General features: G+C 69.5%; 53 protein-coding genes, 2 tRNA genes and 1 riboswitch (2 of these 56 cut by a window edge). Of the genes, 31 read left to right on the top strand and 24 right to left on the bottom strand.

All coding sequences use genetic code 11. The features are described 5' to 3' along the window. The 4 genes from AAHG03_RS07475 to AAHG03_RS07490 form a co-directional block, all read left to right on the top strand. A protein-coding gene (locus AAHG03_RS07475; RefSeq protein ID WP_342149898.1) for a methyl-accepting chemotaxis protein crosses the window boundary here: on the top strand, positions 1-1,304 show its 3' portion. It extends 367 nt beyond the left edge of the window; the window shows 1,304 of its 1,671 coding nt (coding positions 368-1,671); the start codon falls outside the window, past its left edge; the stop codon is at positions 1,302-1,304. 79 nt (positions 1,305-1,383) lie between these two features. Next, positions 1,384-1,770 carry a hypothetical protein gene (locus AAHG03_RS07480; protein ID WP_342149900.1) on the top strand — a complete coding sequence of 129 codons (387 nt, stop codon included), beginning with the start codon at positions 1,384-1,386 and terminating at the stop codon, positions 1,768-1,770. A 131-nt stretch (positions 1,771-1,901) separates the two neighbouring features. Then, entirely contained in the window at positions 1,902-3,047 is a 1,146-nt protein-coding gene (locus tag AAHG03_RS07485; RefSeq protein ID WP_342149902.1) for a sensor histidine kinase, read from the top strand. A gap of 220 nt (positions 3,048-3,267) precedes the next feature. Continuing rightward, complete coding sequence (locus AAHG03_RS07490; RefSeq protein ID WP_342149904.1) at positions 3,268-4,401, top strand: calcium-binding protein; 1,134 nt, start codon at positions 3,268-3,270, stop codon at positions 4,399-4,401. 47 nt (positions 4,402-4,448) lie between these two features. On the opposite strand, the gene AAHG03_RS07495 is transcribed toward AAHG03_RS07490, so the two are convergent. Then, positions 4,449-4,742 (bottom strand): hypothetical protein, encoded by a 294-nt coding sequence (locus AAHG03_RS07495; RefSeq protein ID WP_342149905.1) that lies wholly within the window; start codon positions 4,740-4,742, stop codon positions 4,449-4,451. 216 nt (positions 4,743-4,958) lie between these two features. Here AAHG03_RS07495 and AAHG03_RS07500 point away from each other — a divergent pair, with 216 nt between their 5' ends. Continuing rightward, the gene (locus tag AAHG03_RS07500; RefSeq protein ID WP_342149907.1) at positions 4,959-6,683 is read left to right on the top strand and encodes a pyrroloquinoline quinone-dependent dehydrogenase; all 1,725 of its coding nucleotides are present in this window, start codon (positions 4,959-4,961) and stop codon (positions 6,681-6,683) included. A gap of 172 nt (positions 6,684-6,855) precedes the next feature. Here AAHG03_RS07500 and AAHG03_RS07505 read toward each other — a convergent pair whose 3' ends face one another. Continuing rightward, positions 6,856-7,821: a DUF6925 family protein gene (locus AAHG03_RS07505; protein ID WP_342149909.1), complete on the bottom strand. Its 966-nt coding sequence runs from the start codon at positions 7,819-7,821 to the stop codon at positions 6,856-6,858. Positions 7,822-8,003: 182 nt separating this feature from the next. Between AAHG03_RS07505 and AAHG03_RS07510 the strand changes: the two genes are divergently transcribed. After that, positions 8,004-8,204 carry a hypothetical protein gene (locus tag AAHG03_RS07510; protein WP_342149911.1) on the top strand — a complete coding sequence of 67 codons (201 nt, stop codon included), beginning with the start codon at positions 8,004-8,006 and terminating at the stop codon, positions 8,202-8,204. A 405-nt stretch (positions 8,205-8,609) separates the two neighbouring features. On the opposite strand, the gene AAHG03_RS07515 is transcribed toward AAHG03_RS07510, so the two are convergent. The 7 genes from AAHG03_RS07515 to AAHG03_RS07545 form a co-directional block, all read right to left on the bottom strand. After that, positions 8,610-8,999, bottom strand: coding sequence for a flagellar biosynthesis protein FlhF (locus AAHG03_RS07515; protein ID WP_342149912.1), 390 nt, complete (start codon positions 8,997-8,999; stop codon positions 8,610-8,612). A gap of 279 nt (positions 9,000-9,278) precedes the next feature. Then, on the bottom strand, positions 9,279-9,662 hold the full coding sequence (locus AAHG03_RS07520) for a CsbD family protein (protein WP_342149913.1): 384 nt from the start codon (positions 9,660-9,662) through the stop codon (positions 9,279-9,281). A gap of 67 nt (positions 9,663-9,729) precedes the next feature. Further along, the gene (locus AAHG03_RS07525; RefSeq protein ID WP_342149915.1) at positions 9,730-9,930 is read right to left on the bottom strand and encodes a CsbD family protein; all 201 of its coding nucleotides are present in this window, start codon (positions 9,928-9,930) and stop codon (positions 9,730-9,732) included. An 84-nt stretch (positions 9,931-10,014) separates the two neighbouring features. Continuing rightward, complete coding sequence (locus tag AAHG03_RS07530) at positions 10,015-10,938, bottom strand: PhnA-like protein (protein WP_342149917.1); 924 nt, start codon at positions 10,936-10,938, stop codon at positions 10,015-10,017. A gap of 48 nt (positions 10,939-10,986) precedes the next feature. Then, a complete protein-coding gene (locus AAHG03_RS07535) occupies positions 10,987-11,355 on the bottom strand; it encodes a CsbD family protein (protein WP_342149918.1) in 369 nt (122 codons plus the stop codon). A gap of 72 nt (positions 11,356-11,427) precedes the next feature. Beyond that, the gene (locus tag AAHG03_RS07540) at positions 11,428-11,586 is read right to left on the bottom strand and encodes a CsbD family protein (RefSeq protein ID WP_342149920.1); all 159 of its coding nucleotides are present in this window, start codon (positions 11,584-11,586) and stop codon (positions 11,428-11,430) included. Positions 11,587-11,681: 95 nt separating this feature from the next. After that, on the bottom strand, positions 11,682-13,142 hold the full coding sequence (locus AAHG03_RS07545; RefSeq protein ID WP_342149921.1) for a helix-turn-helix transcriptional regulator: 1,461 nt from the start codon (positions 13,140-13,142) through the stop codon (positions 11,682-11,684). A gap of 211 nt (positions 13,143-13,353) precedes the next feature. Between AAHG03_RS07545 and AAHG03_RS07550 the strand changes: the two genes are divergently transcribed. Continuing rightward, the gene (locus AAHG03_RS07550; protein ID WP_342149922.1) at positions 13,354-13,959 is read left to right on the top strand and encodes a sigma-70 family RNA polymerase sigma factor; all 606 of its coding nucleotides are present in this window, start codon (positions 13,354-13,356) and stop codon (positions 13,957-13,959) included. Positions 13,960-14,308: 349 nt separating this feature from the next. Here AAHG03_RS07550 and AAHG03_RS07555 read toward each other — a convergent pair whose 3' ends face one another. Continuing rightward, positions 14,309-15,916, bottom strand: a complete 1,608-nt coding sequence (locus AAHG03_RS07555; RefSeq protein WP_342149923.1) for a putative bifunctional diguanylate cyclase/phosphodiesterase — start codon at positions 15,914-15,916, stop codon at positions 14,309-14,311. Between the two features lie 272 nt (positions 15,917-16,188). Here AAHG03_RS07555 and AAHG03_RS07560 point away from each other — a divergent pair, with 272 nt between their 5' ends. Together AAHG03_RS07560 and AAHG03_RS07565 are read left to right on the top strand one after the other, a co-directional pair. Then, positions 16,189-17,358 carry an FIST N-terminal domain-containing protein gene (locus AAHG03_RS07560; RefSeq protein ID WP_342149924.1) on the top strand — a complete coding sequence of 390 codons (1,170 nt, stop codon included), beginning with the start codon at positions 16,189-16,191 and terminating at the stop codon, positions 17,356-17,358. Then, the gene (locus AAHG03_RS07565; protein ID WP_342149925.1) at positions 17,355-18,722 is read left to right on the top strand and encodes an ATP-binding response regulator; all 1,368 of its coding nucleotides are present in this window, start codon (positions 17,355-17,357) and stop codon (positions 18,720-18,722) included. Before AAHG03_RS07560 ends, AAHG03_RS07565 begins: the two co-directional genes overlap by 4 nt. Positions 18,723-18,907: 185 nt before the next feature. Here the strand turns inward: AAHG03_RS07565 and AAHG03_RS07570 are convergent, their stop codons facing one another. From AAHG03_RS07570 to AAHG03_RS07585, 4 genes are all read right to left on the bottom strand, one after another. After that, entirely contained in the window at positions 18,908-19,255 is a 348-nt protein-coding gene (locus tag AAHG03_RS07570; RefSeq protein WP_342149926.1) for a hypothetical protein, read from the bottom strand. Positions 19,256-19,366: 111 nt separating this feature from the next. Continuing rightward, positions 19,367-19,582 (bottom strand): hypothetical protein, encoded by a 216-nt coding sequence (locus tag AAHG03_RS07575; protein ID WP_091950062.1) that lies wholly within the window; start codon positions 19,580-19,582, stop codon positions 19,367-19,369. 283 nt (positions 19,583-19,865) lie between these two features. Next, positions 19,866-21,086: an LL-diaminopimelate aminotransferase gene (locus AAHG03_RS07580; protein WP_342149927.1), complete on the bottom strand. Its 1,221-nt coding sequence runs from the start codon at positions 21,084-21,086 to the stop codon at positions 19,866-19,868. Between the two features lie 282 nt (positions 21,087-21,368). Next, entirely contained in the window at positions 21,369-21,716 is a 348-nt protein-coding gene (locus AAHG03_RS07585; RefSeq protein WP_342149928.1) for a hypothetical protein, read from the bottom strand. 127 nt (positions 21,717-21,843) lie between these two features. Between AAHG03_RS07585 and AAHG03_RS07590 the strand changes: the two genes are divergently transcribed. Further along, positions 21,844-23,637, top strand: coding sequence for a PHA/PHB synthase family protein (locus AAHG03_RS07590; RefSeq protein WP_342149929.1), 1,794 nt, complete (start codon positions 21,844-21,846; stop codon positions 23,635-23,637). Between the two features lie 44 nt (positions 23,638-23,681). On the opposite strand, the gene AAHG03_RS07595 is transcribed toward AAHG03_RS07590, so the two are convergent. The 3 genes from AAHG03_RS07595 to AAHG03_RS07605 all read right to left on the bottom strand — a co-directional run bounded on the left by AAHG03_RS07595 (position 23,682) and on the right by AAHG03_RS07605 (position 25,883). Then, positions 23,682-25,166 (bottom strand): multicopper oxidase family protein, encoded by a 1,485-nt coding sequence (locus tag AAHG03_RS07595; RefSeq protein WP_342149930.1) that lies wholly within the window; start codon positions 25,164-25,166, stop codon positions 23,682-23,684. 103 nt (positions 25,167-25,269) lie between these two features. Next, the gene (locus AAHG03_RS07600; RefSeq protein ID WP_342149932.1) at positions 25,270-25,650 is read right to left on the bottom strand and encodes a type II toxin-antitoxin system death-on-curing family toxin; all 381 of its coding nucleotides are present in this window, start codon (positions 25,648-25,650) and stop codon (positions 25,270-25,272) included. 8 nt (positions 25,651-25,658) lie between these two features. Further along, on the bottom strand, positions 25,659-25,883 hold the full coding sequence (locus AAHG03_RS07605; protein ID WP_342149933.1) for an AbrB/MazE/SpoVT family DNA-binding domain-containing protein: 225 nt from the start codon (positions 25,881-25,883) through the stop codon (positions 25,659-25,661). Between the two features lie 232 nt (positions 25,884-26,115). On the opposite strand from AAHG03_RS07605, the gene AAHG03_RS07610 reads away from it, so the two are divergent. The 6 genes from AAHG03_RS07610 (at position 26,116) to AAHG03_RS07635 (ending at position 32,982) form a co-directional block, all read left to right on the top strand. Further along, a tRNA-Leu gene (locus AAHG03_RS07610) sits at positions 26,116-26,200 on the top strand. A 128-nt stretch (positions 26,201-26,328) separates the two neighbouring features. Next, on the top strand, positions 26,329-27,756 hold the full coding sequence (gene tig / locus AAHG03_RS07615; protein WP_342149934.1) for a trigger factor: 1,428 nt from the start codon (positions 26,329-26,331) through the stop codon (positions 27,754-27,756). Positions 27,757-27,927: 171 nt separating this feature from the next. Next, positions 27,928-28,554, top strand: coding sequence for an ATP-dependent Clp protease proteolytic subunit (locus AAHG03_RS07620; protein WP_056243009.1), 627 nt, complete (start codon positions 27,928-27,930; stop codon positions 28,552-28,554). Between the two features lie 249 nt (positions 28,555-28,803). After that, positions 28,804-30,075, top strand: coding sequence for an ATP-dependent Clp protease ATP-binding subunit ClpX (gene clpX, locus AAHG03_RS07625; protein WP_091949348.1), 1,272 nt, complete (start codon positions 28,804-28,806; stop codon positions 30,073-30,075). A 271-nt stretch (positions 30,076-30,346) separates the two neighbouring features. Beyond that, complete coding sequence (gene lon / locus AAHG03_RS07630; RefSeq protein ID WP_342149937.1) at positions 30,347-32,770, top strand: endopeptidase La; 2,424 nt, start codon at positions 30,347-30,349, stop codon at positions 32,768-32,770. Positions 32,771-32,906: 136 nt separating this feature from the next. Continuing rightward, positions 32,907-32,982 (top strand) — tRNA-Val (locus AAHG03_RS07635). A 21-nt stretch (positions 32,983-33,003) separates the two neighbouring features. On the opposite strand, the gene AAHG03_RS07640 is transcribed toward AAHG03_RS07635, so the two are convergent. Further along, a complete protein-coding gene (locus AAHG03_RS07640) occupies positions 33,004-33,177 on the bottom strand; it encodes a hypothetical protein (protein WP_342149938.1) in 174 nt (57 codons plus the stop codon). Positions 33,178-33,505: 328 nt separating this feature from the next. Here AAHG03_RS07640 and AAHG03_RS07645 point away from each other — a divergent pair, with 328 nt between their 5' ends. Next, positions 33,506-33,694, top strand: coding sequence for a hypothetical protein (locus AAHG03_RS07645; RefSeq protein WP_342149939.1), 189 nt, complete (start codon positions 33,506-33,508; stop codon positions 33,692-33,694). A 79-nt stretch (positions 33,695-33,773) separates the two neighbouring features. Then, positions 33,774-34,607, top strand: a complete 834-nt coding sequence (locus tag AAHG03_RS07650; protein WP_342149940.1) for an ABC transporter permease — start codon at positions 33,774-33,776, stop codon at positions 34,605-34,607. Between the two features lie 7 nt (positions 34,608-34,614). Here AAHG03_RS07650 and AAHG03_RS07655 read toward each other — a convergent pair whose 3' ends face one another. Further along, the gene (locus AAHG03_RS07655; protein WP_342149941.1) at positions 34,615-34,851 is read right to left on the bottom strand and encodes a hypothetical protein; all 237 of its coding nucleotides are present in this window, start codon (positions 34,849-34,851) and stop codon (positions 34,615-34,617) included. A 376-nt stretch (positions 34,852-35,227) separates the two neighbouring features. On the opposite strand from AAHG03_RS07655, the gene AAHG03_RS07660 reads away from it, so the two are divergent. Continuing rightward, positions 35,228-36,163, top strand: coding sequence for an alginate lyase family protein (locus AAHG03_RS07660; protein WP_342149943.1), 936 nt, complete (start codon positions 35,228-35,230; stop codon positions 36,161-36,163). Between the two features lie 53 nt (positions 36,164-36,216). Here AAHG03_RS07660 and AAHG03_RS07665 read toward each other — a convergent pair whose 3' ends face one another. Beyond that, entirely contained in the window at positions 36,217-38,304 is a 2,088-nt protein-coding gene (locus AAHG03_RS07665) for a matrixin family metalloprotease (protein ID WP_342149945.1), read from the bottom strand. Between the two features lie 178 nt (positions 38,305-38,482). Then, on the bottom strand, positions 38,483-40,726 hold the full coding sequence (locus AAHG03_RS07670) for a TonB-dependent receptor (protein ID WP_342149947.1): 2,244 nt from the start codon (positions 40,724-40,726) through the stop codon (positions 38,483-38,485). Between the two features lie 121 nt (positions 40,727-40,847). After that, a riboswitch (cobalamin riboswitch) is annotated at positions 40,848-41,042 on the bottom strand. 358 nt (positions 41,043-41,400) lie between these two features. Here AAHG03_RS07670 and AAHG03_RS07675 point away from each other — a divergent pair. The 3 genes from AAHG03_RS07675 to AAHG03_RS07685 all read left to right on the top strand — a co-directional run bounded on the left by AAHG03_RS07675 (position 41,401) and on the right by AAHG03_RS07685 (position 42,546). Further along, positions 41,401-41,541, top strand: coding sequence for a hypothetical protein (locus AAHG03_RS07675; RefSeq protein WP_342149949.1), 141 nt, complete (start codon positions 41,401-41,403; stop codon positions 41,539-41,541). A 257-nt stretch (positions 41,542-41,798) separates the two neighbouring features. Beyond that, positions 41,799-42,215 carry a hypothetical protein gene (locus tag AAHG03_RS07680; RefSeq protein WP_342149951.1) on the top strand — a complete coding sequence of 139 codons (417 nt, stop codon included), beginning with the start codon at positions 41,799-41,801 and terminating at the stop codon, positions 42,213-42,215. A 55-nt stretch (positions 42,216-42,270) separates the two neighbouring features. Beyond that, a complete protein-coding gene (locus tag AAHG03_RS07685; RefSeq protein WP_342149953.1) occupies positions 42,271-42,546 on the top strand; it encodes a hypothetical protein in 276 nt (91 codons plus the stop codon). Positions 42,547-42,553: 7 nt separating this feature from the next. Here AAHG03_RS07685 and ccmB read toward each other — a convergent pair whose 3' ends face one another. After that, positions 42,554-43,222 carry a heme exporter protein CcmB gene (ccmB, locus tag AAHG03_RS07690; protein WP_342149955.1) on the bottom strand — a complete coding sequence of 223 codons (669 nt, stop codon included), beginning with the start codon at positions 43,220-43,222 and terminating at the stop codon, positions 42,554-42,556. Further along, positions 43,219-43,863: a heme ABC exporter ATP-binding protein CcmA gene (gene ccmA / locus AAHG03_RS07695; protein WP_342149956.1), complete on the bottom strand. Its 645-nt coding sequence runs from the start codon at positions 43,861-43,863 to the stop codon at positions 43,219-43,221. Before ccmA ends, ccmB begins: the two co-directional genes overlap by 4 nt. Before the next feature lie 317 nt (positions 43,864-44,180). On the opposite strand from ccmA, the gene AAHG03_RS07700 reads away from it, so the two are divergent. From AAHG03_RS07700 to AAHG03_RS07725, 6 genes are all read left to right on the top strand, one after another. Then, on the top strand, positions 44,181-44,351 hold the full coding sequence (locus AAHG03_RS07700) for a hypothetical protein (RefSeq protein ID WP_342149957.1): 171 nt from the start codon (positions 44,181-44,183) through the stop codon (positions 44,349-44,351). 282 nt (positions 44,352-44,633) lie between these two features. After that, on the top strand, positions 44,634-47,345 hold the full coding sequence (gene acnA / locus AAHG03_RS07705) for an aconitate hydratase AcnA (protein WP_342149959.1): 2,712 nt from the start codon (positions 44,634-44,636) through the stop codon (positions 47,343-47,345). A 197-nt stretch (positions 47,346-47,542) separates the two neighbouring features. Next, positions 47,543-48,190 carry a maleylacetoacetate isomerase gene (maiA, locus tag AAHG03_RS07710; RefSeq protein WP_342149961.1) on the top strand — a complete coding sequence of 216 codons (648 nt, stop codon included), beginning with the start codon at positions 47,543-47,545 and terminating at the stop codon, positions 48,188-48,190. Between the two features lie 127 nt (positions 48,191-48,317). Beyond that, the gene (locus tag AAHG03_RS07715; protein ID WP_342149962.1) at positions 48,318-49,649 is read left to right on the top strand and encodes an NAD(P)/FAD-dependent oxidoreductase; all 1,332 of its coding nucleotides are present in this window, start codon (positions 48,318-48,320) and stop codon (positions 49,647-49,649) included. Between the two features lie 272 nt (positions 49,650-49,921). After that, positions 49,922-50,233 carry an EthD family reductase gene (locus AAHG03_RS07720; RefSeq protein ID WP_342149963.1) on the top strand — a complete coding sequence of 104 codons (312 nt, stop codon included), beginning with the start codon at positions 49,922-49,924 and terminating at the stop codon, positions 50,231-50,233. Between the two features lie 59 nt (positions 50,234-50,292). After that, complete coding sequence (locus tag AAHG03_RS07725; protein WP_342149964.1) at positions 50,293-50,598, top strand: hypothetical protein; 306 nt, start codon at positions 50,293-50,295, stop codon at positions 50,596-50,598. Positions 50,599-50,789: 191 nt separating this feature from the next. Here the strand turns inward: AAHG03_RS07725 and AAHG03_RS07730 are convergent, their stop codons facing one another. Continuing rightward, positions 50,790-52,166 (bottom strand): methyl-accepting chemotaxis protein, encoded by a 1,377-nt coding sequence (locus AAHG03_RS07730; RefSeq protein ID WP_342149965.1) that lies wholly within the window; start codon positions 52,164-52,166, stop codon positions 50,790-50,792. A gap of 356 nt (positions 52,167-52,522) precedes the next feature. Here AAHG03_RS07730 and nadA point away from each other — a divergent pair, with 356 nt between their 5' ends. The 3 genes in view from nadA to nadC are tightly spaced (each overlapping or abutting the next) and all read left to right on the top strand, a layout consistent with a single transcriptional unit that may run on beyond the window. After that, positions 52,523-53,575, top strand: a complete 1,053-nt coding sequence (gene nadA, locus AAHG03_RS07735; protein ID WP_342149967.1) for a quinolinate synthase NadA — start codon at positions 52,523-52,525, stop codon at positions 53,573-53,575. After that, positions 53,575-55,101: an L-aspartate oxidase gene (locus AAHG03_RS07740; RefSeq protein ID WP_342149968.1), complete on the top strand. Its 1,527-nt coding sequence runs from the start codon at positions 53,575-53,577 to the stop codon at positions 55,099-55,101. The genes nadA and AAHG03_RS07740 overlap by 1 nt, the downstream gene beginning before the upstream one ends. Further along, positions 55,094-55,772, top strand: the 5' portion of a protein-coding gene (gene nadC, locus AAHG03_RS07745) for a carboxylating nicotinate-nucleotide diphosphorylase (protein ID WP_342149969.1). 191 nt of this gene lie beyond the right edge of the window; the window shows 679 of its 870 coding nt (coding positions 1-679); the start codon lies at positions 55,094-55,096; its stop codon lies off the right edge, out of view. The genes AAHG03_RS07740 and nadC overlap by 8 nt, the downstream gene beginning before the upstream one ends.

The following is a 55,772-nucleotide window of genomic DNA, read 5'->3' on the forward strand; positions in this document are numbered from 1 at the left end:
AGATCATGGCCGACCTCGCCGGGCATCTGGCCGCGGGCCGGCTCGACGCCCATGCCGAGACCCACGAGACGCTGGTGATGCGGATGCCGCAGATCAACGAGGCCATGTCGAAGCTCACCACGCTCCAGCTCGACGAGGCGCGCGCGGAATATGCCCGCTCGCAGGTCAAGGCCGACGGGCTCGGCGCAGCGCTGCTCGCCTGCCTCGTGCTCGCCTGCGGCGGCCTCGGCCTCGGCGTCGTGACGGTGATGGGCGGCGTGGTGCGGCCCCTGCACCGGATCACCGCGACGATGGGCCGGCTCGCGGGCGGCGACCTCACGGCGACGATCGAGGGCGCGGCCCGCCGCGACGAGATCGGCGCGATGGCGCGCGCCGTCGCGGTGTTCAAGGACGCAATGGTGGCCGAACGCGACGCCGCCGCCGCCGCCGCGGACGCCACCGAGGCCAAGACCCGCCGCGCCCGGACCCTCGACCGGGCGACGCGCGATTTCGAGGACGAGGTCTCCGGTCTGACGAGCGCGCTGACGGCCGCCGCCGCCGAGATGGAGGCGACCGCCCGCGGCATGTCGGCCTCGGCTTCTGTCACCACCGAGCAATCGGCGAGCGTCGCGAGCGCGGCGGAGCAGATGTCGGCCAACGTCCAGACGGTCGCTGCTGCCAGCGAGGAGATGGCCTCCTCGATCATGGAGATCGCCGCCCAGGTCGCCCATTCGTCCGGCATCTCCGACCGGGCCGCCGCGGACGCCGCCCGCACCGACGCGATCATCCGCAGCCTGTCGGAGGGCACCGAGCGCATCGGCGCCGTGGTCGGCATGATCTCGGCCATCGCCGGCCAGACCAACCTGCTCGCGCTCAACGCCACCATCGAGGCGGCCCGCGCCGGCGAGGCGGGGCGGGGCTTCGCCGTGGTGGCCGGGGAGGTCAAGGCTCTGGCCGAGCAGACCAGCCGCGCCACGCAGACGATCTCGCAGCAGATCGGCGCCATCCAGGACCAGACCCATCAGGCGGTGGCCGCCATCCGGGCCATCGGCCAGACCATCGTCGAGCTGCGCACCATCGCGACCGGCGTCGCGGCGGCGATGGAGGAGCAGGGCGCGGCCACGCACGAGATCGTCCGCAACGTCAATCAGGCGGCGCTCGCCACGCAATCGGTCGCCGGCAACGTCGTCGCGGTCCGCGACATCGCCGGGCAGACCGGGGCGGCCTCGGAGCAGGTGCTGGTCTCGGCCTCCGAACTCTCGCAGCGCTCCGACCGGCTCGGCGCCACGGTCGCGGGCTTCCTCGCGACCATCAAGGCGGCTTGATCGAAGGCGGTTCGACTCGCAACCCGGTGGCCTCTCGCGGCTTTCCCCATCGTCTTCAGCGATCAAGGAAGCCGTCCCCATGATGCAGGCCGCCCGCGCCGCCCGCCTCCTCCCGTTCCTCGCGCTCGGCTTGGCCGGCCCGGCGCTCGCCTCGCCCTGCTCGGACAAGATCGCCTCCCTCGACGGGCGGGTGAAGGACGAAGCCCGCACGGCAATCTCGGCCTCCACCGGCAGCAAGACCATCGCGGCCCACCGCGAGGGAGAGGGCCAGACCGGCACCGGCGGCCAGACCGACCAGCGCGAGGCCCCGCCCGAGAAGTCGGCGGAAGCCGGCAAGGGCGGCGATCAGGCCCAGCAGGCCAAGGTCGCGCTGGAAGAGGCGCGCACCGCCGACGGCAAGGGCGACGCCAAGGGCTGCGAGGCCGCGACCGCGCGGGCGGAAAAGCTCCTCGACGCCAAGCCGTGACCGACCGCCAGGGCAAATCGGCTTGACCTGCGGCGGGATATCGTAAGTTAAGGCGAGCGTGCCCGGATGCGGACACGCTCGCCTTGCGAGGGCACGAGCCCGTTGACCGCCGACGCCGAGCCGATTTGTCGATGACCGTGACCGCGCCGGAAGCGCTCGACCTCCGCCTGCGCCAGCAGGTCATCCTGTCCGATTTCGGCGTCGAGGCGCTGAGGGCGAGCGCGTTGCCCTCGCTGCTGCAGCGGGCGACCGAACTCTGCGCCGCGGGCATGGGCGCCCAGTTCTGCAAGGCGTTGGAATATCAGCCCTCCGAGGATCGGCTGCTGGTCTGCGCGGGCGTCGGGTGGGAGCCCGAGGCGGTAGGCAACGCGACGATCGGCGCCGACCTCGCCTCGCCCGCGGGCTACGCGCTCAAGACCGGCCGGCCGGTGATCTCGAACCACCTCGAGAACGAGACGCGCTTCCGCACCCCCGCGCTGATGGCCGACCACGGCATCCGCCGGGCGGTGAACGTGCTCATCACCAACCGCGACGGCCATTACGGCGTGCTGGAGGTGGACGACACCCGCGAGGGCGTGTTCGGCGAGGCCGACATCGCGTTCATGCAGGGCTTCGCCAACCTGCTCGGCAGCGCCATCGAGCGGCTGCGGTCCGAGGCCGAGCTGAAGGTCGCGCTGGAGCGGCAGGACCTGCTGACCCGCGAGATGAGCCACCGCGTCAAGAACAGCCTTGCTGTAGTGGCGGGCCTGCTCGCGCTGCAGGTGCGCGGCACCGACAACGCGGACGTAAAGAACGCCCTGTCCGATGCCCGCGCCCGGGTCGAGGCGGTAGCGCAGGTCCACGACCAGCTCTGGCGCCAGCCGGACATCACCCGCACCGACCTCGCCGGCTTCCTCGAAGCGTTGTGCGAAAAACTCGCCGAGAGCGCGGGCGCCAACGCGCTCCGCTGCCGGGCGGACGCCGTGACGATCCCGGCCGACCTCGCGATCCCGCTGGGCCTGTTCGTCAACGAACTCGTCACCAACGCGATCAAGTACGCCTATCCCGAAGGGCAGGGCGAGATCCGCGTCGAGGCGTCGTCCCGCGACGACGGCGGCCTCACGGTCTCGGTCTCCGACGACGGCGTGGGGCTACCCGCCGGCTTCGATCCGACCAAGGCGCGCGCCAGCCTCGGCATGCGCGTGATCAACAACCTCGCCCGCCAGCTCGAGGGCGAACTAGCGCTGGTGCCGGGGCAGGGCGCGCGCTTCGAGCTGCGGATGGCGCCCCACTCCTAGACGATCGTCCTGGATATGGAATCCAGGACGATCGTCTAACATTCTGTGCCGCATCGGCTTTTTCCAAAAGCCGGTTCCCACCTTTCGGGCCGATGCTCCAAGCCTTCGTTTTAAGCGCGCGTTTGCCAGTTTGGCACGATGCCGTTGCACGATTCTCCCGGTGCAATAATCCTCTGATCAACGACCGGACGGACAAGTCCGGCGCCAGAGGAGATCCGTCGTGTCCAAGAAGTCACCAACTTTGAAATTCGAACTGAAGGATCTGAAGGACCTGTTCGACGGTCCGTTCACGCTGTCCGATCACACGGCGACCGAATGGTCGTTCGATCTCGGCCAGGGCGCGGGGCATGTCAACCTGATCGGCACCGGCCTCGGCACGGAGGGGACCGGCCCGAAGACCGGGACGGTGACGGGCGTGACAGTCACCCTCGCCGACGGAACGGTGAAGAGCTACGGCGATCTCTCCATTCCGGCCATCGCGATCTCGAAGGGCCTGCACCTCCTCGGCGAAGATCATCCGGGCAAGGACCTGAAGGGCGGCGACGGGCGCGACGACCTCACCGGCGGCAGCGGCGACGACCACATCCACGGCGGTCGCGGCGCGGATCACCTGCACGGCGGCGGCGGCCACGACGACCTCGACGGCGGCACGGGCGACGACAGCCTCGACGGGGGCCTCGGCGACGACGACCTCGCGGGCGGCGCGGGCAACGACAGCCTCGACGGCGGCGCCGGTATCGACACGGCGGGTTTCGACGATTCCGCCAAGGCCGTCACGGTCGATCTCGGCAAGGGCCGGGCGACGGGGAACGGCACCGACACCCTGAAGAACATCGAGAACGTCTCAGGCTCGCATCACGGCGACCGGCTGACGGGCAATGCCGGACGCAACGAACTGCACGGCGGCGACGGCAACGATTCGGCGTCGGGCGGCAAGGGCGACGACAGCCTGCATGGCGACGCCGGCAACGACGTGCTGAGCGGCGGCGACGGCCGGGACCGGCTGGAGGGTGGGACCGGCAAGGACATGCTGACCGGCGGCAGCGGCGACGACACCTTCGTCTTCACCCATGCGACCGGCGACGGCATCGACCGCATCACCGATTTCCGGCACGGCCAGGACACGTTCGAACTCGATCACGCCGGCTTTGCCGGCCTCGCCGCGGGCGCGCTCGACGCCGACGCGTTCTTCCTCGGCAGCGTGGCGCACGATGCGAACGACCGCATCCTCTACGACGCCAAAACGGGTGCGCTCAGCTACGACGCCGACGGCTCGGGCGATGCAGCGGCGGTGCAGTTCGCGATCCTGAAGCCGCACCTGAAGCTGACAGTGGACGACTTCCACATCGTCTGACCGCCTGTGGGGCGCGCCGCTCCCGGATCGAGAGCGGCGCGCAAGTCTCAGTTCCCGCCGCCGGAGGAGCTGCCGCCGCCCGCGCTGCCCTGCGGCACTGCGCGCGAGGGCTGGCCGGCATTGCCGCCCGCGGCCGAATCCGTCTGCACCGTGTCGGCGCCGGTGGCGCCGCGGGGGATCGTGACGTTGCGGTCGTTGCCGGTGTTGTTCTGGCCGCCGGTGACAGGCGCGCCGGCCGCCGACGGCGGCGTGGCCGTGGTCTGGGCGAGCGCGGGCGAGAGCCCGGCCGCGAGCGCAAGAGTGCTGGCAACAAGGGTGCCGGCAAGAAGCGTGAGACGCATCGAAAGACCTTCCGTCGAACGAACATGAGGCTCGGCGAGAGGGACCCGCCGGTTCCGTCCGCGGGGCAACCGCGCCGGCGGGCAAATGTATCCATCACGAGTCATTCGACAGGCCGCCCGCGCCGCCGTAACCAGGGGAAAACCCGCGGGAGGAACGGCGACGTGAGGCGAGACGCGACGAATCCGGCACGAATCCTCGGGGCCGTCCTGCTGCTGATGCCCCTGAGCGCACACGCGGCGGACCAGGGTCAGGATTGGCCGGCCTTCGGGCGCGACGCCTCGAACGCCCACCACTCGCCGCTCAAGGCGATCGACACCTCGAACGTCGCCAAACTCCGCCCGGCCTGGATCTTCCAGACCGGCATGACCGGCTATTTCCAGGCCGAGCCGGTGATCGTCGGAAGCGTGATGTACGTCTCGACCACCGGCAACCACGTCGCCTCGCTCGATGCCAAGTCGGGCACGGTGTTGTGGACCTATACCCACAAGGCGCGCACGGAAAAGATCTTCGGGCCGCCCTCGAACCGGGGTGTCGCGGTCTCGAACGGCCTCGTGTTCGAGGCGACCATGGACGGGCGGGTGATCGCGCTCGACGCCAAGTCCGGCCGCCTCGTCTGGGACCGGGAGGCGGTGCGCCCGGAGGAAGGCGAGACCGAGACGGCCTCGGCGCTCGCGGCCAGCCTCGGAGACAAGCCGGTCCAGGGATCGAGCCGGCTCGGCTTCAAGATGCCGCCGCTGGTGGCTGAAGGGCTCGTCATCGTCGGCGTCACGGGCGCGGGCTACGGCCTGCACGTCGAGGACGAGAAGGGCGGGCTCGACGGCGGCTCGGTGGTCGGCATCGAGGGCGGCTACGGCCGCCGCGGCTGGCTGGCCGCCTACGACGCCAAGACCGGCGAGGAACGCTGGCGCTGGTACGTCACCAAGGAGGACGGCTGGGAGGGCGTCTTCGCCGAGGCCACGCCGGACGGCCTGCCGCTCAACCGCGACATCGCCGCCGAGAAGGCGGCGGCGCCCGATCACCGCGAGGCCTGGAAGGTCGGCGGCGGCTCGCTGTGGATGACGCCGGCCTACGATGCCGATTCGGGCCTGATCTTCCTCGGCACCGGCAACCCGGCGCCGCAGAACTTCGGGCTGACGCGCCCCGGCGACAACCTCTACACCATGAGCCTCGTGGCGCTCGACGTGCGCAGCGGCAAGCTGCGTTGGCACTTCCAGCAGGTGCCGCACGAGCAATGGGGCTACGATGTCGCGAGCCCCACGTTCCTGCTCGACGCGAAGACGCCGGACGGCCCGGTGAAGGCGGTGGCCCAGGCGAGCAAGACCGGCTTCATCTACCTGCACGACCGCGCGACCGGGCGGCTCATCTCCCGCTCCGAGCCGGTGATCACGCACAAGAACCTGTTCGCCCCGCCAAGCCCGGAGGGCACGGTGGTGAGTCCGGGACCGCTCGGTGCGATCTCCTGGCATCCGGTCGCCTACGACGCTGCCTCGAACCGCGCCTTCGCCCAGGTGCGCCACGGGGCGGCGACCTACACGATCAAGACCGTCCCGGCCGCCGGCAACCGCCCGGAAATCCGCTACACCGAGACCAGCGAGGCCAAGGGCGAGCCGACCTTCTCGACGCTGACGGCGGTGGACCTCGGCAGCGGCAAGGCGGCGTGGTCGAAGCGGGCCGGGAGCCGGCTGTCGGGCGGGACGCTCTCGACCGCGGGCGGCCTCGTCTTCTCCGGCGAGGAGGACGGGCATCTCAACGCGCACGACGCCGCGACCGGCGACATCCTCTGGCGCTTCCAATGCGGCGCCGGCATCGGCGGCCCGCCGGTCACCTACGCCATCGACGGCCGCCAATACGTGGCGGTGGCGGCAGGCGGCGCCTCCTTCACCAAGGCCTCGGGCTTCGGCACGGGCGACGCGCTGGTGGTGTTCGCGCTGCCGGATTGAGCGGCTCCCCCGTCATTGCGAGGCGGAGCCGAAGCAATCCAGGGTTCCGCATTGCCTGGATGAGGCGCGCGCGTAGACGTTTCGTCGGCACGGTTACGCACCCTTCGGTCACGTCGCGCTCTGGATTGCTTCGGCTTCGCCTCGCAATGACGGTGCGCGATATCCTGAGCCGTCACGCGTCCTCGTCTTCGTCGCCGGGCGCCTCTTCCTCACAAGAAAATTCGCCCCGCAGGTACTGCGCCTGCAACGCCGCCGCTCGCCGGGCCGATTGCGCGTGCTTGGGCGAAATCGGCCCGCCCGGCCGCGCCGCGCCGCCGCGCTTGATCGCCAGCCAGTCGGGGTCGGCCCAGTGCTCCAGCAACGCCTGAAACGCCGTGAGACGAGCCGGCTCGAACGGGATGCGCATCCCCATCGCATCCTTGTAGGGATGCGGCGGATGGATCGCGCCGCAGGGCACGAGGCCGGCCGGGATCGGCGTCGTTGCGGCATGCGTGCGCCCGCCCTTCAGGAGCTTGGGCAGGACGTGCGTATGCGGTCCCTCGGGGTTGGTGCCGCCGGGGCCGGGGATTTCCGAAAACACCTCGATCCGGCCGAAGCGGACGAGGAACACGCGGTGCGGGCTCATCGCCACGAGGTGCGGGCCGATCGGGTTGGCGGTGTCGAACAGCGGGCGACCGAGGCCCGCCCGCAGGCAGGCAAGCGCCGCAGGATCGGAGGTCCGCACGCAGGCATCGACCGCGGCGAGGCCGAGCCCCAGATCGAACAGCACCGCGTCCCGGTCCTCGACGCGGGCGGCCTGCCGGTCGGGACCGAGTTCGGTCACGACCGCGCGGCGGCCCATGGCGCAGGCATCCGCCGGCAGGCACAGGGCGACGGCGTGGTTCCAGCCGGAGGTGAAGGCGGTCTCGTAGGCGAGCGGTCGCAATTCGGGCAGGACATCGAGGGCGATGGCGCCGCGGGCGGTGGCGAGGCCGAGGCGCGCGTCGGGCAGGGCCGTCACCGGCTCGTCGGGATCGCGCAGGAACTCGGCGATGGCGCCGAAGCTGCCGAGGCTCCAGGCGGTGCCGGGATCGTCGAGCGACGCCCGCAAGAGATGCGCGACCGCGTCCGCATGCGATTCGACCGGCGCGGATGCCATCGTGATTCTCCTCTGCGATCCGTCCCAACGGGCAGCGAAAGCCAAGCGATGCGGCAGAGCGTGACCGATCCGGCGGCTCCCTGCCCGGAACTGAGGCAGAAATGCGGCGTTTCCTGCACGATCCGAAGCCTACGCCCCGACGATTCATCTTGCGCCAGGGCCAAATGAACAGGGAGAAGGACTTGCGCGACCACAGCCACACGATCGGCCGCTTCTCCCCGTCCGCGCCGAAGCGGACCGGACGGCCCGCCGCCTCGGGCCACCGCCTCGGGGGCCTGACCAAGGCGCCGGCCGCGAACGCCAAGGCGCCTGGACCGGTGCCGGAGGGCGGTCGCGTCGTCCCGCCGTCGAGCGATTTCGAGGGTTTCGGCTCGTTCAGCTGAGCGGACGCCACGCAGCGACGCCCCGGTGCTGAGCCGCCGGGGCGTCGCGCCGTTTCAGCGCCATCCGACCAGCACGACGAAGCCGGAGAAGACGGTGGCGGAGGCCATGACGGTGAGGGCGATGATATCCATGCCGGGCGCTTAACCGCCCCGGCCCCGCCCGGCCACGGAGCGTTCCGCCGCAGCGACCGAACACGCCAGGGCTGTTGCAGCGATGCGGCAGGCGTCGGTCGGACCGTTGATCCCACCCATTCCCCTCATCCTGAGGTGCCGCGCAGCGGCCTCGAAGGAGGGCTCCAGCGGATCGCGCGATCCCTGGAGCCCTCCTTCGAGGCTTCGCTGTGCTCCGCACCTCAGGATGAGGGGGGGGGGTGGGTGGGAGATGCTGAAAATACCCGAAAATATTCAGCCCTGGCCGCCGAAACCGAGGCCGCGGATGATATCGCCGATGGGGTCGATCCGCTTCGGTTCGGCGGGCGGCTGCGTCGGCGCGGGCTGGACGGCGGCGGTCTCCGCGGCCGGGCGGGCCTCCAGCGTGGCGTGCCGGGTGCGGGCCGGGCGCTGAACGGCCTTGCGGCGCTGAGCGTAGGCCGTCTTGCGCGGGGCGGGGGCCGCCTCGCGCGCAAGCGTCTGCGCCGCGACCGGCGCGATGGCCTGGGCCACCGGCGAGACCGGCGCCTCGACGGGTTTCGCCACCGGCTCGGCCTGCGCGAGTTGCGGCGCCGCATCGGCTTGCGGACGGAGCGGCGGGTTCACCCACGCGGTGTCCTCGGCCGTATCGAGACGGGCGGCCACCCGCTCCACCGGCGGCGGAGACGCGGCGAACGGACCCGCGTGCATGATCTGAGCGGCCAGGACCAGCGCGGATATTGCAGCGGCTGTCACGCCGAGGGTGGACTTATAGTGTTCCATGCTTTCAGAACGTGAGGCCAAGCTTATCGTTCCGCTTCCCGTGAAGCTTTCGCGCCTTGCCGCGGCGACGCCCCTACCGCCGCTCGTTCCAAAGAAAGAGGGCGTGGCAGGGTTCCCCCACGCCACGCCCTCACGGGATCGAACCAAGAAGTCCGAAAAAAATCAGCGGGCCCGGCGGGCGAGCCAGCCGGCCGAGAAGGCGATGGCGGCGAGGCCGAGCAGGGTGCCGGTGCGGTTGGCGTTGGCGCGGCGCAATGCCTGGCGGCCGAGATGCTCGCCGCGGCGGGCGGTCTCGCGGGCGAGGCGGCGGCCGTCGTCGATGAGGTCGTCCGCGTGGTCGCGGGCGGCGTGGACGAGGTGGCGTCCGTCGTCGGCGATGTCCTCGGCCCGGTCGCGGGCCCGGCCGTAGGCGTATTGCGCGCCGCCGGCGATCTGGTTGACGGCGCCGCGGATCTGGCGGGCCGGGTCTCCGGTGAGGCCGCCGACAGCGGTCTGGGCACGGCCCTTGATGTGGCGGGTGGCGCCGCGGAACTGGTCGCGGTTCATGAGGGACTCCTGTCTTGCGTGAGAGGGGAGGGGCGGGGCGCGGGGCCCCGCCGTCGCTAGGCTCGGATCAGCGGCCGGTGATCTTGTCGGCGACGTTCTTCACGCCGTCCTTGGCCTCGCCGACGGTCTTCTGGGTCTCGCCCTTCAGCTCCTGGGCCTTGCCCTCGGCGACCAGCTTGTCGTTGCCGGTGGCGTTGCCGATGCCCTGCTTGATGTTGCCCACGGCCTCGTTGGCGAGACCCTTCAGCTTGTCGGTGGTGCTGCTCATCGGATGATCTCCTTTATCGTCCATGGCCGGCTGTCGCCGGTCGGGTGAGGCCCCCGCCCGGAGGCGGGAGCCGAGGGGTGATGGTTAGATGCGGCGCGAATCGTAGGCGCCGACCAGGGTGACGGGCTTCGGGGCGCCGAAGCGGCCGCCGAGGAAGCCGGCGAGCGCGCCGAGGACGAGGGCCAGCGCGGCGTAGAAGGCGCCCTGGGTCGCGGCCGACTTGGCGGCGACGGCGGTCTCCTCGGCCTTCTTCTTGGCAGTGGCGACGGCCTGCTCGTACTGCTTCTGGTAGTCGTCGATCTGGGCCTTGGCCTGATCCGGCGAGATGTTCTGCGCCTTGGCGAGCGCGTCGGCGGCGCGGGTCTTGGCCTGTTCCTTCTGGGCCGCGTCGCCGGTCAACACGGCGCGCACGGCGGCGACCGCTGCGTCACGGGCGGCCTGCGGGTCCTGGCCGGCGGACTGCTCGCGCACCTTCTGCTCGATGCCGTCGAGCGGGTTCGAGATCTTCGACAGCGACGGGGCCGCGGTCTGCGCCGCCGTCTGGATCGTGCTGCCGACGAGGTTGCCCGCACCGCCCAGCGCGCCCGACACCGTGCCGACCGCGCCGCCGACGAGGCCGGTGGCCGCGGAGGTCAGCACGTAGAGCACGACGAGGATCGACACCGCCCAGGAAACGAAGCCATGCAGGCCCGCCGTGCCCGGCAGCGGCTTGCCCGAGAGGCGGCCGGCAACGAGGCCGCCCACCAGCGAGGCGACGATGCCGGAGCCGACGAACCACAGCCCGGCCCCGAGGGAGACGGTGGAGGCGGACGGATTGTCGGCGGCGACGGGGCCGACCGCTGCGAGACCGGTGCCGACGCCGATCAGGTTGACGACGATCTGCGTCACGAGGGCCGTGACGGCGCCCGCGAAGATGGCGCCCCAGGACACGGTATTGAGAAGGACGGCACGGGTATCGGCATGCGCGTCCGCCGCGAGGGGCGCGGTTGCGGGCTTGATGGTGGTCACGCTGTCACTCCGGGTAGGTTAGTCGCTGGTGGTGGGGAGGGAGTCGGCTCAGTCGCGGTTGGCGTTCACGAGCAAGCCGATGCCGAAGCCGACGAAGCCGGCGATCAGCAGGGAGGCGAGCGGGTACTCGGCGACCTGCTGGCTGACCTCGCGGGTGCCGCGGCGGAGCGAGCGCGCGCCGCGCTCGTAGGCGTCCTCGGCGTAGTCGTAGGCGTCGTCGGCGTAGTCCTGGGCCCGGTCGGCGGCGTGGCGGACGCCGTCCTTGGCCTGGCCGTAGAGGTTCTCGGCGGCGCCCTGCGCCTCGCGGGCGCGGCCCTCGATCGAGTCGCTCTTGCGGCCGGTCAGGTCGCCGACGGCGCCCTGAAGCTTGCCGCCGAGTTCCTGCGCGGCGCCCGTGATCCTGTCGGTATCGACCATGTGAATCTCCTCGGTTGATCTTGTCGGGTGATCTTTGCGGATCGGACCGGCGCCGTGGGGCGCCAGGTTCGCTCAGTCGGCGCGGGGCTTATGGCCCTTGGGCGGGGCCGCCTCGCGCTTCTGACGCCGGCCCTCGGCCTCGATCCGGTCGTTGCCGGTGAGCTTGCCGATGGCCTCCTTCACCGAACCCTTGAGGGCCTCGGTGGAAGTGGGGGGCGAAGTCTTGGTCATGGGCGTTCCTCGTCTTGGAAAGTCCCCCGGACCGACTTCCAGATGTGTACCGGCCGCGCCGGATCAATAGTTCAGAACTACCGGTACACTGGTATTTATGGACCGGATGCGGTGATCGGGAAGCCGTTCTCGCGGCCCCAGACCACGGCCTCGGTGCGGCGGTGGACGCCGAGCTTGCGATAGAGCGCGGCGCCGTGGTTGCGCACAGTGTTGCGCGACAGGCCAAGCTTCTTGGCGATGGCGTCGTCATCGAGCCCGGCGCAGAACAGGTTGAGGATCTGGCGCTCGCGCACGGTCAGGTTCGGCACCGAGCCGTCGGCGTCCTCGCGGCCGGGGCGGCGGAGGTTGGCGAGCTTCTCGATCAGCCCGCGGCTGAACCACGAGGTGTCGGCCATCACCGCTTCGATCGCGTCGAACAGCTCGCGCTCGGTGTGCTTGCGCTCGGTGATGTCCTGCAGGACGAGCAGGACGAAGGCATCGTCGTTGATGCTCACGCGCTCGGCGGAGACCATGCAGTCGAGGTTCGATGCCTTGGCGTGGCGCAGGCACGCCTCGATCCCGAGGACGCAGCCGTTGCGGGCGAGCGCCGTCTCGAACCGCTCGCGCTGCTCGGCCGAGACCCAGAGGCCGGTCTCGTCGAGCGAGCGCCCGACCACCTGTTCCTCCTCGAAGCCGAAGGTGCGGGCGAAGGCCTCGTTGATGCCGGTGACGGCGTAGCCCTCGGCCCGCACAAGCAACGTCGGCACGGGGGTGAGGCGAAACGCCTTGGCGAAGCGCTCCTCGCTCTGGCGCAGAGCCGTCTCGGCTTTTTTCCGCAGTTCGAGGTCGGCGAAGGTGAACAGCATGCAGGGCTCGTCGCCCATGTCGATCGGCTGGCCGGCGACGATGACGAAGCGGGTGCCGCCGTCGGGGGTTTCGAGGCAGGCTTCCATCTGCGGGATGGTGCCGCCCTCGTTGAGCCGGGAGATCGCCAGACCGCGGTTGCGGGCGCCCGCCAGCACGTCGACCTCGTAGACGCTGCGCCCCAGCACCGCGTCGCGGGTGAAGCCCGTCATTTCGAGGAAGCCGATGTTCACCTTGACGTGACGCAGGTCCGACAGCCGGGTGATGACCGCGGGGGCCGGATTGGCGTTGAAGGTCGCCTCGAACCGCTCCTCGGCCTCGAACTGGTCGGACACGTCCTTGAGGATCAGCGCGAGGCAGCTCGGCTTGCCCTCGCGGTCGGTCGCCACGATGCTGCGCAGCGAGTGGACGAACTCCACGTCGGGCCGGTCGATGCGGCTCACCTCGACGATGACGTCGTGGAAGCTCTCGCCGTCGACCACCCGCTCGATCGGGTAGTGGTTGGGCGTCTTGTGGTTGCGGTAGCGGAGCGCAAAGCGCTCGCGATAGGCATCGACCGTCGGCCCGAGTTCTTCCAGGCTCTCGGCCCCGTGCATGGCGAGCGCCGCCGCGTTGGCGTAGGCGATGGTCTGGTCGGGCTCGACCAGGATCACACCCTCGCTCAATCCGGCGATGATCTGCCTCAGTTCATGCCTGTCGACACCCGCGGTCACGGCCGGAACCACCCTTTCGCATCACGCGCCATCCCTTCGATGGCGGTGCACAAACGGGTTGCGCACGAGCCGGTTCCATCTTTTTCGAATCCCTCACTGGTATATCCGTATCATTGACGTGCTCGTGATCGATCAAAGATAAAGCGGGCACTTGCCGTTCCTGCCAACCGTTCCAGCAGAACACCCTTTATCAAGGCGACGGATGCCGCCCTTGCAGACTTCGGATGAAACGGGCGATCGGGCCGGGCTGGGCGATCGGTTGCGCGACGGCTTCCCCGGCTCGGTCGCGCCCGCCGGAGACACTCGCCTCGGGCGGATGGTGGCGCGGCTCAAGGCGGCCCTCGACGCCGCCGCGGTCGAGCGTCCGGTCCGGGCCACCATTCGGGCCGACCTGATCGACCTCGTGCCGCGGCTGCGCCGCTACGCCGCCGCACTCACTTACGATCCCCTGGAGGCGGACGACCTCGTCCAGACCACCCTGCTCAAGGCCTGGGAGAAGCGGGAGCATCTGCCCGGCGGCCCGGCACTCGCCGCGTGGCTGTTCGCGGTGCTGCGGCGGACCTACCTGAACGAGCGGCGCCGCGGTGCGGGGCGCGGGTCGGAGGCCGGCGCCGAGGGCGCGGCGACCGAGCGGAACGCGGTGCGGGACGCGGTGGACCGGCTCAGCCACGCCCAGCGCGAGGCGCTGCTGCTGGTGACGGTCGAGGGCCTGTCGCCGGAGGCCGCCGCGGCGATCATCGATTGCGCGGTGGAAACGGTGCGGGATCGCCTCGATCAGGCGCACGACCGGCTGGCGCGCGATCTCGGGCCGGTGTGATCGGCCCCTGACGGCGCTCCGGCGGCTCACCGTGCGTCCCGCTCCACCCCGTCATTGCGAGGCGAAGCCGAAGCAATCCAGCGCTCCGCACTGCCCGGAGGAGGCTCGCCGGGACCGCGTCGTCGGCGCGGTCTCGCTTCATCCGAAAAAGGTCGCGCCCTGGATTGGTTCGGCTTCGCCTCGCAATGACGGCGTGCGGTGGGCGCCGACGCGATGAGCTGGACCGGAATGAGCGACAAAAAGAGTCTCAAAAGGTTGTGCGCGGCGCCACCGTCCGATCGGTGCCGGCACGGCCGCGAGGCCGGGCGCCCTTCGGCGCGCCCGGCCCGTTGCCCTTCGGCGTCGCGGCCTACGCCGCCTTCTCGGTCAGGACCGTGCGCGGGCCGATCTCCGGCTTCGGCGCGGCCGGGCCGGTGTCGAGCAGTCCTTCCACGAGGCGGCGCTCGATCTCGGCGCGCGGCATCGGCTTTCCGAACAGGTAGCCCTGGCCGTAATCGCAGCCCTGGCTCGCCAGCCAATCGACGCTGGTCTCGGTCTCGATGCCCTCCGCCGTGGTGACGAGGCCGAGGCTGGAGCCGAGCTTGATGATCGCGTCGACCAACTTGGCCCGCTCGTCGCCCTCGGCGATGGAGTTCACGTAGGAGCGGTCGATCTTCAGCTTGTCGAAGCGCAGTTCCCGCAGGTGGTAGAGGCTGGAGTAGCCGGTGCCGAAATCGTCGAGCGCGACCCGCACGCCGAGAGCCTGGAGTGCACCGAGCGTGGCGCGGGTCGCCTCCAGATCCTGCACGATCGCGGTCTCGGTGATCTCGACCTCAAGGCGGTGGGCCTGGAAGCCGGTCTCGGTCAGGATCGCCAGGATGCGCAGGGCGAGATCGGGGTCCTGGAACTGCTGGGGTGCGATGTTGACGGCGAGTTGCAGGTGGGGCGGCCACGCGCGGGCGTCGAGGCAGGCGCGACGCAGGATCAGGTAGCTGAGGTCGCCGATCATGCCCGTCTCTTCCGCGACCGGGATGAAGGTCGAGGGCATCAGCAGGCCCTGCTCGGGATGGCGCCAGCGGGCCAGCACCTCGAACCCGGTGACGGTCTGGCCGGGCAGGGCCACGACCGGCTGGTAATAGGGCTCGATCTGTCCGCTATCGATGGCGACGCGCAGGTCGGCTTCGAGGCGGGCGCGGGCCTTGAGCGCCTCGTCCATGGCGGACTCGAACACCCGGTAGGTGCCGCGCCCGTCGCGCTTGCCCTGGACCATGGCGAGGTCGGCGGCGTGCAGCACCGCGTCGGCGGTGCCGGCCTCAGGGTGGGCGGCGGCGATGCCGACGGTGGCGCCGACCTTGATCTCGTGGCCGTACCACGCCACGGGCAGGGAGAGCGCGGCGATGGCGCCCTGCGCGAGGCGGGCCAGACCCTCGCCGCCGGCGCCGGTCTCGACCAGCGCCGCGAACTCGTCGCCGTCGAGTCGCGCGACGGTGCTGCCCTCGGGCAGCGACCGCACCAGCCGCTCGCCGACGGCGCGCAGCACGGCGTTGCCGGCCTCGTAGCCGTAGAGTTCGTTGACCGGCTTGAACCGGTCGAGGTCGATCACGAGCACGGCGAGCCGCCCGCTCACGCCCGCCGCGCGGCGCTCTTCCAGGCGCTCGGTGAACAGGCGGCGGTTGGCCAGGCCCGTGAGCGGATCATGCCGGGCGGTCTCGGCGGCCTGCGCCTCGGCGGCGTCGCGCTCGCGCATCGCCTTGCGCAGCCGGATCGACTTCGAGACGCTTGCCGCGACGGCGCCCATCCCCATGAAGAAGCCGAGCTTGAACACGTCGGAGAGATTGTGGGTCAGGATGATGCGATCGACCCAGTGGAAGGCGCCGAGCTGTACGCCGAGCACCCAGACGCAGGTGCCGAGCATCATCAGGCAGAGGAGATCGTACAGCTCCCCGCTGCCCCAACTGGCCTTGCGTTTGTCAGCCATGCGCCGCTCCTGCCCGGCCTATTACCAATCGTCAAAGGTCCTAAGACGGGCTTAATCCGGGCTCGACCGGTACATCTGCCGGACATCTATGGTGACCGGCGCGGTAACGCTGTCGCGAGCCTATTGCCGGCCCGATCCGCCCGCCGGCCGGGCGGGCCCCCAGTTTTGCCGAGATGTCCCATTGCGGACAATCGATCCCGCGCACATAGTCGCTTCCCTGCGAGCAAGGGCGGCCGGGCCACCGGAACAGACCCGTTCGAGGGAGAGACGTGGTGGTGCAGGGCACGCAGATGCGTCGGCATCTGTGCGGGATACAGACCGCCTGGACCGATGCGGGCGAAGCCGAGGAGGCCGTGGCGGCGCTCGCCGGCGCGATCGAACGCGACGGCGTCGGTCACATCATCGTGTTCTTCTCGGCCAGCTACGACACCGGCGTGCTGACGGCGGCGCTCGCCGCGCGTTTCCCCGGCGTGGGGGTGAGCGGCTGCACCACCTCGGGCGGGATCAGCCCCGCCGGCCCGATCGACCGCGGCCTCGTCGCCATCGCCTTTCCCCGCCGGGGGTTTCGCATCGTCGCCGGGGCGCTGACCCGGATCGCGCAATTGGATGTCGAGGGCGCGGCTTCGACCGTGCGGGGCCTGCGCCGCCAGCTCGATCAGGGTCGCACGGACGGTGGCACCGGCCACCGCTTCGCGATCTCGATGATCGATGCGCTGGCGAACGCGGAGGAAACTGTGGTCTCGGCGGTGGCCTGGGCGCTCGACGGCATCCCGCTCATCGGCGGCTCGGCGGGCGACGACCTCGCCTTCTCCTCGACCGTGCTGATCCACGACGGCCAAGCGCATCGCGACGCCGCGATCATACTGCTGGTCGAGACCGACTTCCCGATCCGCATCTTCAAGAGCGACAATTTCGAGCCGACGAGCCGCCGCTTCGTCGTCACCGCCGCCCGCGAGGACGAGCGGCGCGTCTACGAACTCAACGCCGAACCGGCGGCGCGGGAATACGCCATGGCGGTCGGGCTCGATCCCGAGGGCCTGACCCCGATGAGCTTCGCGGCCTATCCGCTCGCAGTGAAGATCGGCGGCGAGTATTACTGCCGCTCGATCAGCCGGGTCGAGCCGGACGGCTCGCTGACCTTCTTCTGCGCCATCGGCGAGGGCGTGGTGATGACGCTGGCCCAGCCCCGCGACATCGTCGAGGCGACGCGGGCCGAACTCGAATCCCTCGATACCGCGCTCGGCGGGCTCGATCTCGTCATCGGCTTCGACTGCGTGTTCCGCCGCCTCGACGCCGAGAGCCGTCAGGTGCGCCACCGCATCGCCGACCTCTATCGCCGCTATGGCGTCGTCGGGTTCGAGACCTACGGCGAGCAGTACCGCTCGATGCACCTCAACCAGACGTTTACGGGCATCGCGATCGGCCGGGCCGAGATCCCATGAATCGGCCGACACTCTGGATGGAGCCGCCGTCCGAGCCCGACACCGTCGAATCCCTGAGCCGGCGGGTGGCCAAGCTGGAGCGCATCAACGCGTCGCTGATGGCCCATGTCGAGCGGACCATGGACCAGCAGGGCGGCGCCTACTCGCTGTTCCAGACCGCGATCATGCTGGAAGGCCGCGTCCGCGCCCGCACCGAGGAGCTGACCGCGCTGATGCACAGCCTGGAGCGCTCGAACGAGGCGTTGCAGGCGGCCAAGGACGAGGCCGAGACCGCCAACCGCTCGAAGACGCGTTTCCTCGCCGCCGCGAGCCACGACCTTCTCCAACCGCTGAATGCCGCCCGGCTCTCGCTCTCGGCGCTGACCGACCTCGCCGCCGGTCCCGAGGCGCAGACCATCGCGAGGCAGGTCGAGCGCGGGCTGGAGACGATCGAAGACCTGATCAAGGCGCTCATCGACATCTCGAAGCTCGATGCCGGCGTGGTCCGCCCCGTGGTCAAGCCGGTGCGGCTCGCCGACCTCGTGGCCGGCATCGAGGCGAGCTTCCGGCCCTTCGCCGAGCGCAAGGAGCTGCGCCTCGTCACCCGCTGCGACGTCCTCGCGGTCGAGACCGACGGCGTGCTGATGCAGCGCATCCTGCAGAATCTCGTCTCCAACGCGATCCGCTACACCGAGCGCGGCGGCGTCCTCATCGCCGCCCGCCGCCGCGGCCAAAAAACCTGCCGCATCGACGTGGTCGATACCGGCCGCGGCATCCCCGAGCACGAGCGGGCGCTGGTCTTCGAGGAGTTCTACCGCGGCGCGCGGGAGGGCGAGGACGGCGGCGTCGGCCTCGGGCTCGGCCTGTCGATCGTCCAGCGCATGGCCTCGACGCTCGGCCACGCCGTGGCGCTCGCCTCCCGCACAGGGCACGGCACCCGCGTCAGCCTCACCCTGCCCGTGGCCACCGGGCGCCCGGACGCACAACCCCGCCTCGCCCCGCTCGCCACCACGCTGACCGGCGCCCGCGTGCTGGTGATCGAGAACGACGCCTCGACGGCGGAGGCGTTGCAGCGTCTTCTGCGCAACTGGGACGCGGAGGTGCGCACCTTCGCCGACCTCGCGGGCGTCGTGACGGCTCTGGGGGAGGGGCTGGGGCGGCCCGACGTGATGGTGATCGACTACCATCTCGACCACGGCGCCTGCGGATTCGACGTGGTGGATTACCTCCGGCGCAACAAGGGCTGGGTGACGCCGGTCATCCTCACCACCGCCGACCACAGCGCTGACATCGAGCGGCACGCGCGCTCGCACGGTGCGGAACTGGTGCACAAGCCGATCAAGCCGGCGCAGCTGCGCTCGCTGCTGGCCTACATGCTGGCGTGATTTTCTGGGGAGCCGGCGGGCACGAACGCGGCTCATCCCAACCCCCCCCTCATCCTGAGGTACGCAGCGAAGCCTCGAAGGAGGGCCCCAGAGAATCTCGCGATCCTCTGGAGCCCTCCTTCGAGGCTGCTTCGCAGCACCTCAGGATGAGGGGGTCGGGTCGGACGAGCCGATCGAACGGATTCTCAGCGCAGCGGCGGCGAGCGGTAGGCCGGGGCCAGCATGTAGGTCTCGGAGTTCCGGCGCGGGCCCTGGGGCGTCAGCACCTTCATGTCGTTGTAGTAGTCGTTGCCGGTGATGCCGAAGCTGCCGCCGTTCATCACGGTCGGAACCGGCACGGCGCCGATGGCGCGGAGATCCCGGCCGTCGGTGCTCATCGGCGGGCCGGCGAAGCGGCTGGTGTCGGGATCGGCCTGGAGCACTTGCGGCCCGGTCCGCTCGCCGTAGAGCAGGTCGCCCACGCCCTGGGCGAGGGCGGTGTCGGCGACCGTCAGGCCGAAGAGGGCGGCGAGGACGAGGCGGGCATTTGCCACGGGCAACTCCTTCACGAAGGGCGTCTATCTCGGCTCCCCCGCCGCGGGCGGGAGGGCGCTGTGCTGTCGGCTTCGATCAAGCCGGAAACGTGACAAGAAAGGCTTTCCGCCTCAGCCCTTCGATTGGAGCACCGTGCGCCGCTCGCGCAGGCGCGGCTCGCAGCCGGTCTGGTAGGCGTTCAGCACCAGCGGCTTCGTCGTGCAGTCGTAGGCCTCGTCGGGCGAGGGCGCAGGCACGGGGTCGCGGGCCACGATCGGGTGGGGGGCGCAGGCGCCGGTTGCGGCGCCGGCGAGCGCCAGGGCGGCGAAGAGCTTCAGGCGGCGCATGCGGATCCTCGGGGCGCAATCCGACCGCCGGGCGAAAACCCGGCAGCGGAACGGGAGAAGACCCTGCGGACGGAGAGGCCTACTGACAAGCTTCCCCGCGCGCTCACGCGGGGAGCCGGGTCCGATTGCGGGGGGCTGTCGCCCCGCCGCAACATCTTTTGGGAGATCGAATCGGACTGCGGCGCGTGTCACGCGGCGCAGTCCGCCCGCGCGAATGCGCGGCGGCGGGCGTCCGCCGGACGCGCTACTCCCGACCATCTGTCGGGAGTAGCGCAACCAAAAGTCAGACAGCCTTCTGCATCGGCACGACGTTGTGCAGCGTGCGGTCCGAGTTGTCGAAGAAGCGGCGGATGTTGCGCGCCGCCTGCCGGATGCGCTGCTCGTTCTCGACCAGCGCGATGCGGACGTAGTCGTCGCCGTGCTCGCCGAAGCCGATACCCGGCGCCACCGCCACGTCGGATTTCTCCAACAGCAGCTTGGAGAATTCCAGGCTGCCGAGCGGCCGGTACTTTTCCGGGATCGGCACCCAGGCGAACATCGAGGCCTGCGGCACCGGCAGCTTCCAGCCGGCCTTGCCGAACGATTCGATCAGCGCGTCGCGGCGCTTCTTGTAGGTCGCCCGCATCTCCTTGATGCAGTCGTCCGGCCCGTTGAGCGCGGCGGTAGCCGCCACCTGGATCGGCGTGAAGGCGCCGTAATCGAGATAGGACTTCACCCGCGTCAGCGCCGCGAGCAGCCGCTCGTTGCCGACCGCGAAGCCCATGCGCCAGCCGGCCATGGAGAAGGTCTTCGAGAGTGAGGTGAACTCCACCGTCACGTCGATGGCGCCCGGCACCTGCAGCACGGAGGGCGGCGGGTTGTCGTCGTCGAAGTAGACTTCCGCGTAGGCCAGATCCGAGAGCAGGATCAGCTCGTGCTTCTTCGCGAACGCGACGAGGTCGCGGTAGAAATCGAGGTTGGCGACATAGGCGGTCGGGTTCGAGGGGTAGCAGACCACGAGCGCGACGGGCTTCGGGATCGAGTGCGCGACCGCCTTCTCCAGGGCCGGGAACATCGCGGGCGTCGGCTCGGCCGGCACGGAGCGGATCACGCCGCCCGCCATCAGGAAGCCGAAGGCGTGGATCGGGTAGCTCGGGTTCGGCACCAGCACCACGTCGCCCGGGGCGGTGATCGCCTGGGCCATGTTGGCGAAGCCCTCCTTCGAGCCCAAAGTCGCCACGACCTGCGTGTCGGGGTTCAGGCTCACGCCGAAGCGGCGCTGGTAGTAGCCGGCCTGGGCCCGGCGCAGGCCCGCGATGCCCTTGGAGGCGGAGTAGCGGTCGGTGCGCGGCTTGCCCGCGGTCTCGACCAGCTTCTCGATGACGTGGCGCGGCGCGTCGAGATCGGGGTTGCCCATGCCGAGATCGATGATGTCGGCGCCCTGGGCTCGGGCGGCGGCCTTGATCCGGTTCACCTGCTCGAAGACGTAAGGCGGAAGGCGCTTGATGCGGTGAAAATCGGTCATGGCGGGTTCTGTCCGGTGTCGCGGAACGCTTCCCCCCGCATCGCGTCGGCGGCAGGGAATCGGGGTGTTTACCATCGGCGCGCTCGCGCGCCGATGGTTTTTTAGTTTTTGCCTCAAGCGCCGGCGGTCGCATCCGCGACCTTAGGCTTCTCGCTTCGCTAGACGCCTTGGCTTGCGCCAAGGCCGCTGCGCGCGGCGCTCTTCGCGCCGGGTTATCCGGTGCTGCCGCACGCTCGACCTTCGCTCCGCGGCGCGGCCCCCTTGAAGCCGCCGCGGCGGCGGTCACTGCGGCGGCGCCAGCCCCTGCGCCGTCGCCTTGGCCGCGCTCTCGGCGGCCCGGCCCTTGGCCTCGTTGCGGCTGCGGGCGCCTTCCAGCTCGGATTGGAGCGCCTTCAGCCCCTCGGCGCTGCGGGCGCGGGCGGGGCGGGGCGCCGATTCGCCGACCGGCATGTAGTCGGCCTCCGCCTTGCGCGAGCCGGCCACGAAATCCGGCGCCTGCGTCTCCTTGGGGCCGTAGCCCGCGCCGACGAAGGCGGCCTTCATCGGATTCACGTCGCTGGAGCAGCCGGCCGCGAGCGCCAGAACCGGCACAGCCAGGGCGATTGCGCGAAAAGAGCAGCTCACGAGCATGACATCGGTCGGAAAATGGGACCTGGGGACGGCGACATGTCCTGCCTGGAGCGTTAAATTGTCGGAAACGAGGCTCGCGGCGCCCGCTCGGGCGGATCGACGGGCCGATGCGGGAGGATGGACACGCGTGGCCACGGAGCGGACCAGCCCGGCAGCAGCGGATTTCGAGACGATCGCGCGCAACGCCAACCAACTCGCCGAGAGCTTCCGGCAATCGGCCCTCCAGCCGTTCGAGCGGAAGGGGCAGGGCGGGGCGGCGCAGGGTGCCGACGAGATCTACGAGATGAACCGCACCCTCACCAAGGTCGCCGAGACCTGGCTGAGCGACCCCGAGAAGGCCGTGCGGGCCCAGACCCGGCTGACCGAATCCTTCGCCGCGCTGTGGGCCTCCACCGCCGCACGGATGCAGGGGCAGCAGGCCCCGCCGGTCGCCGCGCCCGATCCGAAGGACAAGCGCTTCGCCCACGAGGACTGGCAAAAGAACCCGCTCTTCGACATCATCAAGCAGAGCTACTTCATCTTCAGCCGCTGGGCCGAGGAGATGGTCGAGAAGGCCGAAGGGCTCGACGAGCACACCCGCCACAAGGCCGAGTTCTACCTGCGCCAGCTGCTCTCGGCCTATTCGCCCTCGAATTTCGTGATGACCAACCCCGAACTGCTCCGCCAGACGCTGGAGGAGGGCGGGGCGAACCTCGTGCGCGGCATGAAGATGCTGCAGGAGGACATCGAGGCCGGCGGCGGGCAGCTGCGCGTGCGCCAGACCGACCTCAACGCCTTTACCTTCGGCGAGGACGTGGCGGTGACGCCGGGCGAGGTGGTGTTCCGCAACGATCTGATGGAGTTGATCCAGTACGCGCCCAAGACCGAGACGGTCTTGAAGCGCCCGCTGCTGATCGTGCCGCCCTGGATCAACAAGTTCTACATCCTCGACCTCAACCCGCAGAAGAGCTTCATCGGCTGGATGGTCAGCCAGGGCCTCACCGTGTTCGTGATCTCCTGGGTCAACCCGGACGAGCGCCACCGCGACAAGGATTTCGAATCCTACATGCGCGAGGGCATCGAGACCGCCATCGACATGATCGGCGTCGCCACCGGCGAGAGCGAGGTCTCGGCCGCGGGCTACTGCGTCGGCGGTACGCTTCTGGCCGTCACGCTCGCCTATCAAGCCGCCACCGGCAACCGCCGCATCAAGAGCGCGACCTTCCTGACCACGCAGGTGGACTTCACCCACGCGGGCGATCTCAAGGTCTTCGCCGACGAGGAGCAGATCAAGGTCGTCGAGGGGCGGATGGCCGAGCGCGGCTATCTGGAGGGCGCCCGCATGGCCAACGCCTTCAACATGCTGCGCCCGAACGACCTGATCTGGTCCTACGTCGTCAACAACTACGTCAAAGGCAAGCCGCCGCAGGCCTTCGACCTGCTCTACTGGAACGCCGACGCCACGCGGATGCCGGCGGCCAACCACTCGTTTTATCTCCGCAACTGCTACCTCAACAACACGCTCGCCAAGGGCCAGATGGTGCTCGGCAACGTACGCCTCGATTTGAAGAAGGTGAAGGCGCCGATCTTCAACCTCGCCACCCGCGAGGACCACATCGCCCCGGCGCTCTCGGTGTTCGAGGGCTCGGGCAAGTTCGGCGGCAAGGTCGATTACGTGCTGGCCGGCTCCGGCCACATCGCCGGCGTCGTCAACCCGCCGGGCAAGAAACCCAAATACGGCTTCCGCACCGGCGGCCCGACCAAGGGCAAGTTCGAGGACTGGATCGCCGCCTCGACCGAGCACGAGGGCTCGTGGTGGCCCTACTGGTTCAAGTGGCTCGAAGAGCAGGCGCCGGAGCGCGTGCCTGCGCGGATTCCCGGCGCAGGCGCGCTGCCCTCGCTCGGGCCGGCGCCGGGGACCTATGTGCGGATGAAGTCCTAGGCCGGGGAAGCGTCCTGCCCCGGTGGGGCAGGCCGGTCCGGCGCTCAACTCACCTCGAAGCTCGTCCACAGCCCCGTGTCGAACCGCTCCAGCACCGTCGAGGACAGGAGCCAGCGGCCGGGGTTGTCGGCGACGAAGGCGATCTGGGCGTGGCGGCCCTCTGGGATCTGCACGGTGTCGAGCCAGTAGGGCTCCCAGCCGTCGTCGAGGAGGTGGAGCAGGCGGAAGACGTGGCCGTGCAGGTGCAGGATCTGCGGGAAGCCGGTGTCGTTGCGGATCGTCAGCACCACGACCTGCCCGCGCTTGACCGTGAACAGCGGGGCCGCCCCCGCCGCGCCGCTCGCGCCGCCGATCTGCCAGATCTTTTGCGGGTCGCCGGTGTAGGGCGTCTCGGCGCCGGGCTTGGTGCGGTCGGGCTTCACCCCGCCGGTGACGACGAGGTCGCGGCGGAACGCGCTCTGGAGCCGGATCGCGTCGGGCAAGCGCTTGTTCTCGGGGATCGAGGCGATCGGCCCGCGGCCGGACGGTGCCACGGGCTCGCCTGACACATTGAACGTCGCCAGCGGCAGGCCCTGGCCGACCAGCGCCGTGATCGTGCCCGCCGAACCGGCTTCCTTCGGCAGGTCGAGGAGCAGGTCGTAGCGGGTGCCCGGCGCGAAGGGGAGGGTGGCCTTCAGCGGCTCGAACGTGTCGGCGGGCTGGCCGTCGACGGCGGCGACGTAGACCTTCACTCCGTGGAAACGGATGCGGATCGCCCGCGCGTTGCAGGCATTGGCGAGCCGCAAGCGAACCCGGCCGCCGGGGCGGCCTTCGAGGGCGAGCGGGATCGGCTGGCCGTTGAGCGTCACCGCGTTGCCGAGCCGGCCCGCGGCCGCCGCGAACGCCACCTGCCCGAACGGGAGCAAGGCGTCGGATTCATCGAGGCGCCAATCTTGGAGAAGCAGGGTGACGTCCTGATCGACCGGCGGTGGGGTCGTCTCCTCGACCACGAGCAGGCCCGCCAGCCCCCGGCCCGCCGGCTCGCTCGCGCCGCCGACGACGAGGGGGCGGATCAGGTAGGTGCCGGCGTCCGGCGGGGTGAACTCGTACAGGAAGTCCTTGCCGGGCGGGATCGGCTCCTGCGTGACGCCGCCGACGCCGTCCATGGCGTTGCGGTTGCGCACCCCGTGCCAGTGAAGCGAGAGCGGTTTTTCGGTGTTGTTCTCGACGCGCAAGCGCACGGCCTCGCCGAGCTTGATCCGCAGGACCGGCGGCGCCGTCCCGTCGCCGAGGCGCCAGATTGCGGTCTCGGGGGCGGGCTCGGGCTTCAACCGGGTTTTGGCGGGGGCGGCCTTGAGGGCTTTCTCGTCCGCCGGCTTGGCCTCGGGCGCGGGCGCCTCCGCGGGCTTGGCCGCCGGCTTGCGGGCCTGCGCCGCGGCGGCGGCGGGCGCCAACGTCAGCGCTGCACTCCCGGCGATCAGCGCGCGGCGCGACAGGCCGTCCGCCTCCCGGCTCGGCTCGGGTCGGGCCTCGGGGGCGGGCGTTCGCATGGGGGCTCGTTTAGATGGCGGGACAGGGGCCCGCGTTGTAGCCGGGCCGTTCGGGATGCGCCAATCACGGGCTGGAGGCATCGCAGCCCGGCTGCTCCCGATGTCAGACGATCCGCTGCCTGAGCCAAGCCGCGAGCACGTCCTGCGTCAGGTCGCCGGCTGCGAGCGACAGCCACGTCTGGACGCATTCCGCATCGCTCGCGTCCAACGAGCGTCCGTTGAGCGCCAAAAAACCTTCGGCCACGACCAGCGAGGTCCGCTTGTTTCCGTCCACGAAGGGATGGTTGCGGGCGAGGCCGAAGGCGTAGGCCGCGGCCAGATCGGCGAGGTCGGGCGGCGGCTTGCCGTAGGTTTCGAGTTCTCGAGGACGACCGAGCGCGGATTCGAGGGCGCCGTCGTCACGAATGCCCGGCGAGCCGCCATGCTCGGCCAGTTGCCCGTCGTCGATGGCGAGGACGACCTGCTTCAGAAGCCATTTCGTCATCGACCGTTCTACTTGGCGAGTTCGCGAAGCGCGTTGCGGCGCTTGCTCATCACCTTGCGCATGGTCTCCATCTGGTCGGCGAACTCGGGATCGTAGGGCGTGATGCGGTAGCCTTCGGGCGTCTCGGTCAGGTGGATGACGTCGCCCTTCTCGACCTTGAGCTTCGCCTGGGCCTCCTTGGGGAGGATGAAGCCGAGGGAGTTGCCGATCTGGGTCAGCTTGAGGGTCAGCATCGTACGGATACCCGGAGAAACGAGGCAGCCGGCGCTTCGGGCACCCGAGGGCGAAGCCCGCCAGCGCCATTGTTATAACGTACGTTTCAACACTGGTTTTCGCAAGCGAACGGGTCCCGAGGCGACGCGACTGCCCGAACCGCGGCTCAAGTTTTTTGCTGCGGGCCCGGACGCGCGTGCTATAGACGCGCGCTTCGAAGGCCCGGACAGGGCCATGTCGCGTGAAGCGCTCGCGGGCGTGGCGGAACTGGTAGACGCGCTGGATTTAGGTTCCAGTGTCGCAAGACGTGGGGGTTCGAGCCCCTCCGCCCGCACCAAGTCCGCATCGGCCCGGCCTCGGGACCGGGCCGGTTCCCGCCGGGCGTTCGCGCCGTCGGGGCTCCCCGAAGGCGCCGCGGCATCGAGGACGAGATCGCGGTTTTTTTGAAAAAGCGGACGAACGACGATGCAGGTGACCGAGACGACCTCCGAGGGGCTGAAGCGCGAGTTTCAGGTGCTCCTCCCCGCGACCGAGCTTGAGGATCGCCTCAACACCGAGCTCTCGAACATCAAGGGCAAGGTTCAGATCAAGGGCTTCCGCCCCGGCAAGGTGCCGGTGGCGCATCTGCGCAAGGTCTACGGCAAGTCGGTGATGGCCGACGTGCTGCAGAACGCCGTCAACGAGGCCAACCAGCAGATCGTGGCCGACAAGGGCCTCAAGCTGGCGCTGGAGCCGCAGATCGAGTTCCCGAAGGACGAGGAGCAGAACATCATCGAACGCGCGCTCGACGCCAAGGGCGACCTCGCCTTCAAGGTGAAGCTCGAAGTGCTGCCGAGCTTCGAGCTGGCCGACCTCTCCGACGTGTCGATCAAGAAGCTCGTGGTGACCCCCTCCGACGAGGAGATCACGGAAGCGCTGGAGCGCATGGCCAAGGACGGCCGCGCGTTCGAGGACCGCGAGGAGGGCGCCGAGGCGCAAGTTGGCGATCAGGTCGTGATCGATTTCGTCGGCCGCATCGACGGCACCGAGTTCGAGGGCGGCAAGGGCGAGGACGTGCCGCTGGAGCTCGGCTCCAACACCTTCATCCCCGGCTTCGAGGACCAGCTCGTCGGCGCCAAGGTCGGCGACACCCGCCTCGTCAAGACCGCCTTCCCCGAGGGCTATCAGGCCGAGCAGCTCGCCGGCAAGGATGCCGAGTTCGACGTGACCGTGAAGGCCGTCAAGGCGCCGGGCGAAAGCAAGATCGACGACGAACTCGCCAAGCGCTTCGGCATGGACGATCTGGAGAAGCTCAAGGAAGCCGTCTCCAAGGCGATCGGCTCGGATTACGAGGCCCAGTCGCGGCGCAAGCTCAAGAAGGAGCTGCTCGACGCGCTCGACGGCAAGTACGCCTTCGATCTGCCGCCGTCCCTGGTGCATCAGGAGTTCGCCGCCGTGTGGGCCCAGGTCGAGCAGGACCTGAAGAACCGCGGCAAGACCTTCGAGGACGAGGGCACCACCGAGGAGGCCTCGCAGGCCGAGTACCGCAAGATCGCCGAGCGCCGCGTGCGCCTCGGGCTGGTGCTTGCGCAAGTCGGCGAGACGGCCGATATCAAGATCTCGGATGACGAGGTCAACCAAGCCCTCTTCGCCCGGATCCGGCAGTTCCCGGGCCAGGAGAAGCAGGTCTACGACTTCTACCGCAACAACCCCCAGGCGCTCGCCGAGCTTCGCGCGCCGCTGTTCGAGGAGAAGGTCGTCGACCACGTCCTCGGTCAGGTCCAAGTGGTCGAGGAGCCCGTCTCGAAGGAGGCGCTCTTCGCCGAGGACGACGAGGCCGACGCCTCCGCGTCGAAGGCCGACGAGCCCAAGGGCGAGAAGAACGAGACGGCGTCCGAGCAGGCCGCCGGCTGATCGACGCCCAGCGGCTCCGCGGCGGGCGCGATCGGAACGTGGTCACGGGGCGCCCGCCGGTCGGGCGCCTCGCGGTCGACGAAGATCAGACGGCGTTAACGTGCGCCGTGTTCGCTGTAACCTCCGGCCCCGGGCGATTCGTCCGGGCCGGACCCGGAGCCGAGGGCTGACATGAGAGATCCGGTCGATTACTTTCACAACTCGCTCGTGCCGATGGTGGTCGAGCAGTCGAGCCGCGGCGAGCGGGCGTTCGACATCTATTCCCGGCTGCTGCGCGAGCGGATCATCTTCCTGACCGGTCCGGTGGAGGACCAGGGCGCCTCGCTCATCGTCGCCCAGCTGCTGTTTCTCGAGGCCGAGAACCCGAAGAAGGAAATCTCCTTCTACATCAACTCGCCCGGCGGCGTGGTGACCTCGGGCCTGTCGATCTACGACACGATGCAGTTCATCCGCTGCCCCGTCACCACGCTCTGCGTCGGTCAGGCCGCCTCCATGGGCTCGCTGCTGCTGGCCGCCGGTGAGGCCGGCCACCGCTTCGCCCTGCCGAACGCCCGGATCATGGTGCACCAGCCCTCCGGCGGCTTCCAGGGACAGGCGACCGACATCCTGATCCATGCCCGCGAGATCGAGGCCCTCAAGAAGCGCCTCAACGAGATCTACGTGAAGCACACCGGCCGCGAGTACGAGACGATCCATCAGGCGCTGGAGCGCGACAACTTCATGACCGCCGAGGCGGCCAAGGAGTTCGGCCTGATCGATGACATCCTGCACAAGCGCCCGGAACCCGCCGCGGCCTGAGGCGGATGACCCCGGGCATCTCAGTGAGGCGTCCGGGGCACGCCGGCAAACCATGCGGCCATTCGGCGCTCGCCCGGCCCCCTCGGCCGGTTGATCCCGAGGCGGCAGCATGGTTGCATCGGGATTCGAGCGCCTCACTCCCGACGCATCCGCGCGGTGTGACTGTTTCTTTAGGCGGATGCGCTTACATCCTATGACCGAAGCGCGCGCCCTCCTGGCTGGGGCCGCGCCCGCGAACCGGAGACCGACATGAGCAAGACCGGCGGCAACGACTCGAAGAGCACGCTGTACTGCTCGTTCTGCGGCAAGAGCCAGCACGAGGTCCGCAAGCTGATCGCGGGCCCGACGGTGTTCATCTGCGACGAGTGCGTCGAGCTGTGCATGGACATCATCCGCGAGGAATCGAAGTCCTCGCTGGTGAAGAGCCGCGACGGCGTCCCGACCCCGAAGGAAATCCGGCGCGTCCTCGACGATTACGTCATCGGCCAGGACTTCGCCAAGAAGGTCCTCTCGGTGGCGGTGCACAACCACTACAAGCGGCTCGCGCACGCGACGAAGCACAACGACGTCGAGCTGGCCAAGTCCAACATCATGCTGATCGGGCCGACCGGCTCGGGCAAGACGCTGCTCGCGCAGACGCTCGCCCGCATCCTCGACGTGCCGTTCACCATGGCGGACGCCACGACGCTGACCGAAGCCGGCTATGTCGGCGAGGACGTCGAGAACATCATCCTCAAGCTGCTCCAGGCCTCCGACTACAACGTCGAGCGGGCGCAGCGCGGCATCGTCTACATCGACGAGATCGACAAGATCTCCCGCAAGTCCGACAACCCGTCGATCACCCGCGACGTGTCGGGCGAGGGCGTGCAGCAGGCGCTGCTGAAGATCATGGAGGGCACCGTCGCCTCCGTGCCGCCCCAGGGCGGGCGCAAGCATCCGCAGCAGGAGTTCCTGCAGGTCGACACCACGAACATCCTGTTCATCTGCGGCGGTGCCTTCGCGGGCCTTGAGCGCATCATCTCACAGCGCGGCAAGGGCACGTCGATCGGCTTCGGCGCCAGCGTCCAGGCACCCGACGACCGCCGCACCGGCGAGGTGTTCCGCTCGGTGGAGCCGGAGGACCTGCTGAAGTTCGGCCTCATCCCCGAATTCGTCGGCCGTCTCCCCGTGCTCGCCACGCTGGAGGACCTCGACGAGGAGGCCCTGAAAAAGATCCTGCAGGAGCCGAAGAACGCGCTGGTCAAACAGTACCAGCGCCTGTTCGAGATGGAGAACGTCGAGCTGACGTTCCAGGACGAGGCGCTGAGCCTCGTCGCCCGCAAGGCGATCGAGCGCAAGACCGGCGCCCGCGGCCTGCGGTCGATCCTGGAGACCATCCTGCTCGACACGATGTACGACCTGCCCGGCCTCGATTCGGTCGAGCAGGTGGTCATCGGCCCGGAGGTGGTGGACGGCAAGTCGAGGCCGCTCTTCATCCACGGCGACCGCAACAAGGACGCACCGGCCAGCGTCAGCGCCTGATCGGCAGCCAAGAGGGGCCGCCCGGCACAAGCCGGCGGCCCTTTCTCGTTCGGGGGGTGGCCGCTTGAAAGCGCGCCGGCGAAGGACCAATTCAAGTCCATCGCAGCCGGCACGCTTCTCTCCTCTCCCCGCTCTTCCCAAGGTGCGGGCTGCGCTACCAGCCGCAGACGTATCATTCGCCCCCGACCCTTCGCGGCCCGGTCGGCACCTGGCAGGATGCTTGCTCGATCCGAGGAGCGCATGCCCGGCGTCAACAGATAAGGGAAAACCCATGACCCAGTCGAAATCGCGCCAGCCGGTCGTTCCCGGTTCGACGGGCTCCTACGCCGTCCTGCCGCTGCGCGACATCGTCGTGTTCCCGCACATGATCGTGCCGCTCTTCGTCGGCCGCGAGAAGTCGATCCGCGCGCTGGAAGAGGCCGTGCGCTCGGACCGTCACATCCTGCTCGCCACTCAGATCAACGCCAGCGACGACGATCCGGCGACCGACGCGATCTACAAGATCGGCACGCTGGCTTCCGTCCTCCAGCTCCTGAAGCTGCCCGACGGCACCGTGAAGGTGCTGGTCGAGGGTGCGGGACGTGCCCAGATCGAGGAGTTCGTCCGCTCCGACGAGTTCTACGAGGCCCGCGCGCTCACCCTCGACGACGACCTCGGCGACCGCGTCGAGGCCGAGGCGCTCGCCCGCTCGGTGATCTCCGAGTTCGAGAACTACGTGAAGCTCAATAAGAAGATCTCGCCCGAGGTCGTCTCCGCCGTCACGCAGATCGACGAGCCGTCCAAGCTCGCCGACACGGTGGGCTCGCACCTCGCGGTCAAGATCGCCGACAAGCAGGCGATCCTGGAGATTCCCACGGTGGCCGCGCGCCTGGAGCGCGTGCTGTCGCTGATGGAGAGCGAGATCTCCGTGCTGCAGGTGGAGAAGCGCATCCGCACCCGCGTCAAGCGGCAGATGGAGAAGACCCAGCGCGAGTACTACCTCAACGAGCAGATGAAGGCGATCCAGAAGGAGCTGGGCGACGAGGACGGTCGCGACGAGCTGGCCGAGCTGGAAGAGAAGATCGAGAAGACCAAGCTTACGAAGGAGGCCCGCGAGAAGGCCACCGCCGAGCTGAAGAAGCTCCGCCAGATGTCGCCGATGTCGGCCGAGGCCACGGTCGTGCGCAACTACCTCGACTGGATGCTCGGCATCCCGTGGGGCAAGCGCTCGAAGATCAAGAAGGATCTGCTCGGCGCGCAAGCCATCCTCGATTCGGATCACTTCGGCCTCGACAAGGTCAAGGATCGGATCGTCGAGTACCTCGCCGTGCAGCAGCGGACCAACCGGCTCACCGGCCCGATCCTCTGCCTCGTCGGCCCCCCCGGCGTCGGCAAGACGTCGCTCGGCAAGTCGATCGCCAAGTCCACGGGCCGCGAGTTCGTGCGGATGTCGCTCGGCGGCGTGCGCGACGAGGCCGAGATCCGCGGTCACCGCCGGACCTATATTGGCTCGATGCCCGGCAAGATCGTCCAGTCGATGCGCAAGGCCAAGACCTCGAACCCGCTCATCCTGCTCGACGAGATCGACAAGATGGGCATGGACTTTCGCGGTGACCCTTCCGCCGCCCTGCTGGAGGTTCTCGACCCGGAGCAGAACAGCACCTTCAACGACCATTACCTCGAAGTCGATTACGACCTGTCGAACGTGATGTTCGTCACCACCGCCAACACGCTCAACATCCCCGGCCCGCTGATGGACCGCATGGAGGTGATCCGCATCGCCGGCTACACCGAAGAGGAGAAGCTGGAGATCGCCCGTCGCCACCTCATCCCCGAGGCGGTCAAGAAGCACGGGCTGGCGGCCGACGAGTGGTCGATCACCGACGACGGTCTGATGATGCTCATCCGCCGCTACACGCGGGAGGCGGGCGTCCGTAACCTCGAGCGCGAGATCTCCAACCTGATCCGCAAGGCGGTGAAGGAGATCCTGATCACCAAGGTCAAGCAGGTGGAGGCCAACCCCGACACGCTGCCGACCTTCCTCGGCCCGCCGAAGTTCCGCTACGGCGAGATCGACGCGGACGATCAGGTCGGCGTGGTGACGGGTCTGGCCTGGACCGAGGTCGGCGGCGAGCTGCTGACGATCGAGGGCGTCATGATGCCCGGCAAGGGCAAGATGACGGTCACGGGCAACCTGCGCGACGTGATGAAGGAGTCGATCTCGGCGGCCGCCAGCTACGTCCGCTCGCGGGCTCTCGACTTCGGCATCGAGCCGCCGCTGTTCGAGCGCCGCGACATCCACGTCCACGTGCCGGAGGGGGCGACCCCGAAGGACGGGCCGTCGGCGGGTATCGCCATGGCGACCGCGATCATCTCGACGCTCACCGGCATCCCGGTGCGCCGCGAGGTGGCGATGACCGGCGAGGTGACCCTGCGGGGCCGCGTCCTGCCGATCGGCGGCCTCAAGGAGAAGCTGCTCGCCGCGCTCCGCGGCGGCATCAAGACGGTGCTGATCCCGGAGGAGAACGCCAAGGACATCGCCGAGGTGCCCGACAGCGTGAAGCAGGGGCTTGAGATCATCCCGGTCTCGCGGATGGATCAGGTCCTCACCCACGCCCTCGTGCGCCAGCCCGAGGCGATCGAGTGGGACGAGCCGCTGCCCGCCAAGGCCCCGGCCCGGACCGACGACGACAGCGCCACGCTCGTCGCCCATTAAGGCGAGCGGGACCGAAGCAAGAAGGCCCCCGGAGCGGCAGGCTCCGGGGGCCTTTTTCGTGCCGGAAGCGGACGGGACAACGGCCAGCGTCTTGCGCGCACGCCCGCGCTTCCGTAACGCTTCGCGCGTCGCGGCCGGGCGGTTAGCTCAGTTGGTAGAGCGTCTCCTTTACACGGAGAGGGTCGGGGGTTCGAGTCCCTCACCGCCCACCAGGAGCCCGCAGTTCCCTGCGATCAGGCGGTATAAGCCACCCCCCATTCCCGCCCGTCGCGCCAGATGACGCGGCAGGGGGTGTCGATGGCGAGTTCTGGGCAGTGCAGGTGGAACGCCTCGTCCGGACTCGCCTCATGCGGGAATTCCAGCAGCGCGCCGTGCTCGTTGTGGTTCCAGATTAGGCATTCGACCACGGGCGCACCGTCGGCCGCTCGACAAAGCCCGATCTTGAACCCGTTGAGGCGTGTCAAACGCCGCCGCTCTTCAGACACGACGTGCCCCCGATTCGCGCTCACGACAGAAAAGGCACGGCGATTGCCGGGATGCAAACGGCAACGGGCCCTGGATAGGCTCAGGCGACACTTCATCACGCATCGGTTAGGCCGACGCCGGTCGCAGCGCGCCGGACGGCCGGCCTCGCCCCATGTCCGTTGCGCGGACGAGGGTTGCGTCACAAAAGGGCCAAGCTCGCGCCGCATGGAGGAGCCGTCGCCCGGTGGGCCGGACGCGCGGGGTAGGGTCATGATGGATCGTCGCATCATCGGGGCCGAAGCCGGGGGGAAGCTGCGCAAGGCGCGCCGCTTCGGCCGTCTCCTGTCGCTGCTGCTGGTGTCGGTGATCGGCCTCGGTGTCGCCCAGGCGATCGGCGACGCGACGCCGGAGGACGATGCGGACGGGGACGAGCGCATCGTCTTCCGCCACTTCGTCTGACGCGCGCGCACGTTCCTCGATTTCGGCGTGATTGCGGGCGATGACGCCTGCGAACACCCATTCACGTGCGACGGATTCCATGAGTGCACCGACCCGCGCCGCCGTCCCGGTCAACACGAACTGGGTCCAGCCGCCGGCCCACAGAGTCACGGCTCCGCCGAGTCAGGTCGACAGCTATCTCGGCGTCATCAACGCCCTGATGCTGCGCGACATGCGCAGCCGCTTCAGCGCCTCGTACTGGGGCTATCTGGTCCAGATGCTGTGGCCGGTCGCCCACGTGCTCGTCATCGTGTCGATCATGGCGTTCCGCGACATGGAATCGCCGATGGGCGATTCCCCGCTGCTCTTCGTCGCGTCGGGCGCGTTCCCGTTCCTCGCCTTCAAGTACATCTCCCGCGAGATGATGAAGGGCTACAACGCCCACAAGGCCCTGCTCTGGTTTCCGCAGGTCAAGCGCGTCGATACGATGGTGGCCCGCGGCGCGGTCGAGATCTGCAGCAGCTTCATGGGCCTCGGCGTCGTCAGCTTCGTCCTGATCTGCCTCGGGGTCGATCCGGTCCCGGTCGATATCATGACGGCGATGACCGGCTACCTAACCGCGATCCTGATGGGGCTGGCAATCGGAAGCTTCAATGTCAGCTTGGTCGCGATCTTTCCGTTCTGGATGTTGATGTACATCGTCATTGCCATCGCGCTCTATATGACGAGTGGGGTTCAGTTCATGGGCTGTTATCTGCCCGAGCGCCTCTATGCGATCATGAAGTGGAATCCGCTGGTTCATATCGTCGAGTGGGTTCGGCTCGGATACGAGCCCAACCTTCCGGTCACGATCGATTACGTCTATATCTACTGTTGGATCTTCAGTGCCTTCACCGTCGGCTTCCTGATGGACCGCTACATCGTCAACCGCTGAGGCCGCGTCAGCTCAGTCGGCGTGGTCGGCCCGGTTCGAGACCGAGGCCGGCCGCTGCGGCCGGAGCGAGCACGTCGTCCGTGACCTCGGCGATGTCGCAGGGCCCGAGGTCCGCCGCCACCGCCGCCAGGGCCTGACCGGAATCGGCGGCGAGCACGGCGAAGCGCCCGGTCGCCGCGCCGCTGACCCGGATGATGTGGGCCCGCATCGGTGAGGCCGGCCGCCGGAACGGGTTGAAAGCCATGGGTGCCGATCCCCGCGAGGCGCCCGCTGCCGCCGGGGGGCGTCTCCCGATCCCGTGTTGCGAAGGGCTCGGCCCCGATCCGGCCGACTCATCCTGTTTCACATCGCCCAAGCTCCTCCACAAACAACAAAAATCAGTAAAGCACGCGTCCGCGGTCCGGTCGCCGCGTCGGCGACGTCACGGGCGCCCTGCCGCGAGTGAGGCGGAAACGGCCGTGCTTCGCCTTCGTGGCGCCCCCGTTCGAGCGGATGGATGGGGGGCGCATGAATGGCGGGCGGCCCTTCGCCCGCGGACCGTGCGCGTACAACGGGCATGGACGACCATGAACACACGTCATCGGGCAGATTCTCGCCGGCCGCGTCCCGCGGTCGCCTCCGTGGCAACCCTCGCGCTTCTGGGCGCGCTGTTCTCGGGCGCGGCCGCCGCGCAGACGCCGAGTCCCGGCGACGGGGCCTGCCCCCTGCCGCCCGAGACCTCCGCGATCCTCGACGCCAAGATGCGGGGCGGCAAGTCCAGCGGAAGCGACGACGAGGTGAAGGCGTTCAACCGGCAGGCGCTCGGCCCGATGGTCGGCTTCATCAAGCGGATGGAGGGCCTGAGCGACGCCGCGATCAACGGCAACGCCGCCGCCGGCGCCTGCTTCGGCACCAGCCTCGACCGCTGGGTCCGCACCGATCCGGCCACGGTCCCGCAATCGGACCAAGCGCATTTCGAGCAGACTTGGACGCTGAGCGCGATGGCGCTGGCCATCATCAAGGCGCAGGCCGCGGGCGTGACGATCACCCCGGCGGCCAAGAACTGGCTGCGCACCATGAGCGACGGCGTGCGGGCGTTCCACAACGCGCGGCCCTTCACCAACAACCACGCGGCCTGGGCGGCGCTCGCGGTCGGCGCGGCGGCCTACATCACCCGCGACGAGGATGCGTGGCGCTGGGCGCTAGGCCGGGAATCCATCGTCACCGACCAGATCCAGCCCGACGGCACGCTGCCGCGGGAGTTGCAGCGCGGCAAGAGCGCGTCGAGCTACCATCTCTTCACCGCCATGCCGCTGGCGGCGTTCAACCTGATCCAGCGCTGCCGCGGCGGCGTGGAGCCGGCGCAGGCCGCGGCGATGAAGCGTCTCGTCACCCTGCTGCCGCAGATGGAACAGAACCCGCAGCTGCTGGCCCCGAAGGCCGGCGCCGAGCAGGGCGTGCTGAAGCACTACGCCGTCGTCCGGATCCTGCGCGGCGAGAGCCAGGAGCGCTTCAACGAGCAGAAGCTCGGCGGCGACATCGGCAACCTGCCCAAGGCCCTGGCGCAATGCCGCTAGGCCTTTGACCCGGGGGATCGTTCCGGGACCGAGTCCCGGAGCGATCCTCGAACTCACACGATCAGGAAGTCGTGCGCCGTCAGCGCCGCCTTGTTGTCGAGCACGGCGAACTTCACCGCCGCCGCCTTGCCCGAGCCGTCGGCGTCGTAGAACAGCTCGCCCGTCGTCTGCCGGTAGATGATGCGGTCGTCGAGATCGATCGCCGCCGTGCCGGCGTTCTTGAACGCCGTGGCGGCGAGCTGGCCCGCGGCGAGCGCCGCGAAGATGCTCTTCGACAGCTGGATCGTGTCCTCGACGGCGAAGTCGGCGATGTGGTCGAGGTTGGCGCTGCCGGGCTTGGTCGAGAACACGAAGGTGTCGGCGCCCCTGCCGCCGCGCAGGACATCGTTGCCGAGGCCGCCGTCGAGGACGTTCGCGCCGGCATTGCCAATTAGGGTCTGGCCGAACTCGTTGCCGAACAGGTTGAGCTTGGCCGCGCCGGTCGAGCCGGCGAACTGGAGCGTCTCCACCTCCTGGCCGGCGGCGATCCGATAGGAGGCGGTGGAGACGATCGCGTCCCGGCCCTCGCCCCTGGCCTCGATGACGACGTCGCGGGACGAATTCACCCGGTAGACGTCGTTGCCCACGCCGCCCGCGAGACGGTCGTTGCCGCCGCGCCCGTCGAGGTCGTTGGCGTACTCGTTGCCGGTGATGGTGTCGTTGCCCGCGCCGCCGATCACGTTCTCGATGCTGCTGAAGCGGTCGGCGCCGATGTCGGCGCCGCGGGCGTTGAAGTAGACGTAAGTGCCGTCGATGAGTTCGTAGGTGCCCTTCATCGAGACGACGATGGCGGCGGTCGCGGCGCTGAAATCCGCGGTGTCGATGTCGGCGGCGGACCAGGCCGGGTCGTCGCCGCCGCTGAGCCAGTCGTCGCCGAGGCCGCCGACCAGCCGGTCGGCGCCGGCGCCTCCCCACAACAGGTCGTCGCCCGCGCCGCCGACGAGGATGTCGTTGGCGTCCCGGCCAGTCAGGGTGTCCTTGCCGTCGCCGCCGTCGAGCTGGTCACGGCCGAAGCCGCCGTTAAGGGTGTCGTCGCCCGCTCCCCCGGTCAGGACGTTGTCGCCGTCGCCGCCGTCGAGGATGTCGTTGCCCGCGCCGCCGTCGAGGGTGTCCTTGCCGGCCCAGCCGCGCAGGGTATCGTCGCCGTCGCCGCCGATAAGCCGGTCGTTGCCGTCGCCTCCGTCGAGCGTGTCCTTACCCCGGCCGCCGTCGAGGGTGTCGTTGCCGGCATCCCCCCGCAGGGTGTCGTTGCCGTCGCCGCCGTTCAGGATGTCGTTGCCCACGTCGCCGTAGAGCTTGTCGTCCTGGGTGCCGCCGTCGAGCCGGTCGTTGCCGCGACCGCCGAACAGGATGTCGTTGCCGCCCATGCCGTACATCACGTCGGCCGAGGCGACGCCGCGGATGGTGTCGGCGGTGGCGAAGCCGGTCTGGGTCAGGGTGTCGGTCGTGGCGTTCCAGGACCAGGAGGCGACCTGCTTCCCGTCGCGATCCGCGCCGCCGTAGAGGTAGCGGATCGCATCGAGATCGAACGGGCCGAGCTTCGGCCCGTAGCCGGTGTAGCTCATCACCGTGTGGTCGGTGTTGTCGAGATCGGTGGCGAGCACCGGGTCGCCCTCGAACGGGTGCTTGAGCCCGAGCGCGTGGCCGATCTCGTGGATCAGCACGTGGGTCATGTCGTCGAGGGAATAACCCGCAACCTGATCGTCGAGGTAGATGTCGCCGCCGGTCGCGTCATCGTAGGCGTAGTCGCCGCCGAGATGGACCAAGGGGTAGTAGGCGTAGCCCGCCGCCCCCGACTGGTTCGGGTCCTTGACGAGGTCGTAGGTGGCGAAGCGGATGTCGCCCTGGCCGGCATCGGCTTCGAGGAAGCGGATGCCGCTGGCGTCGCCCCATTGCTTCAGCGCGTCGCGGGCCGCCGCCTTCTCGGTCTCGGTCAGGGGCTGGAACGAGGCGCGGAACGCAGCCGAATAGGGCGCGCCCGCGACGGTCTCGTAGGAGCGCGCCTCGAACGAGTAGGTGATGAAGGCCGGCTTGCCGACCGTGCCCTGGCCCCACCATGAGGAGCCCGAGAGGAGGGCCCGGTAATCGGACACGGTCGCCATCGTCTTCCCCCAAACGCTCTTCTTCGGAGCCTCGGCTAGACAGCCGGCGACCGCCTTTCGGGCCGAGCCTCAAGCGATAGGAGGATGAAACCCGGCCGGCAAGCGTGCGGGACGGGAAGTCCCGCGCATTCCCGCCGCCCGTGTCCTGCCGGCGACAACAGGGTTTACGCTTCGGTCACTACCAAGCGACCGTGTAGGCGACCTCGAAGGTGCGGGGGCGGCCGAGATACCAGTTGGCGTTCCTGTTGTCGGCCACGAAGCCGTCGAGGGCGTAGACCGTATCGAGCAGGTTCGAGACCCGGAACGACAGCCGCGAGGCCGGCGTGACCTGTCGGTCGAGGCCGAGCGTCACCAGGGCGTAGTCCGGGCGGCGGCCGAGATTGGCGAAATCGGAAAACATCGCGCCGACATACTGCACGCCGACCCGCGCCTCCCAGTCGCGGGCGAACGCCCAATTGACCCAGAGGTTAGCGACCTGTTCGGGGACGTTGACCGGCGTCTTGCCGGTGAAGTCGCCGAAATCGTCGTACTGGGCCTGCAGCAGGGCGAGGTTGGCGTCGATGCGCCAGCCGGCCCAAGGCAGCCACGACAGGGCAACCTCCGCCCCGTAGGAGGATTGCTGCCCGACCTGCGCCACGAGCTGGGTGCTGCCCGGCACCGGGGAGAGCACGTCCTTCTTGACGATGCGGTAGCCCGCCAGCGTCCACTCGACCGTGCCGCCGAAGGCCAGCCCCTTGGCGCCGACCTCGATCTGCTCGCCGGTCGAGAGTTTGAGGTTCGACAGCGATTGCGACAGCGAGATCAGGCTGTTCACCGGATCGGTGGCGGTGGCGTATTGCGCGTAGAGCGTCGTCTCCGGCGAGAGCGCGTAGACGAGGCCGAAGCGGTAGCCGAACGCCTGGAACGAGCGCTCGAAGAAGCGGTTCGCGGGATTCGTCGCGAGCAGGTTGGTGCGCTGGAGCGTCGGCGCGTCGAATCGCACGCCCGCCAGCAGCGAGAGCCGGTCGGTGAGTTCCAGCCGATTCTCGGCGAAGACGGAGGCCTGGTCCGTGTGGGTCACGTAGGCCGGCACCGCGCGACCGTCGGCGGGGAAGAGGCCCGGATCATAGCCGATCAGGGGGACGCTCTGCGGTGGCTGGTTCGAGGGCGGCTCGTTGAACGTGCCGCTGAAGTTGTTGTCGTGCTTGAACGCGATGCGGTTCACGTCGAAGCCGGCGGTGAACTGGTTCGGCAGGCCGAACAACGAGCCGCGGAACGTCGCGTCGAAGCGATTGCCGATCTGTTCCTGACGGTGGATGATGTCGATGTAATCCGAGCGGTTCACGCGGCCGGTCTCGGATTCGTAGACGTATCGCTCGACATCGAGCCAGTGGCGTCGGCTCTGGAGGCGGTAGGCGGTGTTGCGGATCGTGACTTCGGCGGACGGCGTCCACTCGGTGCGCAGCTGGGTCCAGTTGTCGGCCCAGGTGATCTTGGCGTCGCGGACGTTGTAGTTGTTGAAGCGCACGGCATCGAGCACGCGCCCGTTCACCAGCGGCGTGCCCCAGTAGCGCACAGGCTCCTGATAGCCGAGGTCGTGGGAGAGGGTGACGGCGAGATCGGGCCTCGCCTGCCACGTCAGCGCGCCGGAGACCGCGAGGTTGCGGAAGTCGCCGTTGGGGGTGATCCAGCCGTCGGCGCGGTTGCCGCTGACGTTGAGGCGGTAGGCGACCGATTCGCCGATCGGCCCGGTCGAGTCGATCGCCGCGCGCATCAGCCCGTCCGAGCCGAGGCCGACGCGGGCGACGTTCAGCGGCGTGAACAGCGGCTTCTTCGACACCACGTTGACGATGCCGCCGATGGCGCCCTCGCCGTAGAGCACCGAGGCCGGCCCGCGCAGCACCTCGATGCGCTCGACGTTCCACGTGTCGAACGGGAAGGTCAGGGTGTTGGCGCCGACATAGAGCCGCGTGCCGTCGAACAGCGTCTGGATCGAGTTCTGCCCGGCAAAGCCGCGCGCGGTGAAGGCACCGAGCCCGAAGCCCGGCGAGCCGAAGGTCGAGATGCCGGTGCCGTTCTGCGAGACCGCCTCCAGCACCGAGGACTGGCCGCGCAAGCGGATGGTCTCGCCGGAAACGATGTCGAGGCTCGCCGGCGTCTCCAGCGGCGTCAGCCCGAGGCGGCTCGCCCCGCGCGAGGGCGTGCGGAGGTTGAGGCCGACCGGTGAGGCCTGGGTGAGGCTGGGTTTACGGAGGGCAGCCGCGGCCTCGGCGCCGATGGCCTCGGCAGGCACGTTCACCGGCACGTCGAGGTCGCGGGCGACCGCGATCTCGTCGAGCCGGGTTTCCACGGAAGCGCCTTGCGCGGCGGCGGCGACGGGGAGGGCGCTCGCGAGCGCGGCGAGGATCGGCCGCGCGCGGCGGCTTCTTTTGGGGGGAGACATGGAGAAAAACGGGCCTCGGGCGGCGACGGTGGCACGTCACCGCGAACGAGGCCGTGGCACGGGTCCGATAGGGCACCCGCGCTCCGACACCCGCCGGGGCACCCCGCCCAGCGCGTTTCGCGTGTGACCACGGCCGACGGCAGGTCTCCTGGCTCGCGGGTCGCCGTCCCTCATCGTCTTCCCAGGCGAGGCGCCCAGTGACGTGGTGATGGGGGACTCTCCGCTCACAGTTGCGGGGGCAGCCGCGGGGTCGGGCCGAAGCCTTCACCGCGTTCCCTTTTGATCCCTCTCGGGAACCGTCTACGGTCACGCTAGGCGGCCGGGACCATCACGGTCAACCGAATGTCGCAGGGACGGCGCGGATTCCTGTGCCCCAAGCTTCGAGGCAATGGGCCCCAAGAAAAAAGGCCGCCCCGATGGAGGGCGGCCCGAAGTCTAGGGAGGAAACGCCCAAGAAGGGCAACGGGACCGCGACGCCATCGCGATCTCGCATGAGCTTTTGTTTCACGGTGCGCTGCACAAAACAATCCGGGTGGAAACGATCCCGGCCATGCGTTCGACGCATGGATTATGGATTCAGAGGCTTCCGCCCGGCGTCGGCCGGGGTCACGAAACGAAACCGGCGCCCCGGCGGTTCACGAACGACGCGCTGAAATCCGCTCTCGGAGACCCCGATGCCCCGCTGGATGCTCGTCTTCCCCGTCGCCCTGCTGCTCGCCGCGATCGTCGTCGTGTTCGCTTTTCAAGGCACCGGCCCGACCCAGACCCAGGACACCCACGCCACCGAAGGCGGCGGCCGGACGAAGACGCCGTAAGGGGAGGGGGCGTTCGTGTGATCAACGGCCTCATCCATCCAACCCCCTCATCCTGAGGTGCAGCGCAGCGGCCTCGAAGGAGGGCTCCAGAAGTCGCGCGATCCGCTGGAGCCCTCCTTCGAAACTCCGCTTCGCTCCGCACCTCAGGATGAGGGATGGGGTGGGAGCATTGCCCATAAGTTCAACACATAAAGGCCACGGTCTCGCACGCGCCTTGCTTCACTTCGCCGACGAATCTTTTCGAGGCTTCGACGGCGATGCGGATTCCGGCCCTTCTTCCCTTCCTGCTCACGGCCCTGCCGTCGCCCGCCGAAGTCATGGCGATGGAGGCGCATATCGCGGCGGTGGAGTTCGCGGTCGCGGCCGATCCGCTGATCGGCAAGCGGGTGACGCTGGACGATTGCCATCTCGTCTTCGCCACCGAGAGCGAGGCGACCTGCCTCGGCCTCGCGCCGGAGGCCGCCGACAATACGGCGCCGCCGCTGCGCCGGGTGCTGGTGCGGCTGGCGGACGCCGGCGGCGTCCGGGCAGGGCGGCTGTGCGAGGGCGGGGCGCTCGACGACGCCTGCCATGTCAGCGTCTCGGGCGTGGTCGAGGATCAGTCCGGCGCCTTCGGCCTCGGCGAGCGGGCGATGCTGGGCCTGCGCGAGGGCACCATCCACTGGCCGGACTGAAACCCGACTGAAACCTGGGGGTCACCGCGGCGTTGAGGGGCCAGGGAGTTCGACCATGACCCAACGCATCCTGCTCGCGACCATTCTCACGACCGCCTTCGCCACCGCGGCGGCGGCGCAAACCGCCCCGCAGACCGGCACCGGCGGCGGCCCGACCTCGACGGTGACGGCGCCCAACACCTCCGCCGTCGGCCGCACCATGCCGCCCGCGGGCGGCGGCGGGCTCGACCGGATCGACCGCAGCGAATCGCGCTCGATCGACCGCGAGACCAAGACAGAGCGCAAGAACGACGCGATCGACACCGGCATCTGCATCGGCTGCAACAAGTAGGCCGATACTACTCCGACCAGCGCAGGGAGGCGGCTGCCGCCAGCGTCCCGATCACGCCCGCGATCAGGCTGAGCGCCGCGAGCACCGCGAGCGGCGTCGTGAACGGCACGGTGCCGCCGAGCGCGGCCTCGGTCGCCGAGACGCCGAAGATCAGGGTCGGGATCATCAGCGGCAGCACCACGATCGCCAGGATCAGGCCGCCGCGGCGGATCGTGGCGGTGAGCGCGGCGCCGACCGCGCCGATGAAGGCGAGGGCTGGCGTGCCGACGAGCAGCGTCAGCGCGGTCGCCCCCATCGCGGTCGGGGTGAGCGAGACCAGCAGGCCGAACAGCGGCGCCGAGAGCGCCAGGGGCAGGCCGGTGGTAAGCCAGTAGGCCGCAACTTTGGCCAGCACCACGAGTTCGAGCGGCACCGCCGCCCCCGTCATCAGGTCGAGCGAGCCGTCCTCCTCGTCGGACTGAAACAGCCGGTCGAGACCGATGAGCGTGGCCAGCACTGCGGCGAGCCAGAGAATCGCCGGGCCGATCCGCGACAAGAGGTTGAGGTCGGGTCCGAGCGCGAACGGCACCAGCACCACGATCATCAGGAAGAACACCAGCGACAGCGCCCCCGAGCCGCCGACGCGGGCGGCGAGCTTGAGGTCGCGGGCGAGCAACGCCGTGAACGCCCGCATCATGCCCAGCTCTCCTCGCTCAGATCGGCCGCGGCCTGCTCTACGGACGGCGCGCCGATGCGCAATTCGCGGGCATCCTCCAGGCCGAGCGCCTGATGGGTCGCGGCGACGACGAGGCCGCCTTCCGCCCGGTGTCGGGCCATCATCGCGGCGAGCACCTGTTGCGAGGCGAGGTCGAGGGCCGCGGTCGGCTCGTCGAGGAGCCAGAGAGGGCGGCGGCACACGAGGAGCCGCGCCAGCGCCACCCGCCGCCGCTGCCCGGCCGAGAGGTAGCCCACCGGCAGCCGCGCCACGTGCGGCAGGCCGAGTTCGGCGAGCGCCTCGGGCGGGCTCAGCGCGGCATCACCCAGAAGGTCGCGGGCGAAATCGAGGTTCTCCTGCGCGGTCAGCGCGGATTTGAGGCCGTCGCGATGGCCGACGACGTGCAGGCGCTCGAACAGGGTCGCCTCGCCGATGGCCTCGCCGCGGATCGTCCCGGCATCAGGCTTGAGCCGTCCGGCCAGCATGGCGAGCAGGCTCGACTTGCCCGCGCCGTTGCGCCCGGTGATCATCAGCGCCTCGCCCGGCCCGAGCGCGAAGGAGAGGCCGGAAAAGATGCGCCGGCCCGAGCGGCGGCAGGCGAGGTTCTGGACGATCAGCCGCACGACTTTGCCTGTGACGCCACGCGCCCGTTCTCCGGCCCCGCATTCGGATTCACTCATCGCCGTCGGGCCGGCGGCGATGGGAAGGCGCCTTCCCCTCCCCCTTGCGGGGAGGGGTCAGGTGTGGGGGTCGGGCAGGAGGCACCGTTCCGCTCGATCCTGCACCACCCCCACCTCCTACCTCCTCCCCGCAAGGGGGAGGAGAGGCGCACTATTCTGCGACCGCGTAGCCTAAACCGAGGTCGGAGGCGAACCGCGCGTCGTGCGCCGCATTGACCAAGGCGGTCCATGCACGGGCCCGACGGGAGGCAACCTTGGATTTGGGCGCGAGCGCACACCCCACCGAGGCCGAGTTCGAGCAGGACCCGGCGGCCATCGCCGGGCGGGCGCTGCTGGAGGAACGGCTGGCCCGCCTGACGCCCGATCAACTCTCCGCGTTCTGGGAGGCGGTGGGCCGTTGCTTCGGCGCACCGCCGCCCGAGGCGCCGTAGCCCGCCGTTTCAAGCGGGGGAGACCGTCACTGCCCACGCGGCAGGCAGTAGCGGCCAGATTCGAAACGTTCTATAGACCGGCCCAGGCTGCGCCGCGCGATCCTCTCAGGGCGTCCAAATCGCCCCTCGCGCACCATCCTGAGTGTCGGTTCCGGCACTCTTCCCGGGCGCCCCCGGGGCGGCGCGCGCTCGTTCCACGAGTGCATACGGCCGAACACCTCTCGTGGCGCAGGTTATGCCTACGCCGTGTTCGACAACGCCAGCTTCAGGATCCGACAAGCCGTGGCATCGCTCGACAGCTTCAAGGCCCGCCAGACGCTTCAAGCCGGGGGCAAGACCTACACCTACTACTCGATCCCGCACGCGCAGCAGAACGGCCTGGCCGATTCCACCGCGCTGCCGTTCTCGATGAAGGTGATCCTCGAAAACCTCCTGCGGTTCGAGGACGACCGCTCGGTCCGCAAAGGCGACATCGAGGCCGCCGTGGCGTGGCTCGACAACAAGGGCAAGGCCGAGACCGAAATCGCCTTCCGCCCGTCCCGCGTGCTGATGCAGGACTTCACCGGCGTTCCCGCCGTGGTGGATCTCGCCGCCATGCGCGACGCCATGGTGTCCCTCGGCGGCGACCCCCAGAAGATCAACCCGCTGGTGCCGGTCGATCTCGTCATCGACCACTCGGTGATCGTCGACGAGTTCGGCACGCCGAAGGCCCTGGCCGACAACGTGGCGCTCGAATACGAGCGCAACGGCGAGCGCTACACCTTCCTCAAGTGGGGCCAGTCGGCGTTCGACAACTTCTCCGTCGTCCCGCCCGGCACCGGCATCTGCCATCAGGTGAACCTCGAATACCTGTCGCAGACGGTGTGGACCCGCCAAGATACGGATTCTTCGGACGGCTCGGACGTCGCCTATCCGGATTCGCTGGTCGGCACCGATTCGCACACCACCATGGTCAACGGTCTCGCCGTGCTCGGCTGGGGCGTCGGCGGCATCGAGGCCGAGGCGGCGATGCTGGGCCAGCCGCTGTCGATGCTGATCCCCGAGGTTGTCGGCTTCAAGCTGTCGGGCAAGCTGCCCGAGGGCACCACTGCGACCGACCTCGTGCTCACCGTCACGCAGATGCTGCGCAAGAAGGGCGTGGTGGGCAAGTTCGTGGAATTCTACGGCCCCGGCCTCGACGACATGGCGGTGGCTGACCGCGCCACGATCTCCAACATGGCCCCCGAATACGGCGCCACCTGCGGCTTCTTCCCGATCGACCGCAAGACCATCGACTTCCTGAAGGTGACCGGCCGCAACGACGACCGGATCGAACTGGTCGAGGCCTATGCCAAGGCGCAGGGCATGTGGCGGGACGCTGAGACCCCCGACCCGATCTTCACCGACACGCTCGAACTCGACATGGGCACCGTGCGCCCGTCGCTCGCCGGCCCGAAGCGCCCGCAGGACCGGGTGCTGCTCGACGCCGCCAAGAGCGGCTTCGCCGAGTCGATGGAGAAGGAGTTCAAGAAGGCGGGCGACATCTCGCGCCGTTTTGCTGTCGAGGGCACCAACTTCGACATCGGCCACGGCGACGTGGTGATCGCGGCCATCACATCCTGCACCAACACCTCGAACCCGAGCGTAATGATCGGCGCCGGCTTGCTGGCCCGCAACGCGGTCGCCAAGGGCCTGCGCTCGAAGCCGTGGGTGAAGACCTCGCTCGCCCCCGGTAGTCAGGTCGTCGGCGAATACCTCGACAAGTCCGGCCTCCAGGAGAGCCTCGACGCGCTGGGCTTCAACCTCGTCGGCTTCGGCTGCACCACCTGCATCGGCAATTCCGGCCCGCTCCCGGCGCCGATCTCGAAGGCGATCAACGACAACGACGTGGTCGCGGCGGCCGTGCTTTCGGGCAACCGCAACTTCGAGGGCCGCGTGAACCCGGACGTGCGCGCCAACTACCTCGCCTCGCCGCCGCTGGTGGTGGCCTACGCGCTGGCCGGCTCGCTCCAGATCGACATCACCACCGAGCCGCTGGGCCAGGGCTCGGACGGGCAGCCGGTCTACCTCAAGGACATCTGGCCGTCCTCGGAGGAGGTGAACCGCTTCATCGAGGAGAACATTACCTCGGCCCTGTTCAAGAGCCGCTATGCCGACGTGTTCGGCGGCGACGCCAACTGGCAGGGCGTCGAGGTGACCGAGGCCGAGACCTTCGCCTGGGACGGCGGCTCGACCTACGTGCAGAACCCGCCCTATTTCGAGGGCATGTCGAAGACCCCCGATCCGGTCACCGACATCGAGGGCGCGCGCATCCTCGGCTTGTTCCTCGACTCGATCACCACCGACCACATCTCGCCCGCGGGCAACATCCGCGCGGCCTCGCCCGCCGGCGAGTACCTGCAATCGCATCAGGTGCGGGTGCAGGACTTCAACCAGTACGGCACGCGGCGCGGCAACCACGAAGTCATGATGCGCGGCACCTTCGCCAACATCCGCATCAAGAACCAGATGGTGAAGGACGAGGGCGGCAACGTGGTCGAGGGCGGCTACACGCTCCACCAGCCCGACGGCACGAAGATGTTCATCTACGACGCCGCACAGAAATACGCGGAGGAGGGCACCCCGCTCGTCGTCTTCGCCGGCAAGGAATACGGCACCGGCTCGTCGCGCGACTGGGCGGCCAAGGGCACCAAGCTTCTGGGCGTGCGCGCCGTCATTGCCGAGAGCTTCGAGCGCATCCACCGCTCGAACCTCGTCGGCATGGGCGTGGTGCCGCTGGTGTTCCAGGGCGACGCCTCGTGGCAGTCGCTCGGCCTGAAGGGCGACGAGACCGTGACGATCAAGGGTCTGGCCGGCGAGCTGAAGCCGCGCCAGACGCTCACCGCCGAGATCACCTCGGCGGACGGCACGAAGCGGGAAGTGCCGCTGACCTGCCGGATCGATACGCTCGATGAGTTGGAGTACTTTCGCAACGGGGGCATCCTGCCGTACGTCTTGCGCTCGCTCGCGGCTTAAGGCGTAGAGCGGTAACCCTCCCCCCTCCGCGGGGGAGGGTGCCCGCGGAGCGGGCGGGAGAGGGGACGACGCTTCCGGAGATATCTGGACGAACGCGGCCAAGCGGCACCGTCGCTCCCCTCTCCCGACCCCCCTCGGGGGCCACCCTCCCACGCAGAGGGGGGAGGACAGGGCGTCGCGCATAACAGGAAACCGCCATGAAAATGTACGGCAACTGGCGCTCGGCGGCGGCCTTCCGCGTGCGCATCGCGATGAACCTGAAGGGCATCGCTTACGAGGAAGTGTTCCTCGACCTCGACGCAGGCGACCAGTTCAAGCCCGACTTCCTCGCCATCAACCCGCAGGGCGCGGTCCCGGCCCTGTTCGACGGCGACGGGCCGCCGCTGACTCAATCGCTGGCGATCCTCGACTATCTGGAGGAGACCCACCCCGGCACGCCGCTGCTCCCGGCCGACCCGCGGGAACGCGCCCGCGCCCGTTCGCTCGCCCAGGTGATCGCCTGCGACACCCACCCCCTCTACGTGCCCCGCGTCCGCACCTTCCTGATGGAGCATTACGGGCTCCCGCGGGAAAAAATGCTCGACTTCCTGCGCAACGCCTTCACCACCGGCCTCAAGGTGCTGGAGCAGCGCCTCGCGACCGAGCCCGGCACCGGCCGCTACTGCCAGGGCGACGCGGTGAGCCATGCCGACCTGTGCCTGATCAGCCTGTGGGTCGGCACCGGCATCTTCGGCATCGACACCGCGCCCTATCCGACGGTGAAGCGCATCGCCGAGGACCTGCTGACCCTCGACGCGGTCGCCCGCGCCCACCCCCTGCGCCAGCCGGGCGCCCCGGCGCAGTAGGCCCGTGTTTACCCCGCGTGCCCCCTGCGCGGCGAACGAGTGGGCTCTTGCCGGGTTGCTGATGTAAGATCATTCCAAACAGGCAAGGGGCCGCCCGTGCGGCGGCCCGAGTGGAGTGGGGCGAGGAATGGTTCCGAGCGAGTCGGTCACCGATCTGCACAAGATCGTCGTGGTGGGAGGCGGCGCGGCCGGCCTCGAATTGGTGACGGCGCTCGGCAACAAGTACGGCAGGCGCGGCAAGGCCCACGTCACCCTGGTGGACCGGGCGCGGACCCATATCTGGAAGCCGCTGCTGCACGAGGTCGCCGCCGGCTCGCTCGATGTCGGCCACCACGCGGTCGATTACCTGCACCACGCCCACGCCAACCACTTCCGCTACCGCATCGGCGAGATGACCGGGCTCGACCGCGAGCGCCGGATCGTCCAGATCGCCGCGAGCCTCGACAGCGAGGGCCGCGAGGTCACGCCCGTGCGCGCGATCGCCTACGACACGCTGGTGATGGCGGTGGGCTCCACCACCAACGATTTCGGCACGCCCGGCGTGAAGGAGCACGCCATCGCGCTCGACACGCAGGAGCAGGCGGTGCGCTTCCACCAGCGCCTCGTCAACGGCATGCTGCGCGCCCACACCCAGGAGGGGCCGGTCCGCCCGGGCCAGCTCCACGTCACCGTGATCGGCGCGGGCGCCACCGGCACCGAACTCGCGGCCGAACTCCACCGCACCACCCGCGAGGTCGCCAAGACCGGCCTCGACAAGATCGATCCGGCCAAGGACCTCAAGATCACGCTCGTCGAGGCCGCCGACCGCATCCTGCCCGCCGTCCCGGCCCGGCTCGCGGGCGAGGTGATGGGGCTGCTCGGCAAGATCGGCGTCGAGGTGCGGGTGAAGGCGCGCGTCACCGAGGTGCGGGCCGACGGCGTGCAGCTCGCCGACGGCGGCTTCATCCCGTCCGAGCTGGTCGTGTGGGCCGCGGGCGTGAAGGGCGCGAACTTCCTCAAGGACCTCGGCGGCCTGGAGACGACGCGCAACAATCAGCTCGTGGTGACGCCGACCCTCCAGACCACCCGCGACCCCGACGTGTTTGCCATGGGCGACTGCGCCTACCTCGTCGAGCAGGGCTCGGACACGCCGATCCCGCCCCGCGCCCAGGCCGCCCACCAGCAGGCGGCGCATCTGCTCAAGCAGATACCCAACAAGATGGCCGGCAAGCCGTTGAAGCCGTTCAAGTACCGCGATTTCGGCTCGCTGGTGTCGCTGGGCGAGTACACCACCGTCGGCAACCTGATGGGCTTCATCCAGGGGAAGAATATGTTCATCGCCGGCCTCTTCGCCCGGCTGATGTACCGCTCGCTCTACAAGATGCACGAGACCGCGGTGAACGGCTTCTGGAAGACCGCCCTCGACGCGCTGGCGCGGGCGATTACGCGGCGGACGGTCGCTCGCGTGAAATTGCACTGAGGGCGGTCTCTTCACCCTCGACCGTCATTCCGGGGCTCGCCGCAGGCGAGAACCCGGAATCCACCCGTGATGCGGGAAACCAGGCTGAAGCTGCACCGTCGCGGCCAGTCGTGGATTGCACGCCTCCGGCGCGCCCCTTCGGGTCCGGGTTCCGCTACGCGGCCCCGGAATGACGGGGGTAGGGTATGCGGCCTCTCGCGCTTGAACCCACGCCCCCGCGCCTCATCTTCGCTTCCGACCGGCTCGCGTGAAGTCGGCTGGAAGGAGACGCCATGGTCCTAATCAGCGTGATGTATCCGAGCGACAGCGGCACCCGCTTCGACATGGATTACTATCTCAAGACGCACATGCCGCTGGTGAGCCAGCGCTGGTCGTCCAAGGGGCTGCACGACTACACGGTGCTCAAGGGCGCCGGCACGCCGGACGGCGGCACCGCGCCGTATCAGGTGATCGCCAACCTGCGCTTCGACTCCGCCGACGCCTTCAAGCGGGCCGCGGGCGAGGACGGCGAGGAGATTTTCGGCGACATCCCGAACTTTACCGACTCCCAGCCGGTGGTGCAGATCAGCGATTTCGCGGAATAAGCGCCGCTCCGGGCCGGTCCGCCGGCCCGGACGATGCGGGCAGGCAGGGACAAGCACCGATGATCGACATCATCAAGCAGTTGCAGGAGGCGAATCCTTCGCTCGGCACCACGATCATCGTGCTGCGCGCCGATTCGCGCGCGCTCAGCGATCCCGCGACGCTGACGCCGGAGGCGCAGACCTGGATCGCCGAGATGGCGCCCGACGCGCGCCTGTCGCAGGAAAAGATCCTGCTCGCCCCCTATCCGGGCGCGGCGCCCGCGGAGCGCACGGTGACGGTGCTGGCGTTCTCGGAGTCCCGCCACCTCGCCGCCTTCGCGACCGCCTGGACCGCGGACCCGATCGAGGACGAGGACGCGGCGTAGCGTTTTTCTGACAGCACTCCCACCCACACCCTCATCCTGAGGTGCCGCGCAGCGGCCTCGAAGGAGGGCTCCAGAGATCGCTGAGCGAACTGGAGCCCTCCTTCGAGGCTGAGCTGACGCTCAGCACCTCAGGATGAGGAGGTTGGGTGGGATGAAGGGACGAGACGGATGGGGCGCGGAGCGAAGCCGCCTCAGCGTCCCCCGACGATCCGCTCGGCCGCCTTGATCATGTCCTTCATCGCGGCGGTCGCGGCCTTGTAGGCGGGCGTGCCGACGTCCCAGTTGTTCTGAGAGATGGCCGTGACCATCCGGGCGGCTTCCTCGTGGGCCTTGGCCTCGGCGGTGAGGAAGGCCTCGACCGCGCTCGCATCCGCCCCGTGGCCGCGGGCGGCTTCCGCCGCGCGCTTGGCGGCGCGGTCGCGCAGCGTCGCGGCGGCTTGATTCGCGGGGGAGAAGCCGACGAGGATCGTGGCGAGCGCCCGCTTCCACAGGCCGATATCGGCGGGCAACCGCACCAGCTCGTAATGGTCGAGGCCGGAAGAATCCTCCAGCCCGGCCTGGGCCAGGGTCTCGGCCTTCACGAGGCGACCGGTGATGCTGTCGATCTCGGTGCGGGTCTTGGCGGCCTTCTCGGCGATGCTCTGGACGCTGCCCGAAATCTCCGAGGTGGCGCCGCGCTGCTGGCCGAGGGCGGCGGCAAGCGCCGCGTTCAATTCGCTGGTCTGGGCGATCCGCTCGGCCGCGTCCTCGACCCGGCCGCCGAGATTCTCCACCACGGTGTTGCCGGTCGCCACTGCCGCGCGGCTCTCCTCCACGGCCTTGGCGATCTGGCCCATCTCGCCCTGCAGCGTGTTGAGCCAAGTGCGGATCTGCTCGGTCGAGCGGGCGGTCTGACCCGACAGCGACTTCACCTCCGCGGCGACCACCGAGAAGCCGCGGCCGGCCTCGCCCGCGCGGGCCGCCTCGATCGTGGCGTTGAGCGCGAGCAGGTTGGTCTGGCTGGAGATCGTCGCGATGGTGCCCGCCATGGTGCCGATCTCGGCGATGGCGTTCTGGAGGAGCTTCAGCCGCTCGTCGATCTGGTGGGTGCGGTCGCGGATCGCGTCCATGGCGGCGCGGGCGTTGCGCACGTCCGAGGTGCAGTTCGCCATCGCCTCGCTGGCGGCGAGCGCGGAGGCGCCGGCCGAATCGGAGGTCTCCGACACCTCGGCGATGGAGGCGACCATCTCCTCGATGGCGCTGGCGATGGTCTGCGTCGATTGCGCGACCTCGCCGATGTCGTAGGTGGTCCAGCCGATGTTGATCGCGCTCTCGGAGGCCTCCTTGGCCACCGCGGCGAGCTTGGCGCGCTCGGCCCGCAGCCCGGCCTCGCGCGCCCGGCCGAGACCGCCGAGCGCGGCGCCGACCGGGGTGCCCTGGAGCGACGAATCGTCCTCGAGGCCCGCGCCCTTGGTCAACCGCTCGATCGCCGCAACGAGGCGTGCCTCGTCGGAAGGACCCTCGGTCCGACTCTCGGAATTCGACGGGACCGAAGGTCCCGCATCGCGACGGAACTTGAGAGGCAGCATGTTGATCCTGGGTACCTCCTCACTTTCGAGTGCTCGAAACGGTTGCGCCGTCCTCGGACTCGAAACAGCCCCGATCGAACGTCCGGAGATGCTTTGACCGTGTGTCCCGTGGACCCTGGCACCACGTCGTTAAAATTTGATTTCGGACAATGTTCTGGGAAGAACTTGTCGAACTTGCCCGAAGCCGCCGCCACGACTCGCGAGAACTAGACTGGATGGCCTAACCGGCAGCGCACCGCAGCCGGTTAGGTGCGTCGCAAAAATGATATGCTCAGTCTGGGCATATCTGGACAAGGAGGCGGGCGGCCCCTAAGTTAGGCGGCACAATGCTCAGTTTGAGCATAAAGGAGTGCACGATGTTGCAGGCTGGAACCGCCCCCCGCGCGGATGGTCGCCAGGCCTTCCCTCTGCCCGAGCTCTACGAGCGCGTGAGCCGCCACGTGCCGGCGGTGGAATGGCCGGCGCTCGCGCCCGACGTCGAGGCGATCCTGCGGCTCAAGCGCGAGCGCAACGCGGTCGTGCTCGCCCACAACTACCAGGCGCCGGAGATCTTCCACACGGTGGCGGACATCGTCGGCGACAGCCTCGCGCTCGCACGCGAGGCGGCCCGCGTCGATGCCGACGTGATCGTGCTGGCCGGCGTCCACTTCATGGCCGAGACGGCCAAGCTCCTGAACCCGGAAAAGACAGTTCTGATTCCCGACCTGGGTGCGGGCTGCTCGCTCGCCGATTCGATCACCGCCGCCGACGTGCGGGCGCTCAAGGCGAAGTATCCGGGCGTGCCGGTCGTCACCTACGTCAACACGTCCGCCGCGGTGAAGGCGGAGTCGGACGTGTGCTGCACCTCGGGCAACGCGGCCGACGTGGTGCGGGCGCTCGGCGTGCCGCGCGTGCTGATGATCCCCGACGAGTTCCTGGCCCGCAACGTCCAGCAGCAGGTGCCCGAGGTCGAGATGCTGACCTGGGCCGGCCATTGCGAGGTGCATGAGCGCTTCACGCCCGCCGACATCGCCGAGGTGCGCGACAGCTACCCCGGCATCACCGTGATCGCCCACCCGGAATGCCCGCCCGAGGTCGTCGAGGCCTCTGACTTCTCGGGCTCCACGGCGATGATGATGAACTATGTCACCGAGAAGCGGCCCGCCCAGGTCGTGCTCGTGACCGAGTGCTCGATGGCCGACAACATCGCGGTCGCCAACCCCGACATCGAGTTCATCAAGCCCTGCAACCTGTGCCCGCACATGAAGCGGATCACACTCGGCAACATCCGTCACGCCCTGGAGACGATGACCCACGAGGTGACGGTCGATCCGGACCTCGCCGACCGAGCCCGGATGGCGGTGGAGCGGATGCTCGCCGTCAAGCCGACCCCGACCGTCTCGCCCGCGCCCAATTCGGCCGCCGCCTGATGAGCATAGTCCCCCGCAGCCCCGCCGACCGCGTGATCGTGGTCGGCGGCGGCGTGGCCGGCCTCGCGACCGCGCTCCGGCTCGCCGCATGCCCTACCTCTTGCCCCGTCACGCTCATCACCGCCGTGCCGCTGGGGCTCGGCACCGCCACCGGCTGGGCGCAGGGCGGCATCGCCTCGGCCATCGGCCGCGACGACGCCCCGGCGCTGCATGCCGCCGACACGCAGGCCGCGGGCGCCGGGCTGACCGAACCGGAGACCGCGCTCGGCGTGGCGCAAGCCGGCCCCGGCCTGATCGACTGGCTCGTGGGTCTCGGCATTCGCTTCGACCGCGAGGCCGACGGCGCGCTGGCGCTCGGGCTGGAGGCCGCCCATTGCCGCCGCCGCATCGTGCGGGCACGCGGTGATTCCACCGGCGCGACCGTGCTGGAAGGGCTGGTGCGGGCGGTGCAGGCCTGCCCGACCGTCGAGGTGATGGTCGCGACCCTGCACGACCTGATCCGCGACTCCGAGGGCGCCGTGCGCGGCGTCGTCTGCGCCCGCGACGGCGCTGCCTTCCGCCTGCCGGCGCGTGCCGTGGTGCTCGCCACCGGCGGGCTCGGCGGGCTCTACGCCTCGACCACCAACCCGCGCGGCGCCACCGGCCGCGGCCTGCTCGCGGCTTCGCGCGCCGGGGCGGCGCTCCGCGACCTCGAATTCGTGCAGTTCCACCCCACCGCCATCGCGTCCGGCCGCGATCCGATGCCGCTCGCCACCGAAGCGCTGCGCGGCGAGGGCGCGGCGCTGATCGACGAGCACGGCGAGCGCGTCATGGTGGGCGTCACCGGGGGCGACCTCGCCCCGCGCGATGTCGTCGCCCGCGGCATCTTCCAGGCGCTGGCCCGCGGCCGCACGGTCTATCTCGACACGCGGGGGCCGCTCGGCCGCTCGATGCCGACGCGCTTCCCCACCGTGGCCGCGCTCTGCGCCGAGGCCGGCATCGATCCGGCGGTGCAGCCGATCCCGGTGCGCCCGGCGGCGCACTACCACATGGGCGGCATCCTCGTGGACGCGGCCGGCCGCAGCACCGTGCCGGGCCTGTGGGCCTGCGGCGAGGTCGCCTCGACGGGCCTGCACGGCGCCAACCGGCTCGCCAGCAACTCGCTTCTGGAAGCGCTGGCCTTCGCTCCGCGCATCGCCGATTCCATCGCCGATGCGGCGCCCGCCACCGCCCCGATCCGCCCCGCCCCGCTGCCCACCGCCTTCGCAGGCGGGGAGGGCGCGCCGGACGCGGTGCGGGCGATCATGGAGCGCCATGTCGGCGTGGTCCGCGACGAGGCCGGCCTGACCCAGGCCATCGACCTTCTCGAGCGGCGCAAGGACTGCCCGGCCGCCGAGACCGGACTGATGATCGCGCGCGCGGCGCTGGCTCGTCGCGAGAGCCGCGGCGCTCATTGGCGCAGCGATTTTCCGGGGCAGCTCCCGGCCCACCACTCGGTGACGGCGCCGGCCGAGGCGAGCGCGGAACAGGAACTCTCCGATGCGTGACGACCTGCTTCCCAAATTTCTCCCCTTGCCCCGCATCCTGGTCGAGCCCGTGGTGCGAGCCGCCCTGCTGGAAGACCTCGGCCGGGCCGGCGACATCACCACCGATGCCATCGTCCCGCCCTCGGAGCGCATGGAGGCGGTGATCGCCTCGCGCCAGGACGGCGTGATCGCCGGCACCGACGTGGCCGTGATCGCCTTCGAGCTGATCGACCCGAGCCTCAAGGTCACGGTCGAGCGGCCGGACGGCGCCCGCGTCGCGCCGGGCGACGTCGTGATCCGCCTGTCCGGCCCCGCCCGCGCGGTGCTGACGGCCGAGCGCGTCGCCCTCAACCTGCTCTGCCGCCTCAGCGGCGTGGCCACCGCCACCGCCTCGCTGGTGGAGGCGGCGCGGCCCCATGGTAAGGCCAGCATCGTCTGCACCCGCAAGACCACGCCGGGCCTGCGGGCGCTGGAGAAGCACGCGGTGCGCGCGGGCGGCGGCTCGAACCACCGCTTCGGCCTCGACGACGCCGTGCTGATCAAGGACAACCACGTCGCGGTGGCCGGCGGCATCGTGCCGGCGATTGAGCGCGCCCGCACGCGGGCCGGCCACCTCGTCAAGATCGAGGTCGAAGTCGATACGCTGGCCCAGCTCGAACAGGCTTTGTCGGTCGGCATCGACGCCGTACTCC

Source organism: Methylorubrum subtropicum (assembly GCF_038442325.1).
GTDB classification, from domain to species: domain Bacteria; phylum Pseudomonadota; class Alphaproteobacteria; order Rhizobiales; family Beijerinckiaceae; genus Methylobacterium; species Methylobacterium subtropicum.

Excerpts from the sequence above, each read along its gene's own strand:
- AAHG03_RS07480 (WP_342149900.1), top strand. The coding sequence starts at position 1,384 with ATGATGCAGGCCGCCCGCGCCGCCCGCCTCCTCCCGTTCCTCGCGCTC.
- AAHG03_RS07485 (WP_342149902.1), top strand. The coding sequence starts at position 1,902 with ATGACCGTGACCGCGCCGGAAGCGCTCGACCTCCGCCTGCGCCAGCAG.
- AAHG03_RS07495 (WP_342149905.1), bottom strand. The coding sequence starts at position 4,742 with ATGCGTCTCACGCTTCTTGCCGGCACCCTTGTTGCCAGCACTCTTGCG.
- AAHG03_RS07500 (WP_342149907.1), top strand. The coding sequence starts at position 4,959 with ATGCCCCTGAGCGCACACGCGGCGGACCAGGGTCAGGATTGGCCGGCC.
- AAHG03_RS07505 (WP_342149909.1), bottom strand. The coding sequence starts at position 7,821 with ATGGCATCCGCGCCGGTCGAATCGCATGCGGACGCGGTCGCGCATCTC.
- AAHG03_RS07520 (WP_342149913.1), bottom strand. The coding sequence starts at position 9,662 with ATGAACCGCGACCAGTTCCGCGGCGCCACCCGCCACATCAAGGGCCGT.
- AAHG03_RS07525 (WP_342149915.1), bottom strand. The coding sequence starts at position 9,930 with ATGAGCAGCACCACCGACAAGCTGAAGGGTCTCGCCAACGAGGCCGTG.
- AAHG03_RS07535 (WP_342149918.1), bottom strand. The coding sequence starts at position 11,355 with ATGGTCGATACCGACAGGATCACGGGCGCCGCGCAGGAACTCGGCGGC.
- AAHG03_RS07540 (WP_342149920.1), bottom strand. The coding sequence starts at position 11,586 with ATGACCAAGACTTCGCCCCCCACTTCCACCGAGGCCCTCAAGGGTTCG.
- AAHG03_RS07555 (WP_342149923.1), bottom strand. The coding sequence starts at position 15,916 with ATGGCTGACAAACGCAAGGCCAGTTGGGGCAGCGGGGAGCTGTACGAT.
- AAHG03_RS07565 (WP_342149925.1), top strand. The coding sequence starts at position 17,355 with ATGAATCGGCCGACACTCTGGATGGAGCCGCCGTCCGAGCCCGACACC.
- AAHG03_RS07575 (WP_091950062.1), bottom strand. The coding sequence starts at position 19,582 with ATGCGCCGCCTGAAGCTCTTCGCCGCCCTGGCGCTCGCCGGCGCCGCA.
- AAHG03_RS07580 (WP_342149927.1), bottom strand. The coding sequence starts at position 21,086 with ATGACCGATTTTCACCGCATCAAGCGCCTTCCGCCTTACGTCTTCGAG.
- AAHG03_RS07585 (WP_342149928.1), bottom strand. The coding sequence starts at position 21,716 with ATGCTCGTGAGCTGCTCTTTTCGCGCAATCGCCCTGGCTGTGCCGGTT.
- AAHG03_RS07595 (WP_342149930.1), bottom strand. The coding sequence starts at position 25,166 with ATGCGAACGCCCGCCCCCGAGGCCCGACCCGAGCCGAGCCGGGAGGCG.
- AAHG03_RS07600 (WP_342149932.1), bottom strand. The coding sequence starts at position 25,650 with ATGACGAAATGGCTTCTGAAGCAGGTCGTCCTCGCCATCGACGACGGG.
- AAHG03_RS07605 (WP_342149933.1), bottom strand. The coding sequence starts at position 25,883 with ATGCTGACCCTCAAGCTGACCCAGATCGGCAACTCCCTCGGCTTCATC.
- tig (WP_342149934.1), top strand. The coding sequence starts at position 26,329 with ATGCAGGTGACCGAGACGACCTCCGAGGGGCTGAAGCGCGAGTTTCAG.
- AAHG03_RS07620 (WP_056243009.1), top strand. The coding sequence starts at position 27,928 with ATGAGAGATCCGGTCGATTACTTTCACAACTCGCTCGTGCCGATGGTG.
- clpX (WP_091949348.1), top strand. The coding sequence starts at position 28,804 with ATGAGCAAGACCGGCGGCAACGACTCGAAGAGCACGCTGTACTGCTCG.
- lon (WP_342149937.1), top strand. The coding sequence starts at position 30,347 with ATGACCCAGTCGAAATCGCGCCAGCCGGTCGTTCCCGGTTCGACGGGC.
- AAHG03_RS07645 (WP_342149939.1), top strand. The coding sequence starts at position 33,506 with ATGATGGATCGTCGCATCATCGGGGCCGAAGCCGGGGGGAAGCTGCGC.
- AAHG03_RS07650 (WP_342149940.1), top strand. The coding sequence starts at position 33,774 with ATGAGTGCACCGACCCGCGCCGCCGTCCCGGTCAACACGAACTGGGTC.
- AAHG03_RS07655 (WP_342149941.1), bottom strand. The coding sequence starts at position 34,851 with ATGGCTTTCAACCCGTTCCGGCGGCCGGCCTCACCGATGCGGGCCCAC.
- AAHG03_RS07665 (WP_342149945.1), bottom strand. The coding sequence starts at position 38,304 with ATGGCGACCGTGTCCGATTACCGGGCCCTCCTCTCGGGCTCCTCATGG.
- AAHG03_RS07670 (WP_342149947.1), bottom strand. The coding sequence starts at position 40,726 with ATGTCTCCCCCCAAAAGAAGCCGCCGCGCGCGGCCGATCCTCGCCGCG.
- AAHG03_RS07675 (WP_342149949.1), top strand. The coding sequence starts at position 41,401 with ATGCCCCGCTGGATGCTCGTCTTCCCCGTCGCCCTGCTGCTCGCCGCG.
- AAHG03_RS07680 (WP_342149951.1), top strand. The coding sequence starts at position 41,799 with ATGCGGATTCCGGCCCTTCTTCCCTTCCTGCTCACGGCCCTGCCGTCG.
- AAHG03_RS07685 (WP_342149953.1), top strand. The coding sequence starts at position 42,271 with ATGACCCAACGCATCCTGCTCGCGACCATTCTCACGACCGCCTTCGCC.
- ccmB (WP_342149955.1), bottom strand. The coding sequence starts at position 43,222 with ATGATGCGGGCGTTCACGGCGTTGCTCGCCCGCGACCTCAAGCTCGCC.
- maiA (WP_342149961.1), top strand. The coding sequence starts at position 47,543 with ATGAAAATGTACGGCAACTGGCGCTCGGCGGCGGCCTTCCGCGTGCGC.
- AAHG03_RS07715 (WP_342149962.1), top strand. The coding sequence starts at position 48,318 with ATGGTTCCGAGCGAGTCGGTCACCGATCTGCACAAGATCGTCGTGGTG.
- AAHG03_RS07720 (WP_342149963.1), top strand. The coding sequence starts at position 49,922 with ATGGTCCTAATCAGCGTGATGTATCCGAGCGACAGCGGCACCCGCTTC.
- AAHG03_RS07725 (WP_342149964.1), top strand. The coding sequence starts at position 50,293 with ATGATCGACATCATCAAGCAGTTGCAGGAGGCGAATCCTTCGCTCGGC.
- AAHG03_RS07730 (WP_342149965.1), bottom strand. The coding sequence starts at position 52,166 with ATGCTGCCTCTCAAGTTCCGTCGCGATGCGGGACCTTCGGTCCCGTCG.
- nadA (WP_342149967.1), top strand. The coding sequence starts at position 52,523 with ATGTTGCAGGCTGGAACCGCCCCCCGCGCGGATGGTCGCCAGGCCTTC.
- AAHG03_RS07740 (WP_342149968.1), top strand. The coding sequence starts at position 53,575 with ATGAGCATAGTCCCCCGCAGCCCCGCCGACCGCGTGATCGTGGTCGGC.